Annotated in this window: 54 protein-coding genes, 1 tRNA gene and 3 pseudogenes (1 of these 58 cut by a window edge); 32 read left to right on the top strand and 26 right to left on the bottom strand. The window is 59.1% G+C overall.

Features of this window, described 5'->3' with window-relative positions:
* The first annotated feature begins 334 nt into the window (after positions 1 to 334).
* On the top strand, positions 335 to 1,117 hold the full coding sequence (locus tag K9B32_RS12100; RefSeq protein WP_224562245.1) for a class I SAM-dependent methyltransferase: 783 nt from the start codon (positions 335 to 337) through the stop codon (positions 1,115 to 1,117).
* 6 nt (positions 1,118 to 1,123) lie between these two features.
* Here the strand turns inward: K9B32_RS12100 and K9B32_RS12095 are convergent, their stop codons facing one another.
* The 11 genes from K9B32_RS12095 to K9B32_RS12045 all read right to left on the bottom strand — a co-directional run bounded on the left by K9B32_RS12095 (position 1,124) and on the right by K9B32_RS12045 (position 12,396).
* Positions 1,124 to 1,828, bottom strand: a complete 705-nt coding sequence (locus K9B32_RS12095) for a response regulator transcription factor (protein WP_224562244.1) — start codon at positions 1,826 to 1,828, stop codon at positions 1,124 to 1,126.
* Positions 1,825 to 4,533: a sensor histidine kinase gene (locus tag K9B32_RS12090; protein WP_224562242.1), complete on the bottom strand. Its 2,709-nt coding sequence runs from the start codon at positions 4,531 to 4,533 to the stop codon at positions 1,825 to 1,827. Before K9B32_RS12090 ends, K9B32_RS12095 begins: the two co-directional genes overlap by 4 nt.
* Positions 4,534 to 4,595: 62 nt before the next feature.
* On the bottom strand, positions 4,596 to 5,165 hold the full coding sequence (kdpC, locus tag K9B32_RS12085; protein WP_224562241.1) for a potassium-transporting ATPase subunit KdpC: 570 nt from the start codon (positions 5,163 to 5,165) through the stop codon (positions 4,596 to 4,598).
* A 12-nt stretch (positions 5,166 to 5,177) separates the two neighbouring features.
* A complete protein-coding gene (kdpB, locus tag K9B32_RS12080; protein ID WP_224562240.1) occupies positions 5,178 to 7,265 on the bottom strand; it encodes a potassium-transporting ATPase subunit KdpB in 2,088 nt (695 codons plus the stop codon).
* A gap of 41 nt (positions 7,266 to 7,306) precedes the next feature.
* A complete protein-coding gene (locus K9B32_RS12075; protein WP_007790930.1) occupies positions 7,307 to 7,462 on the bottom strand; it encodes a hypothetical protein in 156 nt (51 codons plus the stop codon).
* A gap of 8 nt (positions 7,463 to 7,470) precedes the next feature.
* Positions 7,471 to 9,174: a potassium-transporting ATPase subunit KdpA gene (gene kdpA, locus K9B32_RS12070; protein WP_224562239.1), complete on the bottom strand. Its 1,704-nt coding sequence runs from the start codon at positions 9,172 to 9,174 to the stop codon at positions 7,471 to 7,473.
* A gap of 65 nt (positions 9,175 to 9,239) precedes the next feature.
* On the bottom strand, positions 9,240 to 9,329 hold the full coding sequence (gene kdpF / locus K9B32_RS12065; RefSeq protein WP_007790938.1) for a K(+)-transporting ATPase subunit F: 90 nt from the start codon (positions 9,327 to 9,329) through the stop codon (positions 9,240 to 9,242).
* A gap of 436 nt (positions 9,330 to 9,765) precedes the next feature.
* On the bottom strand, positions 9,766 to 10,419 hold the full coding sequence (locus tag K9B32_RS12060) for a CDP-alcohol phosphatidyltransferase family protein (protein ID WP_224562238.1): 654 nt from the start codon (positions 10,417 to 10,419) through the stop codon (positions 9,766 to 9,768).
* The gene (locus K9B32_RS12055; protein WP_224562237.1) at positions 10,416 to 10,808 is read right to left on the bottom strand and encodes a hypothetical protein; all 393 of its coding nucleotides are present in this window, start codon (positions 10,806 to 10,808) and stop codon (positions 10,416 to 10,418) included. Before K9B32_RS12055 ends, K9B32_RS12060 begins: the two co-directional genes overlap by 4 nt.
* Positions 10,805 to 11,755: a phosphatidate cytidylyltransferase gene (locus K9B32_RS12050; RefSeq protein ID WP_224562236.1), complete on the bottom strand. Its 951-nt coding sequence runs from the start codon at positions 11,753 to 11,755 to the stop codon at positions 10,805 to 10,807. Before K9B32_RS12050 ends, K9B32_RS12055 begins: the two co-directional genes overlap by 4 nt.
* Complete coding sequence (locus K9B32_RS12045; protein WP_224562234.1) at positions 11,752 to 12,396, bottom strand: lysophospholipid acyltransferase family protein; 645 nt, start codon at positions 12,394 to 12,396, stop codon at positions 11,752 to 11,754. Before K9B32_RS12045 ends, K9B32_RS12050 begins: the two co-directional genes overlap by 4 nt.
* 226 nt (positions 12,397 to 12,622) lie before the next feature.
* On the opposite strand from K9B32_RS12045, the gene K9B32_RS12040 reads away from it, so the two are divergent.
* From K9B32_RS12040 to K9B32_RS12015, 6 genes are all read left to right on the top strand, one after another.
* On the top strand, positions 12,623 to 12,937 hold the full coding sequence (locus tag K9B32_RS12040) for a DUF6074 family protein (protein ID WP_224562232.1): 315 nt from the start codon (positions 12,623 to 12,625) through the stop codon (positions 12,935 to 12,937).
* Between the two features lie 455 nt (positions 12,938 to 13,392).
* Positions 13,393 to 14,556 carry an isovaleryl-CoA dehydrogenase gene (locus K9B32_RS12035; RefSeq protein ID WP_224562230.1) on the top strand — a complete coding sequence of 388 codons (1,164 nt, stop codon included), beginning with the start codon at positions 13,393 to 13,395 and terminating at the stop codon, positions 14,554 to 14,556.
* Between the two features lie 36 nt (positions 14,557 to 14,592).
* A complete protein-coding gene (locus tag K9B32_RS12030) occupies positions 14,593 to 16,200 on the top strand; it encodes a carboxyl transferase domain-containing protein (RefSeq protein ID WP_224562185.1) in 1,608 nt (535 codons plus the stop codon).
* 7 nt (positions 16,201 to 16,207) lie between these two features.
* Positions 16,208 to 18,193, top strand: coding sequence for an acetyl/propionyl/methylcrotonyl-CoA carboxylase subunit alpha (locus K9B32_RS12025; RefSeq protein ID WP_224562183.1), 1,986 nt, complete (start codon positions 16,208 to 16,210; stop codon positions 18,191 to 18,193).
* A complete protein-coding gene (locus K9B32_RS12020) occupies positions 18,190 to 19,077 on the top strand; it encodes a hydroxymethylglutaryl-CoA lyase (protein WP_052026518.1) in 888 nt (295 codons plus the stop codon). The genes K9B32_RS12025 and K9B32_RS12020 overlap by 4 nt, the downstream gene beginning before the upstream one ends.
* Positions 19,077 to 19,853, top strand: coding sequence for a crotonase/enoyl-CoA hydratase family protein (locus tag K9B32_RS12015; protein WP_224562181.1), 777 nt, complete (start codon positions 19,077 to 19,079; stop codon positions 19,851 to 19,853). The genes K9B32_RS12020 and K9B32_RS12015 overlap by 1 nt, the downstream gene beginning before the upstream one ends.
* A gap of 153 nt (positions 19,854 to 20,006) precedes the next feature.
* Here the strand turns inward: K9B32_RS12015 and K9B32_RS12010 are convergent, their stop codons facing one another.
* Positions 20,007 to 21,095: a Fic family protein gene (locus K9B32_RS12010; protein WP_224562179.1), complete on the bottom strand. Its 1,089-nt coding sequence runs from the start codon at positions 21,093 to 21,095 to the stop codon at positions 20,007 to 20,009.
* A gap of 238 nt (positions 21,096 to 21,333) precedes the next feature.
* Positions 21,334 to 21,423: transfer RNA gene (locus tag K9B32_RS12005), tRNA-Ser, on the bottom strand.
* A gap of 304 nt (positions 21,424 to 21,727) precedes the next feature.
* Here K9B32_RS12005 and rplU point away from each other — a divergent pair.
* The 4 genes from rplU (at position 21,728) to K9B32_RS11985 (ending at position 23,738) form a co-directional block, all read left to right on the top strand.
* A complete protein-coding gene (gene rplU / locus K9B32_RS12000; protein WP_007790977.1) occupies positions 21,728 to 22,045 on the top strand; it encodes a 50S ribosomal protein L21 in 318 nt (105 codons plus the stop codon).
* 35 nt (positions 22,046 to 22,080) lie between these two features.
* Positions 22,081 to 22,350: a 50S ribosomal protein L27 gene (gene rpmA, locus K9B32_RS11995; protein ID WP_007790980.1), complete on the top strand. Its 270-nt coding sequence runs from the start codon at positions 22,081 to 22,083 to the stop codon at positions 22,348 to 22,350.
* A gap of 126 nt (positions 22,351 to 22,476) precedes the next feature.
* Positions 22,477 to 23,154 (top strand): GNAT family N-acetyltransferase, encoded by a 678-nt coding sequence (locus K9B32_RS11990; RefSeq protein WP_224562177.1) that lies wholly within the window; start codon positions 22,477 to 22,479, stop codon positions 23,152 to 23,154.
* Complete coding sequence (locus K9B32_RS11985; RefSeq protein ID WP_224562175.1) at positions 23,151 to 23,738, top strand: GNAT family N-acetyltransferase; 588 nt, start codon at positions 23,151 to 23,153, stop codon at positions 23,736 to 23,738. Before K9B32_RS11990 ends, K9B32_RS11985 begins: the two co-directional genes overlap by 4 nt.
* 41 nt (positions 23,739 to 23,779) lie before the next feature.
* Here K9B32_RS11985 and K9B32_RS11980 read toward each other — a convergent pair whose 3' ends face one another.
* Positions 23,780 to 24,643 (bottom strand): endonuclease/exonuclease/phosphatase family protein, encoded by an 864-nt coding sequence (locus K9B32_RS11980; RefSeq protein WP_224562173.1) that lies wholly within the window; start codon positions 24,641 to 24,643, stop codon positions 23,780 to 23,782.
* Between the two features lie 84 nt (positions 24,644 to 24,727).
* On the opposite strand from K9B32_RS11980, the gene obgE reads away from it, so the two are divergent.
* The 7 genes from obgE to modC all read left to right on the top strand — a co-directional run bounded on the left by obgE (position 24,728) and on the right by modC (position 31,988).
* Positions 24,728 to 25,810 (top strand): GTPase ObgE, encoded by a 1,083-nt coding sequence (gene obgE, locus K9B32_RS11975; protein WP_007790993.1) that lies wholly within the window; start codon positions 24,728 to 24,730, stop codon positions 25,808 to 25,810.
* Entirely contained in the window at positions 25,797 to 26,966 is a 1,170-nt protein-coding gene (gene proB, locus K9B32_RS11970) for a glutamate 5-kinase (RefSeq protein ID WP_224562169.1), read from the top strand. The genes obgE and proB overlap by 14 nt, the downstream gene beginning before the upstream one ends.
* The gene (locus K9B32_RS11965; protein WP_224562166.1) at positions 26,959 to 28,242 is read left to right on the top strand and encodes a glutamate-5-semialdehyde dehydrogenase; all 1,284 of its coding nucleotides are present in this window, start codon (positions 26,959 to 26,961) and stop codon (positions 28,240 to 28,242) included. Before proB ends, K9B32_RS11965 begins: the two co-directional genes overlap by 8 nt.
* Positions 28,243 to 28,279: 37 nt before the next feature.
* On the top strand, positions 28,280 to 28,873 hold the full coding sequence (locus K9B32_RS11960) for a nicotinate-nucleotide adenylyltransferase (protein ID WP_224562278.1): 594 nt from the start codon (positions 28,280 to 28,282) through the stop codon (positions 28,871 to 28,873).
* 489 nt (positions 28,874 to 29,362) lie between these two features.
* Complete coding sequence (gene modA / locus K9B32_RS11955; protein WP_224562164.1) at positions 29,363 to 30,148, top strand: molybdate ABC transporter substrate-binding protein; 786 nt, start codon at positions 29,363 to 29,365, stop codon at positions 30,146 to 30,148.
* A gap of 74 nt (positions 30,149 to 30,222) precedes the next feature.
* Positions 30,223 to 30,924 (top strand): molybdate ABC transporter permease subunit, encoded by a 702-nt coding sequence (modB, locus tag K9B32_RS11950; RefSeq protein WP_224562162.1) that lies wholly within the window; start codon positions 30,223 to 30,225, stop codon positions 30,922 to 30,924.
* Positions 30,921 to 31,988: a molybdenum ABC transporter ATP-binding protein gene (gene modC / locus K9B32_RS11945; protein WP_224562161.1), complete on the top strand. Its 1,068-nt coding sequence runs from the start codon at positions 30,921 to 30,923 to the stop codon at positions 31,986 to 31,988. The genes modB and modC overlap by 4 nt, the downstream gene beginning before the upstream one ends.
* On the opposite strand, the gene K9B32_RS11940 is transcribed toward modC, so the two are convergent.
* Entirely contained in the window at positions 31,989 to 32,360 is a 372-nt protein-coding gene (locus K9B32_RS11940) for a winged helix-turn-helix domain-containing protein (RefSeq protein ID WP_224562159.1), read from the bottom strand.
* A 204-nt stretch (positions 32,361 to 32,564) separates the two neighbouring features.
* Between K9B32_RS11940 and rsfS the strand changes: the two genes are divergently transcribed.
* From rsfS to K9B32_RS11910, 6 genes are all read left to right on the top strand, one after another.
* Positions 32,565 to 33,008: a ribosome silencing factor gene (gene rsfS, locus K9B32_RS11935; protein ID WP_224562157.1), complete on the top strand. Its 444-nt coding sequence runs from the start codon at positions 32,565 to 32,567 to the stop codon at positions 33,006 to 33,008.
* Positions 33,009 to 33,123: 115 nt separating this feature from the next.
* A complete protein-coding gene (gene rlmH / locus K9B32_RS11930; protein WP_224562276.1) occupies positions 33,124 to 33,606 on the top strand; it encodes a 23S rRNA (pseudouridine(1915)-N(3))-methyltransferase RlmH in 483 nt (160 codons plus the stop codon).
* 119 nt (positions 33,607 to 33,725) lie between these two features.
* Positions 33,726 to 35,174 carry a murein hydrolase activator EnvC family protein gene (locus K9B32_RS11925; protein ID WP_224562155.1) on the top strand — a complete coding sequence of 483 codons (1,449 nt, stop codon included), beginning with the start codon at positions 33,726 to 33,728 and terminating at the stop codon, positions 35,172 to 35,174.
* Complete coding sequence (locus K9B32_RS11920; protein WP_007791027.1) at positions 35,164 to 36,486, top strand: S41 family peptidase; 1,323 nt, start codon at positions 35,164 to 35,166, stop codon at positions 36,484 to 36,486. The genes K9B32_RS11925 and K9B32_RS11920 overlap by 11 nt, the downstream gene beginning before the upstream one ends.
* Before the next feature lie 80 nt (positions 36,487 to 36,566).
* Entirely contained in the window at positions 36,567 to 37,766 is a 1,200-nt protein-coding gene (locus tag K9B32_RS11915; protein WP_224562153.1) for a divergent polysaccharide deacetylase family protein, read from the top strand.
* A gap of 13 nt (positions 37,767 to 37,779) precedes the next feature.
* Positions 37,780 to 38,313 (top strand): RNA pyrophosphohydrolase, encoded by a 534-nt coding sequence (locus K9B32_RS11910; protein ID WP_224562151.1) that lies wholly within the window; start codon positions 37,780 to 37,782, stop codon positions 38,311 to 38,313.
* A gap of 37 nt (positions 38,314 to 38,350) precedes the next feature.
* On the opposite strand, the gene bfr is transcribed toward K9B32_RS11910, so the two are convergent.
* Positions 38,351 to 38,836: a bacterioferritin gene (gene bfr, locus K9B32_RS11905; protein ID WP_007528518.1), complete on the bottom strand. Its 486-nt coding sequence runs from the start codon at positions 38,834 to 38,836 to the stop codon at positions 38,351 to 38,353.
* Entirely contained in the window at positions 38,802 to 39,176 is a 375-nt protein-coding gene (locus K9B32_RS11900) for a (2Fe-2S)-binding protein (RefSeq protein ID WP_224562148.1), read from the bottom strand. The genes bfr and K9B32_RS11900 overlap by 35 nt, the downstream gene beginning before the upstream one ends.
* A gap of 209 nt (positions 39,177 to 39,385) precedes the next feature.
* Between K9B32_RS11900 and K9B32_RS11895 the strand changes: the two are divergent.
* Together K9B32_RS11895 and K9B32_RS11890 are read left to right on the top strand one after the other, a co-directional pair.
* Positions 39,386 to 39,639, top strand: a pseudogene (locus K9B32_RS11895) (type II toxin-antitoxin system prevent-host-death family antitoxin).
* A pseudogene (locus K9B32_RS11890) lies at positions 39,636 to 39,785 on the top strand (VapC toxin family PIN domain ribonuclease); the annotation flags it as partial. The pseudogenes K9B32_RS11895 and K9B32_RS11890, both read left to right, overlap by 4 nt.
* Positions 39,786 to 39,865: 80 nt before the next feature.
* On the opposite strand, the gene K9B32_RS11885 reads toward K9B32_RS11890, so the two are convergent.
* The 5 genes and pseudogenes from K9B32_RS11885 to K9B32_RS11865 all read right to left on the bottom strand — a co-directional run bounded on the left by K9B32_RS11885 (position 39,866) and on the right by K9B32_RS11865 (position 47,578).
* Positions 39,866 to 40,798 carry a HEPN domain-containing protein gene (locus K9B32_RS11885; RefSeq protein ID WP_224562147.1) on the bottom strand — a complete coding sequence of 311 codons (933 nt, stop codon included), beginning with the start codon at positions 40,796 to 40,798 and terminating at the stop codon, positions 39,866 to 39,868.
* A gap of 540 nt (positions 40,799 to 41,338) precedes the next feature.
* A pseudogene (locus K9B32_RS11880) lies at positions 41,339 to 41,627 on the bottom strand (IS6 family transposase); the annotation flags it as partial.
* A 107-nt stretch (positions 41,628 to 41,734) separates the two neighbouring features.
* Positions 41,735 to 45,169: an error-prone DNA polymerase gene (locus tag K9B32_RS11875; RefSeq protein WP_224562144.1), complete on the bottom strand. Its 3,435-nt coding sequence runs from the start codon at positions 45,167 to 45,169 to the stop codon at positions 41,735 to 41,737.
* Positions 45,169 to 46,614 (bottom strand): Y-family DNA polymerase, encoded by a 1,446-nt coding sequence (locus tag K9B32_RS11870; protein ID WP_224562270.1) that lies wholly within the window; start codon positions 46,612 to 46,614, stop codon positions 45,169 to 45,171. The genes K9B32_RS11875 and K9B32_RS11870 overlap by 1 nt, the downstream gene beginning before the upstream one ends.
* 10 nt (positions 46,615 to 46,624) lie before the next feature.
* A complete protein-coding gene (locus tag K9B32_RS11865; protein WP_224562143.1) occupies positions 46,625 to 47,578 on the bottom strand; it encodes an ImuA family protein in 954 nt (317 codons plus the stop codon).
* Positions 47,579 to 47,739: 161 nt separating this feature from the next.
* On the opposite strand from K9B32_RS11865, the gene K9B32_RS11860 reads away from it, so the two are divergent.
* Positions 47,740 to 48,177 (top strand): metallopeptidase family protein, encoded by a 438-nt coding sequence (locus K9B32_RS11860; RefSeq protein WP_007794777.1) that lies wholly within the window; start codon positions 47,740 to 47,742, stop codon positions 48,175 to 48,177.
* An 8-nt stretch (positions 48,178 to 48,185) separates the two neighbouring features.
* Here the strand turns inward: K9B32_RS11860 and K9B32_RS11855 are convergent, their stop codons facing one another.
* Positions 48,186 to 48,392: a DUF1737 domain-containing protein gene (locus K9B32_RS11855; protein WP_224562141.1), complete on the bottom strand. Its 207-nt coding sequence runs from the start codon at positions 48,390 to 48,392 to the stop codon at positions 48,186 to 48,188.
* A gap of 13 nt (positions 48,393 to 48,405) precedes the next feature.
* Positions 48,406 to 49,314, bottom strand: a complete 909-nt coding sequence (locus K9B32_RS11850; protein ID WP_037083037.1) for an HpcH/HpaI aldolase/citrate lyase family protein — start codon at positions 49,312 to 49,314, stop codon at positions 48,406 to 48,408.
* A 113-nt stretch (positions 49,315 to 49,427) separates the two neighbouring features.
* Between K9B32_RS11850 and K9B32_RS11845 the strand changes: the two genes are divergently transcribed.
* From K9B32_RS11845 to leuD, 3 genes are all read left to right on the top strand, one after another.
* Complete coding sequence (locus tag K9B32_RS11845) at positions 49,428 to 49,670, top strand: hypothetical protein (RefSeq protein WP_224562139.1); 243 nt, start codon at positions 49,428 to 49,430, stop codon at positions 49,668 to 49,670.
* Between the two features lie 114 nt (positions 49,671 to 49,784).
* Positions 49,785 to 50,213: a VOC family protein gene (locus K9B32_RS11840; RefSeq protein ID WP_224562138.1), complete on the top strand. Its 429-nt coding sequence runs from the start codon at positions 49,785 to 49,787 to the stop codon at positions 50,211 to 50,213.
* A 138-nt stretch (positions 50,214 to 50,351) separates the two neighbouring features.
* The gene (gene leuD, locus K9B32_RS11835; RefSeq protein ID WP_007794765.1) at positions 50,352 to 50,960 is read left to right on the top strand and encodes a 3-isopropylmalate dehydratase small subunit; all 609 of its coding nucleotides are present in this window, start codon (positions 50,352 to 50,354) and stop codon (positions 50,958 to 50,960) included.
* A gap of 61 nt (positions 50,961 to 51,021) precedes the next feature.
* On the opposite strand, the gene K9B32_RS11830 is transcribed toward leuD, so the two are convergent.
* A complete protein-coding gene (locus K9B32_RS11830; RefSeq protein WP_224562268.1) occupies positions 51,022 to 51,954 on the bottom strand; it encodes a pyridoxal-phosphate dependent enzyme in 933 nt (310 codons plus the stop codon).
* A 179-nt stretch (positions 51,955 to 52,133) separates the two neighbouring features.
* Between K9B32_RS11830 and leuB the strand changes: the two genes are divergently transcribed.
* Together leuB and K9B32_RS11820 are read left to right on the top strand one after the other, a co-directional pair.
* Positions 52,134 to 53,246 (top strand): 3-isopropylmalate dehydrogenase, encoded by a 1,113-nt coding sequence (leuB, locus tag K9B32_RS11825; RefSeq protein ID WP_224562136.1) that lies wholly within the window; start codon positions 52,134 to 52,136, stop codon positions 53,244 to 53,246.
* Between the two features lie 117 nt (positions 53,247 to 53,363).
* Positions 53,364 to 54,125 carry a phosphatase PAP2 family protein gene (locus K9B32_RS11820; protein WP_224562134.1) on the top strand — a complete coding sequence of 254 codons (762 nt, stop codon included), beginning with the start codon at positions 53,364 to 53,366 and terminating at the stop codon, positions 54,123 to 54,125.
* A gap of 67 nt (positions 54,126 to 54,192) precedes the next feature.
* On the opposite strand, the gene K9B32_RS11815 is transcribed toward K9B32_RS11820, so the two are convergent.
* Positions 54,193 to 56,009: the 3' portion of an MFS transporter gene (locus tag K9B32_RS11815; RefSeq protein ID WP_224562133.1), read on the bottom strand. The gene runs 70 nt beyond the window's last position; 1,817 of the gene's 1,887 nt are visible here — the last part of the coding sequence; the start codon falls outside the window, past its right edge — the gene reads right to left on this strand; its stop codon occupies positions 54,193 to 54,195.

The following is a 56,009-nucleotide window of genomic DNA, read 5'->3' as shown; positions in this document are numbered from 1 at the left end:
TCAATTCTCGTTTCGGATGGAGAAGACTTAGAGCAGGTCGATGGCGAGAAAAAGAACGAAACGATGGTGGAACGGACGTCGCCCTCTTTTTATCGACGACGGCTTAGCAAATTGATCGCGCGAAGCTTTTCGGTCGGAGTGACTGTTCAATAATGCTCGTAAAGCAGAATATTTGACTATGATAGCGGCATTAGTTTTCAATCACGCATGCAACTTACCGTATTAATGGATGAGGTTTATGTGTAATTTTAAATATAATTGACTTCTGTTCGCAGTTTCTGCGAAGAATTGTCTTCTTTGACATATATGTTGATGAATCTGAAAGCGCAATTCAATGAATTCATCGATCAGAAAATTTATATTCCGTGATCTTCAAGCGATCGAAGGATATATTGATCCGCCTGATGCGCTGGTCTTTCTTGCGGTTTTGCGGTCCCAGCAATCGGCATCATTGCAAGGTGGCTTAGCCGAGATTGGTGTCTACTACGGCCGATCCTACTTCTTGCTGCGGAAAATCTGCGGGGAGACGGAGAAGATCGTGGCTATCGATCCCTTCGATATCGTGAACCCCGATCATGGCGCGACGCAGTATGAACGTTTCCTGGCTGGCGGCCGTCAACTTGGCCTTTCCGTGGATGCACAATGCGTCATCACGAGCGACAGCACGCTGATCAGGCCCGGGGACATTATCGAGAGAGCTGGCATGGTCCGCTTCTTCAGCATCGACGGTGGCCACATGCTGCATCACGTCGAGGCCGATAGTCATCTTGCTGCCGCATCGCTTGCCGAGCACGGGATCATCGTTTTCGACGACACCTTCAATCCGGCCTGGCCGGAGGTCACTGCCGGCGTCACTGACTTCCTGCGCGCCGAGGCCGGTCGCTTTTCCGTTTTCTGCCTGACGAAATACAAGACCTACGTGTGCCGCCAGACATTCCACGATTTTTATTCGCACACGGTCAAGACTTCACCCGAACTCAAGGCATTCGATCACCTTGAGACCGAGTTCCTCGGCTCGACGGCAATCCGGCTACACAATCCGATGCGGCGTCGCATCGCTTACGAAGTGATGGTTGGGCTCGGCATGCGTGCGTTGTCTGAGCGTGCCTACCGATGAACTAGGTTAGACCTGCGGTGGATCCGCTTCTTTCAGTCTGTATCCGACACCGGTTTCCGTCGTGATGTATTGCGGCTGGTCCGGGCTCTGTTCGATCTTCTGGCGCAGCTGGCGAACGTAGACGCGCAAATATTGCACGTCGGCAGCCGGTCCCCAGATCTGCTTCAGTAGGAACTGGTGGGTCAGAACCTTCCCGGCGTGCTGAGCAAGGACCCGCAGAATATCGTATTCCTTGGGAGAGAGCTTGACCTCCCTGCCATCGATCTTGACGATGCGCTTGACGAGGTCGATGGACAGGCCTCCGGCCTGAAAGATCGCCCGCTCGCCCTGTTGTTGTAATCGATGGCGCAGGGCGACACGCAGCCGGGCGCCGAGTTCGTTCATACCAAACGGCTTTGTCAGGTAGTCATCGGCCCCAGCCTCGAGAGCGTTGACGATACCCGTTTCGTCTGTGCGGCTGGAGAGGATCACGATCGGCAAGGTAAGGCCGGCGTCTCTCCACTCCCTCAACAGTTCGTGACCTGATTTGTCCGGCAGGCCAAGGTCGAGCACGATCAGATCAGGTGGCTCGTCCTTCGCCGATTGTAGGGCCGCAGCGCCGTTCGGCGCCTCGTGCACTTCATAGCCTTGCGCGGTGAGACCGACGCGGAGCAGCTTGCGTATCGGAGGCTCGTCGTCGACGACGAGAATTTTAACGGCTGAACCGGTCATTTGAGCTCATCCAATTTCGGAATTTCATTTGGTCGTGGAAGACGGATGGTGAAGACGGCACCGGAACGATCGGAGCGATTTCCGGCAGTGATCGTTCCACCCATCGCCTCGACAAAACCGCGACAGATGGAGAGGCCGAGGCCCGTCCCCGCGCGCACCTGGTCGCCTTTGCGCACGCGATAGAATGTATCGAAGACGCGATCCACGTCAGCTGGCGGAATGCCGGGTCCCTCGTCCGAAACCTGAATCATGACATTATATTCGTCCGTCCACCCATCGATAAGGATCGATGACCCTTGCGGCGCATATTTGGCAGCATTATCGAGCAGATTGAAAAGCACCTGTTCGAACAACACAGGATCGACACGGACCATCGGCAGGTCCGCCGGAATCGTCATGACGGTCTTGTGGTGCGTGAGAATTTTCTCGGCACGGCGCAGCGCGCTTCCTGCAATGTCGCCGGGATAGTGCAACGCATAGTTCGGCTCCATCGCCCCGGACTCGATTTTCGTCATGTCCAGCAGGTTGGCAATAAAGCGGTTGAGCCGTTCCGACTCGTCGACAACGGTCGATAGAAGATCCACACGATCTTCCTGCGGCATGGAATCGAGGTAGTCACGCAGCGTACCTGCAGCGCCCAGGATGGCCGCGAGCGGCGTTTTCAGGTCGTGCGAGATCGAGGTCAGCAAGGCAGAGCGCAAACGGTCCGCCTCAGCAGCAAGTCTTGCGCGATCAACATCCGCCACGAGTTGAATGCGCTCGATCGCAAGGGCTGCCTGGTCCGCCAATGCGTCGAGAAGACGTTGCTGTTCCGGTGTCAGGAGAGGGCCCTCGCGCCGGTCATTGTCGAGGCCGATCACGCCAACGGCGGCGCGTCCGGTTCGCAGCGGCACATAGAGGCGCTTGGCGCCCGGCAACGTATCGGCGCCGCGGCCGGCTGCGTGATTGTGCTCCCACGCCCAGCGCGCAGCAGCAATATCGGCCTCGTCGAGCGTATCATCCGGCGGATAGCCGGCTTTGACGGCGATGCTGCCTTCTTCGGGCAGCAGGAGAACGACGCGCACTTTAAGCATCGACGCCAGTTGGAAAGCGGTGGCCCAGAGAACGTCATCGAGGGTGCCGGTGCCGGCGAGCTTCTTGGAGAAGAGGTAGAGGTCCTCCGTCGTCCTGGCGCGCTGGCGGGCCGCCGCTGCCTGGCGTTGGACCGTTGCGGTCAGGTTGCTCGCGATGACGGCGACGCCCAGGAAGAAGAACAGTGCAAGCACGCTCTCCGGATCGCTGATCGTCAGCGTGTAGCGTGGTGGCAGGAAGAAGAAATTGAAGGACAGTGCGCTGATGATGCAGGTGTAGAGCGCTGGACGAAGCCCGTGGATCACCGCTGAAGTCAGCACTGCCATCAGGAATACGAGGGCGAGGTTGCGGACATCAAGAACCTGATCAAGTACCACACCAGCGATGAGCGCGATTGCCACATAGGCTGTGGCGGAGAGATACGCCTGGACGTCAAAAACGGGCGAGGAGGGGGCGGCTTTGACACCGCGCGTGGATGCTCCTTCCTTCTCACTACCGGAAATCACGTGGACGCTGATATTGCCCGATGTTCTGATTAGATCGTCGGCTATGGAACGGTGAAGCCAGTCCCGCCATGTCGGCTTGCTGGGGGCGCCGATGACGATGTGCGTGACATTGTTGGCCGCGGCGTGACGCACAAGCTCCTCCGAGACTTCCCGGCCGGGAATGGTGATTGCTTCACCACCGAGCTGTTCAGCGAGGCGGAGTGTGGCCGCAATTGTGTCGCGGTCGGCTTCTGTCAGGCTGATGGATCGGTTGGTCTCTACATACACCGCCGCCCATGGCGCGCGTAGTCGAGCTGCCATTCGTGACGCATAGCGTACCAGCGAGGCTGAGCGCGGGTGCTGATCGACAGATACAAGAACCCTTTCACCAGCGGCCCAGGGACCAGCGATGGCATGCGCTTGCATGTGAGTCAAAAGCTGGTCGTCAACGCGCTGTGCGGTTTTGCGTAGTGCGAGTTCGCGCAGTGCCGTCAGATTGCCGGGGGTGAAATAGTTGGTCAGGGCCCGTTCGGCAGTCTTCGGAACATAGACTTTTCCGTCATGCAACCGCTTGATCAGATCATCTGGCGTCAGATCGATAATCTCGACGTCATCGGCCATGTCGATGATCGAATCCGGGACCGTCTCTCGCACGCGGATGCGGGTGATCTGCGAGACGACGTCGTTCAGGCTTTCTACATGTTGAATGTTCAGCGTAGAGTAGACGTCGATGCCGCGCTCGAGCAGTTCCTTTACATCGAGGTAGCGTTTCGGATGGCGGCTACCCTCGGCATTCGTATGAGCAAGTTCGTCAACGAGAACGAGGCTTGGTTGGCGTGCGAGGATAGCGTCGATATCCATTTCCTCGAGGGGGCGGCCCTTGTAATCGATCTTGACGCGGGGGATGACTTCGAAGCCGTCGACCAGAGCCTGTGTTTCCTTGCGTCCATGGGTCTCGACGATGCCGATCACAACATCGACGCCATCGGACATCTTGGCACGGCCCGATTCCAGCATCTCGTAGGTCTTGCCTACTCCGGGCGCGGCACCGAGAAAGATTTTCAGACGGCCGCGGGTCTCCTGACGCGCCTTCTCAAGCAGCGCATCGGGCGAGGGCCTGCCAACCTTGTCGCGGTTGTCTTCCGGCATGCGGGTCATCTTTCCGTGACGAGCAAGCCCCGGTCGCACGCAGGCACCCGGGGCTTCCAAACTTACTCAGACATAGAAGCATCAAGGGACTGGTTCAATGCCAGAACATTGACGGTGGGTTCGCCGAGAATGCCGAGCTCTGGGCTATTGACAGCCGCATCGACAATCGCCTTCAGCTTGGCTTCGTCGACCCCACGCGCCTTTGCGACCCGCGGTATCTGGAAGTAAGCGGCCTCAGGCGAGATGTGCGGATCGAGGCCGCTGCCGGAGGCCGTTACGAGATCGATCGGGACCTCGGCATTTGGATTGGTGGCCTTTGCTGCTTCATAATCAGTCTTCACACGATCCAGCAGCTTCTGGCTCGTCGGGCCAAGGTTCGAACCGGACGACGCGGCGGCGTTGTATCCATCGCCCGCTGCCGAAGGGCGACCGTGGAAGTACTTGTCACTCGTGAACGCTTCGCCGATGAGTGTCGAGCCGATTACCGTGCCGTCCTTCTCGATCAAGCTGCCATTTGCTTGGGTCGGAAAAAGCACTTGCGCGGCGCCTGTCATGGCGAGCGGGTAGAGCAGACCGGTGATCGCGGTGGTGGCAACGATCATGACGATTGCGGGACGAAGTTCTTTCAACATGATGTCAACTCCTTAGGCGAGACCGATGGCCGTAATGACGATGTCGATTGCCTTGATGCCGATGAACGGGACGATGATGCCGCCGATGCCGTAAATGAGTAGGTTGCGGGAGAGCAGCGCGCCGGCGCCGATCGCGCGGTATTTCACACCTTTGAGCGACAGCGGGATCAGCGCGACGATGATCAGCGCGTTGAAGATGATGGCCGACAGGATGGCGCTCTGCGGGGTCGCCAGGCCCATGATGTTCAGCACACCGAGCTGCGGATAAAAGGCCAGGAACATTGCCGGGATAATGGCAAAGTACTTGGCGATGTCGTTGGCGATCGAGAAGGTTGTCAGCGCGCCGCGGGTCATCAGCAGCTGCTTGCCGATCTCGACGATTTCGATGAGCTTCGTCGGGTCGCTGTCAAGGTCGACCATGTTGCCGGCCTCGCGGGCGGCGACCGTGCCGGTGTTCATGGCGACGCCGACATCAGCCTGGGCGAGGGCGGGGGCGTCGTTCGTGCCATCGCCGCACATCGCAACCAACTTGCCCTTGGCCTGCTCCTGACGAATGAGGGACAGCTTGTTCTCCGGCGTTGCCTGCGCGAGAAAGTCATCGACGCCGGCCTCGGCGGCGATGGCTGCGGCGGTCATCGGGTTATCGCCTGTAATCATCACCGTGCGGATGCCCATCCGGCGCAGTTCAGCGAAACGCTCGCGAATGCCGCCTTTGACGATGTCCTTAAGCTGGACGATGCCGAGAAGGCGTCCATCGCGGGCAACGGCCAGCGGTGTACCGCCTGCCTTGGCGATCTCATCGGCGATCGCCTGCAGTTCCCGCACGACCTCGGTGTTGCTGCGAATGGCAACGACCGCATTGCCTGAAACCTGTGCCGGTGCGGCGCCGACGTAGGCAAGCACGGCATCGACAGCGCCCTTGCGGATCGACGAGCCTTCAACATCCACACCGCTCATGCGGGTCTGGGCGGTAAATGGCACGAAAGTGGCCTTCAGGCTCGCCATATCGCGGCTGCGGATGCCATACTTTTCCTTGGCGAGCACGACGATCGAGCGGCCTTCCGGCGTTTCGTCGGCCAGCGAAGCAAGCTGTGCCGCGTCTGCGAGGTCCTGTTCGGTGACGCCGCGGACCGGGCGGAACGTCGTCGCCTGACGGTTGCCGAGGGTGATCGTTCCCGTCTTGTCAAGGAGCAACGTATCGACGTCACCAGCTGCTTCAACTGCGCGGCCAGACATGGCAAGTACGTTGAAGCGCACGAGACGGTCCATGCCCGCAATGCCGATCGCCGAGAGAAGCGCTCCGATGGTGGTCGGGATCAGTGTCACGAAAAGAGCGACAAGGATGATAATTGGAATAGAGCCGCCGGCATAGCTTGCAAAGCTCGGGATCGTGGCGGTTGCCAGAACGAAGATCAGCGTCATGCCTGCGAGCAGGATGTTGAGCGCGATTTCGTTGGGAGTCTTCTGGCGCTCCGCGCCTTCGACGAGCGAAATCATGCGGTCGAGGAAGGTGTGTCCCGCGGCAGCGCTGATGCGGACGCGAATCCAATCGGACAGGACCTGCGTGCCACCGGTAACGGCTGAACGGTCGCCGCCGGACTCGCGGATAACCGGAGCGGATTCGCCGGTGATCGCGGCTTCGTTGACCGAGGCTACGCCCTCAACCACCTCGCCGTCGGAGGGAATGATGTCGCCAGCCTCGACGAGGACGAGATCGCCGACCTTCAGGCTCGTGCCCGGAACGAGACGGTAGCCGGTGCCGTTATTGGCCGTCAGCAGTTTTGCCTGAGTCTCGGTGCGGGCCTTGCGCAGCGAGTCCGCCTGTGCCTTGCCTCGCCCTTCGGCGACTGCTTCGGCGAAGTTGGCGAAGAGCACGGTGAACCAGAGCCAGAGGTTGATCTGGAAGGAGAAGCCGAGACTTTTGCCGCCGGTGACGAGATCGCGGATGAAAAGGAGGGTGGTCAGCGTCGAGACCGTGGCCACGACAAACATGACCGGGTTTCTTGCAAGTGCCCGAGGGTTGAGCTTTTTAAAAGCGGCGCCAACGGCCGGAATGAGAATGCGAGAATCCATGATGCTCGCTGATTTTGCCTGGCTCATAAGAGACTCCAGCTTGAAAGAGTAAGGCGACCGTTGTGCGATCAGCCGTGTAGAATCCGAAGGACCGCGACGATGACGAGGAGACCGGCGAGCATCACGAGGATGATGTCGGAGGCGCGGGTCATCCGCTGGCTGTCACGTCCCGGCGAACCGGGACGTGCGTTGAAGGATTTGCGAAGCCTGTGACGAAGGATCATGCTTCACCTCAGAAGGTCTGGCCGGCGATCATGACCAGGTGCTCGATGACCGGGCCAAGCGCCAGCGCCGGGAAGAAAGTCAGGCCGCCGACGATCAGGATCGTGCCCGTGAGCAGGCCCACGAAGAGCAGGCCATCCGTCGGGAAGGTGCCGGCGGAGGCCGGAACGGTCTTCTTGGCAACGAGCGATCCCGCGATCGCGAGTGCCGGAACGATGACCAGGAAGCGGCCCATCAGCATGCCGATACCGAGCGTGATGTTGTACCAGGGCGTATTGCCGGTCAGGCCGCCGAAGGCGGAGCCGTTGTTCGCGGCAGCCGAGGTGTAAGCATACAGGATCTCGGAGAAGCCATGCGGGCCGCCAGTGCCGATCGAGGCAACGGCGGACGGCAGGACGCTGGCGATCGCCGTGAAAACGAGCATCGCAAACGGCAAGCAAAGAATGGCAAGCACTGCCATCTTCATCTCCTTGGCTTCGATCTTCTTGCCAAGATATTCCGGCGTGCGTCCGACCATCAGCCCAGCGACGAAGATCGCGATGATGACGAAGAGCAGGATGCCATAGAAGCCCGCGCCCACGCCGCCGACGATGACTTCGCCAAGCTGCATGTTGATGAGCGGAATCAGGCCGCCGAGCGCCGTGAAGCTGCCGTGCATCGCGTTGACCGCGCCGCAGGACGCAGCGGTTGTTATGACCGCAAAGAGCGATGACATGGCGACGCCGAAGCGGACTTCCTTGCCTTCCATGTTGCCGCCCTGCAGACCAAAGGCATGCATCAGAGGATTGCCCGCGGCTTCAGCCCAGTAAGTGACTGTCACACCGGCGATGAACAGGATGCCCATGGTGGCGAGGATTGCCCAACCCTGGCGCTGGTTGCCGACCATGCGGCCGAAGACGTTGGTGAACGCGGCGCCGATTGCGAAGATCGAGACCATCTGGATCATGTTCGAGATGTTGTCGGGGTTCTCGAACGGATGCGCCGAGTTGACGTTGAAAAAGCCGCCGCCGTTGGTGCCGAGCATCTTGATAGCAAGTTGCGAGGCGACAGGGCCGAGGGCGATCGTCTGCTTGGCGCCCTCGAGGGTCGTTGCGTCGACATAAGGGCCCAAGGTCTGTGGAACGCCAAGATAGACATAGACCAGCGTCAACACGATGCAGATCGGCAGGAGGATGTAGAGCGTGCTACGCACCATATCGACCCAGAAGTTGCCGATCGCCATACCCGAAGCACGCGAGAACGCGCGTATGAGCCCGATGGCAATCGCCATGCCGGTTGCGGCAGAAACAAAGTTCTGCACAGTCAGCCCGGCCATTTGCGTAAGATAGGACATCGTGCTTTCGCCGCCGTAGTTCTGCCAGTTGGTATTGCTGACGAAACTCGTAGCAGTGTTGAAGGAAAGCTCGGGCCCGACGGCAGCCATGCCTGCCGGGTTATAGGGCAGGACGGCCTGCAGGCGCATCAGAGCATAGAGAACGATGACGCCGAGCAGGTTGAACATCAGCATCGCAAATGCATACGAAGTCCAGTGTTGGTCTTCGCGTTCGCTGGTGCCGGCAAGCGCGTAGAGCACTCGTTCGATCGGAACGAGGACTGGTGAGAGAAGCGTGCGCTCGCCACTGAAGACGCGTGTCATGTAGCCGCCGAGCGGTTTGACGAGCACGATGATGATCCCGCAGTAAAGCAGGATCTGAAGCCATCCGTTGAGGGTCATGGGAGGTAACTTTCAATACCCGATTGGTTCTACCTGGCGCGTAGTTCCCGCAAGGGATGCGACGGTCAAAAACGCTCGGGGCGAATGAGAGCGTAGGTGAGGTAGACCGTGAGGAACACGGTGACGCCACCGCTCAGAATATAGTCGAGGGTCATGGCGCTTCCTCCGGTCAAAGCCGGTCGCAGGCTTTGGTGTAAGCAAAGCATAGGGCGAAAAATACGATTGCTGTGGCGAGTAGAACTATGTCCATCATCGATCTTGACTCCTGTTGTTCTTCTGGAGTCAGACAAGACAAAGGGCGCCATCCACCGGATGGAACCTTTCATGCTTTCTGGCGTGGAGATGATCCTTGGATCTCTCGGACATTAATATGCGACCGAAGCGCATAAGCGTTCGAGATTGGCGGCAGGCCGCGGATATAAAAATCTTATAAATGCGGAGAAAAGAAAAATGCCTCGCCGAAGCGAGGCTAGTCCAAGGCCGCTTCGGGGAAAAGAAGAAGCGGCGCGATCGTTCTATTGCTGCTCTGTTCGGCTGCAAAGCGCACTTTTAGGCATTTTGGTACGCCTGGCGAGGATTGAGCGAAGCGCGTCAATTGTCGGCGTGGCCAGCCTTCAGGTTTCGAACGACATTTCTGCCACGTCGCAGTGCCGTGAATGCGGCACCGATGGCGATCAGCCAGAGGGCCACGAGCAGGACCTGGTTGTGCCCGTTCCAGAGCGGCTCGAGGATTGAGAGAACGGCTGCGGCGGTGATCGTCGCCATGCGGTGTTGCTTTGCCATCGGGCCCGAGAAGTCGCTCGGCGTTCCCGTTGCTCGTCCGAGTTCGCGAACATAGGCTGTCAACACGGCAAAGGATGCCGCTGCCCAACCGAGCCCGGGCGATCCGATGCCAAACCCCACACCGGCCAGGATGAGGATGTCGGCGACGCGGTCGGGGAACTCGTTCCAGAACGGTCCGTCGGCTGCGCCCTTGCCGCCTTCGACGGCAACCATGCCATCGAAGAGATTGCACAGCAGTCGTAATTGGCAGAGGGCGGCCGCGAGGACGAGCAGAAGAGCCCGGCCCCATCCGATCTCAGAACCGGCAAACCAAAAGGAGCCGCCCGCCAGCGCCGCGGCGACCATGCTTACCTGGGAGATCTGGTTCGGGGTAATCGATCTCGCCGCCAGCCATTGCGCAATGCTCCTTGCCCATTGCGTGTCTCTGCTTGCCAGCGGCCGGCGATCGCCCGTTTCCGTCATGCCTCGATCCTCTTTTGATAGAGAAAGTAGTTGTAGACCGCCGCGTAGCTCGTCGAGACGGCCAGTGGCACTGCTATGGTCTTCAAGATTTCCGGCGTACCGCTCAATGCGTGGATCGAGATCAGCACGGCAGTAGAGCCAAGGCTGGCGATCAGCGGTGGCGCCCATAGACCGGCGCGGCCTTCGAACTGCTTCGAGAGTCGTTCGATCACCGTCTTGAGAAAGAAGGTGAGGCAGGCCGAGAGTCCGCCTTGCACAACGCCGGCCAGCAGGGCTCGCTGCAGCGGGTGATTGCTGTTGGCGAGGACCGCCCAGCCGCCCATGGCGACAAACGCGAAAAGCACATGCATCACACTGCTCTGGGCGAGCCGGCGTAGCGGCGCCATCATGTGGTGGACCACCAATAGCGGACAATGTGGAAGAAGATCGGTGCGGAAAAGACGACGGAATCGAGCCGGTCGATTAGTCCACCATGGCCTTCGATAAGGTGGCCCCAGTCCTTGACGCCGCGGTCGCGCTTGATCGCCGACATGACGAGACCGCCGAAGAAGCCCATCATCGTGATGACGAAGGCCATAACCCCGGCCTGAAACGGTGTGAAGGGCGTGATCCACCACAGGGCGGCGCCGATCAGTGTCGCACTGGCCACGCCCCCGACAAATCCTTCCACCGTCTTCGATGGAGACAGGCTTGGCGCGATCTTGGTGCGACCGAACAGCTTGCCCCAGACATATTGCAGGACATCACTAAGCTGCACGATGATCACCAGGAAGGCGATCAGGAGAACGTTGCGGCCCTCGTAGCCTGGAATCGTCAACGTCAACAATGCCGGAACGTGTGAGGCACAGAATACGCAGATCATCAGCGCCCATTGCACTTCGGCGATGCGGATCAGGAAACGCTCGGTGTCGCCGCGCAATACGGAGATGATCGGCATCAGTAGAAACGCATAGACCGGGATGAAGATCGAGAAGATGCCGTATTGTCGCTCCCACAGCAGCCAATACTGGAGCGGCAGTACCACAAAGAAGGCGGCCGCAAGCGCCCAGTGATCGGCGCGTTTGGTGTCGGTCAGGGTAATGAACTCGCGCAGTGCCGCGAAAGAACAGAAGCCGAAGAGCAGCAGCACGCCGATCCGACCGGCAAGAAAGGCGAGGCCGATCAGGATGGCCATGATCCACCATGCCTTAATGCGCGCGTTCAGGTTCTCGATCGCGGCATTCGACTGACCGGTGGGCAGGCGTTGCTGCAGCAGGTAGCCAACGGCCGAGGAAACGACGAGGAGCGTGAAGATACCAAGAACAAGCGTCCACAGGTCGGAGTTTGCTGCATTCATTCGTTACCGCCTGGGTGCTTTGGTGAAAGATCGAGTAGCGCGGTGCGCGCCCTGTCGAGGAAGGTTTCCTTGCTCTCACCGGCTTCGATTCGCATGGCGTTGCCGAAGGTCACGGTGCAGATAAGGGGGATCGGAACAATCTCGCCCTTTGGCATGACCCGATTGAGATTGTTGATCCAGACCGGCACGAGCTGAAGGCCCGGCCGCCTCGAAGCGAGATGAAAAAGCCCGCTCTTGAATGGCAGCAACTGAGCATCGGTCTGGTTGCGGGTGCCTTCGGGGAAGAGAATCAGCGACGATCCGGAATCGACCACCTCGGCCATGACTTCAATCGGGTCGCGGGTCCGCTTCTCGCGATCCCGCTCGATAAGCACTGCGTCGAAGACATCGCGGCCGATGAAACGGTTGATCGATGATTTCAGCCAATATTCCGCGCCGGCAACGGGGCGCGTCCGGCGCCTCAGACGGGGCGGCAGGACGGCCCAGACCAGAATGAAATCGCCGTGGCTGGAATGATTGGCGAAATAGACACACTGCCCCTCGGGAATGGGTTCATTTGGCCAGATGGCGCGTACGGCAGTAATTGCACGCGCAAACACCACGATGGCCGCCGCGACAGGCTTCGCGATCACACTTCTCACCGATTTCAGCCCCCTCACTGCACCGACAAAGCAGCTTGCAGAAGCCTAGCGGCATTTTTGCCTGTTCGGAAGTCCTGCTTGTGGCGGAAGGCAGCGCTCAAAATACCCGCTCCGAACCCGCCGGTGAGAGTCGCGATAGATCGAACTGGCACGTTTGCCTGATGGGGGAGAGGAAAGCGTTAACCATGGTCAGCTAGGAATGAGTCGGACGCAACGGAATGAGTCGATGCCAGTACAGTCAAACAAAACTCTGCAAGCAATGACGACAAGCGAGATCGTGCTTTTCCCGGTCGCCTCGCGCGCCGGTGACATTGATCGGTGCGCGGCCGAACTGGACCGCCGCCACGGTGAGGACGCGGTGCGCTTCTGGAAGACAGAGTGCCGCCGGTTGGCAGACGAGCTGGCGTCGCTTGGCTGCTGCGAAGACGAGGTGCGCGACCAGGTCATGACATTTCAAGCCGAGGTACAGGCCGAGTTGGTTCGCCGCCATCAAGTGCGGGCAATCGCCGAAAGCCGCGGCGGTCGCGCCATCAAGCGTTAATGTCATAGCAATCGGTGCTTGCCGCCAGTTAGGCTGCCGGTCTTGTCGGACAGTCCTGAGCGGTTGAACGCGTCGTCCCGGCGACGAATTCTTTCCATATTTTGCGCAAGACGAACCGTCTTGGTTCAGAAATTCCGCGCGCCCAATGCTAGCATCCTTTTGTTCTCACGTGGATCTCCAAAGATCCCGTGCGTATTCAGGTCGTTGCCTATTTCGGGAGGAAGGGCAGATGCGGGCGGAAGATCTATCGAGTACTCGCCGGAGCAAACTGGGCGGTCAGAAACCGGCCGACCGGAAATGCTTGCCATTTTCACATTCTTCAACGAAATTTATCGAGCCGACCGGCAGTGGAGGAGCTGCCGACAAGATACGCGCGTGAAAACAATGACGGGAGAATAACGACACACGCATACCGGACGCTGCGGTAAGCGCGCGCCGGACTTGGGAGGGAAGGCATGTATTCCGGTGGTTTGAGATTTGGTCTGGCGGACGAGATCGAGGCGCTCCGCGACAGCGTTCGACGTTTCGCGACGGAGCGCATCGCACCGCTCGCTGCCGAGACCGACAGCAGCAACAGTTTCCCAACGCCGCTCTGGCGCGAGATGGGTGACATGGGGCTGCTCGGGATCACGGCTGAAGAGGCCTACGGCGGCGCCGCGTTAGGTTATCTGGCCCATTGCATCGCCATGGAAGAGATCAGCCGCGCTTCGGCCTCCGTTGGACTCAGCTACGGCGCTCATTCCAATTTGTGCGTCAATCAGATCAGCCGGAATGGAACCGCTGATCAGAAGTCGCGGTACCTGCCCAACCTGATTTCCGGTGAACATGTCGGCGCGCTTGCCATGTCCGAGCCGGGTGCCGGATCCGACGTCGTTTCGATGAAGCTTCGGGCGGAGAAGCAAGGTAACAGTTACGTTCTCAACGGCAACAAGATGTGGATCACCAACGGTCCGGACGCCGATGTGCTGGTCGTCTACGCAAAGACCGACCCGGAAGCGGGACCGCGCGGCATCACGGCCTTCCTCGTCGAGAAGGCCTTCAAGGGCTTCTCGACCGGGCCCAAGCTCGACAAGCTTGGCATGCGTGGTTCCAATACCTGCGAACTGATCTTTGAGAATTGTGGGGTTCCGGAGGCAAATGTGCTCGGCACCGTCGGTGGTGGTGCGCGCGTTCTGATGTCGGGACTCGACTATGAGCGCGTCGTCCTTTCCGCGGGACCGATCGGTATAATGGCGGCCTGCATGGATGTCGTCGTGCCCTATCTTCACGAGAGAAGGCAGTTTGGTCAGGCGATCGGCGAGTTCCAGCTGATGCAGGGCAAGCTCGCCGACATGTACGTGACCATGAACACGGCGCGCGCCTATGTCTATGCGGTGGCGGCCGCCTGCGATCGCGGCGAGACGACACGCAAGGATGCCGCCGGCTGTATTCTTTATGCAGCCGAAAAAGCGACGCTTCTGGCTCTCGAGACAATCCAGGCGCTCGGGGGCAATGGCTACACGAACGATTATCCTGCGGCCCGGCTGCTGCGCGACGCAAAGCTCTACGAGATCGGTGCCGGCACTTCCGAAATCAGGCGCATGTTGATCGGCCGCGAGCTTTTCGCGGAGACGGCTTGATAAGAGAATTTATCCGATAACCTATCCTGGTGACGAATGACGATTTTGAAGTCGCAGATTTCGCCGAATTCGGAGAGCTTCAGGACGAATCGCGCGGCGATGGCGGAAGCGATCCGTGTCATCGAGGAGGCTGCTGCGAGTGCCGCAAACGGCGGCGGAGCTGCAGCCCGTGAGCGTCACGTCGCTCGCGGCAAGATGCTGCCGCGCGATCGGATCGCCGGACTGCTCGATCCGGCGACACCGTTTCTCGAGATTGGATTGACCGCGGCTCACGGCATGTACGGCAACGAGGCGCCCGGCGCTGGCCTGATAACCGGTATCGGTCGCGTTTCGGGCCGCGATTGCATGATTGTTTGCAACGATGCGACGGTGAAAGGCGGCACTTACTATCCGATGACGGTGAAGAAGCATCTGCGCGCGCAGGAGATCGCCGCACAGAACAATCTGCCCTGCATCTACCTCGTGGATTCGGGCGGTGCGAATCTGCCGAACCAGGACGAGGTGTTTCCGGATCGAGATCATTTCGGTCGGATTTTCTACAATCAGGCGAACATGTCTGCGGCGGGCATTCCGCAGATTGCGGTGGTCATGGGCTCGTGCACGGCGGGCGGTGCCTATGTGCCGGCCATGTCCGATGAGGCGATCATCGTTGAGGGGCAAGGCACCATCTTCCTTGCCGGCCCTCCACTGGTGAAGGCTGCGACCGGCGAAGTCGTCTCGGCAGAGGACCTCGGCGGCGGCGACGTGCACACAAGGCTCTCCGGCGTTGCAGACCATCTCGCTCGTGACGATGCACAAGCGCTGGCATTGGCTCGACGCGCTGTCGCCAACCTCAATCGGTCCAACGCGGGTGGCGTCGAGCGTCAGCCGGTCGAAGCGCCGCTCTTCGATCCGGCGGAAATCGCCGGTATTGTCCCTGCCGACCTGCGCGTCCCTTACGATGTGCGCGAGGTGATTGCGCGTCTCGTCGATGGTTCCCGTTTTGACGAGTTCAAAGCACGCTATGGAACGACGTTGATTTGCGGCTTTTCTCACATCCATGGCATCCCCGTGGGCGTGGTTGCGAACAACGGCGTGCTGTTTTCCGAGTCGGCGCTGAAGGGTGCTCATTTCGTCGAGCTTTGCTCGCAACGCCGGATACCGCTCGTCTTCCTCCAGAACATCACAGGCTTCATGGTCGGCCGCAAATACGAGACGGAAGGCATCGCCAAGAATGGTGCCAAGCTCGTGACCGCGGTCGCAACGACTGCTGTGCCGAAAGTGACGATGCTGGTTGGAGGTTCCTTCGGTGCAGGTAACTACGGCATGGCGGGTCGCGCCTTCTCGCCGCGCTTTCTCTGGACATGGCCGAACAGCCGCATCTCGGTCATGGGCGGAGAGCAGGCGGCCGGTGTCCTTGCGACCGTCCGGGGAGAGGCGCTTTCCCGTGGCGGCACCCCCTGGACGCCGGAGGAGGAGGCTAGTTTCAAGCAGCCGGTGCTTGATCTCTTCGAACGACAGAGCCATCCGCTCTATGCGTCGGCGCGCCTTTGGGATGACGGGGTGATTGATCCGGCCAAGAGCCGAGATGTGCTCGGTCTCTCGCTGTCTGCGGCGCTGAATGCACCGATTGAAGACACGCGCTTCGGCCTGTTCCGGATGTGAGGTAGCGATGTTCCAGAAAATTCTCATCGCAAACCGTGGCGAGATTGCTTGCCGGGTGATCCGAACTGCCAGGCGTATGGGGATTGCCACTGTGGCAGTCTATTCGGATGCCGATGTCGGCGCGCTACATGTCGAAATGGCTGATGAGGCTGTCCGTCTGGGGCCTGCCAGCGCGCAGGAAAGCTATCTCTCTATCGAGCGGATCCTGGCCGCGGCGGAAAGGACTGGCGCCGAAGCCATTCATCCCGGTTACGGGTTTCTATCCGAGAATGCCGATTTTGCAGCAGCCGTCGAGGCGGCAGGCATCGTCTTTATTGGACCACAGCCATCTTCCATTCGCGCCATGGGATTAAAGGATGCGGCAAAGGCGTTGATGGACCAGTCGGGAGTGCCTGTTGTCCCGGGTTATCACGGCGAGGAACAGAATGACGGGTTTCTGGCCGATCAGGCGACCTTGATCGGCTACCCCGTCCTGATCAAGGCCCGCGCTGGCGGCGGCGGCAAGGGCATGCGCCGTGTCGACAGCGAAGAGGAATTTCCCGAGGCGCTCGCCGCCGCGCGGCGTGAGGCGAAGGCTGCCTTTGGCGACGACGTCGTGTTGATCGAGCGGTATCTCGTTCGGCCACGCCACATCGAAGTTCAGATCTTCGGGGATCGGCATGGCAACGTTGTTCATCTTTTCGAGCGCGATTGCTCGCTCCAGCGCCGCCATCAGAAGGTGATCGAGGAGGCGCCCGCTCCGGGCATGACGCCGGAAATGCGCCTTGCGATGGGCGAGGCGGCCGTGCGCGCGGCGCGTGCCATCTCCTATCGCGGTGCCGGCACCGTGGAGTTCATTGCGGATGTGTCAAACGGCCTCTGGCCGGATCGTTTCTATTTCATGGAGATGAATACCCGCCTTCAGGTCGAGCATGCCGTCACTGAGGCAATCACTGGGGTTGATCTGGTCGAGTGGCAATTGCGCGTAGCCGCCGGCGAGCCCCTGCCGAAGAAGCAGTCGGAGCTCGAAATCTACGGCTGGGCCTTCGAGGCGCGAATCTATGCCGAGGATGCGGCCAAAGGTTTCCTGCCCGCGACCGGTACGATCAGGCATCTAGACTTTCCTGACGTTACGGCGCGGATCGATGCCGGGATCCGTCCCGGCGACACGGTCTCCGCCCACTACGATCCTCTGATCGCGAAGATGGTCGTGCACGGGCCCAGTCGGAGTGTCGCGCTGTTGCGACTGACCAGGGCCTTGCAGAGCTCGCATATCGTCGGCGTCACCACCAATCTCGATTTTCTCGCCAGACTGAGCGCGCAGGAAGAATTTTCCGCTGGCCACCCGGATACCGGGCTGATCGATCGCAATCTGCAATCGCTGACCGCCATCGAGCCGCCAGTCGACACCGTCGTTGCCCTTGCCGCCGTCCTGTCGTTGGGCGCGCTTACGCAACTATCGGATGGCGATCCATGGCTGACGCTGGGGCACTGGCAGCTCTGGAGCGAAATGCAGCGTATCGTCGTGCTAACCTACGAAGGAGGGCATTCAACGCTGCGAGTTGCCGCCAAGGGCTTCGATTTCTTTGCCGTGCATGATGGCCGACGAGTCATTCCAGTGAAGATCGTCAGCCGGCAGGATGACGGCTGCAGGGCGGAGGTCGATGGCCGGCAGGTGCAGGTCAAGGCGAGCGTGGCGGCGCATCACTTGGTTGTCAGCGTGGACCACAGAACGCATGTGTTCCACCTTGGCAACCCGCTCGATTTCAGTGCGGTTGATGTGGCTGACGGCAACAGGTTGATCGCGCCGATGCCGGGCTTTGTGAAGATCGTGCGCACGAGTTCGGGGGCGGAAGTCTCCAAGGGCGATGCGCTTGTCGTCATGGAAGCGATGAAGATGGAACTGACGCTCGTTGCGGCCCGCGATGGGACGGTGGAAGCCGTCGAGGTAAGTGAAGGACAGCAGGTTGATGAAGGCGCGGTGCTTCTGACGCTGCGGGTAGAGGAGACGTGATTGTGCAGCCCGGAGAATCGTCACTGCTGCCGCGGGATGTCTCGATCGTTGAGATGGCTCCGCGTGATGGCCTTCAGAACGAGAAGGATCTGATCCCGACGGCGACGAAGATCGCTCTGATCGACATGATCTCCGAATGTGGTTTCGAGCGAATCGAGGCGACAAGCTTTGTCAGCCCGAAGTGGGTGCCGCAGCTTGCCGACGCCGCCGAGGTGATGGCAGGTATCAAGCGCAGGCCGGGGGTCCGCTATGCCGTCCTGACACCGAATATGAAAGGGTTCGAGGCCGCGATGGCGGCGGGCGCGGACGAAGTCGCGATCTTCGCTTCCGCCTCGGAGAGCTTCTCGCAGCAGAATATCAACTGCTCCATCGCCGAGAGCATTGAACGATTCAAGCCGGTTGCAGACGCAAGCCATGCACGCGGTGTCCCCATGCGCGGCTATGTCAGCTGCGTGGTCGAATGCCCGTATGAGGGGGCCGTCTCGCCGGATGCGGCGGCGCGGGTCGTCGAGAGCCTGCATGCATTGGGCTGCTACGAGATCAGCCTCGGCGATACGATCGGCCGAGGACGTCCGGAGGAGGTCGATCAGATGCTGGTGACGGTCCTTTCCTATGCACCGGCGACGATGCTTGCCGGTCATTTCCATGACACCGACGGCTGGGCTCTCGACAATATCGAGGTTTCGTTGAAGCACGGGCTGCGGGTTTTCGATGCGTCAGTCGGCGGATTGGGCGGCTGTCCCTATGCCCCCGGCGCGAAGGGGAACGTTGATACCTTGGCTGTCGCGCAGTTCCTTGCCCGCAAGGGCTACCGGACCGGACTCTCGGCAGAGAAGCTGGAACAGGCTGCCCATTTTGCACAGAGCCTGAGGAGCGCAGGATAATGCCGGAAACGCTGATGATCTCGATCGACGAGCGCGGTGTTGCGCGGCTTACGCTTGCCCGCGACGACAAGCACAATGCCATGTCGGCGGAGATGATCGACGAGTTGACCGAAGCCGCAAGCGTGCTTGGGTCGGATAAGAGGGTACGCGCCGTCGTGCTTGCCGGCGCAGGGAAGAGCTTCTGTGCCGGCGGCGACCTGGAGTGGATGAGAGCCCAGTTCAAGGCGAGCCGGGCGAAGAGAATCGCCGAGGCGCGACGGCTGGCGATGATGTTCAAGGCGTTGAACGAAATGCCGAAGCCGCTCATCGGTTGCGTCCACGGAAGCGCCTTCGGCGGCGGTATCGGGTTGATTAGCGTCTGCGACACCGTGATTGCCTCGGAGGCCGCGCGTTTCGGCCTGACGGAAGTCCGGCTCGGCCTGATCCCGGCAACGATCAGCCCTTATGTCGTAGCGCGGATCGGCGCCTCTGCTGCGCGTTCTCTTTTCGTCTCCGGCCGAACGTTTGATGCTGCCTATGCCAAGTCGATCGGTCTTGTCGCTTCCGTTGTGGCGCCCGCGTATCTCGATCGCGCCGTCGACCAGGAGACGGACGAATTCATCGCGGCTTCGCCGCAGGCTGCAGCGCGCGCCAAGGCTCTCGCGCGTTCTCTCGCCGCGCCCATCACGGACGAGATCATCGACAGCGTGATTTCTCAACTCGCTGACAGCTGGGAGACGGACGAGGCACAGGCCGGTATTGCCGCTTTCTTCGAAAAGCGCCGGCCGAATTCATAGCGGGCAGCTTCGACTGCAGCGGAACAACTTGGCGTCAAATTGAAAGTCGCGAATGGGATCCAATGGCGGAGAGGGTGGGATTTTGAACCCACAATGCCGCCCGCCAAAACGGCATCAATGTCTCACCGAAGCCGCTGCCTTGAGTGTATTCTATTACTCGGAGACTTTCAAAAACAGGGCGACCAGCCGATCGTTGATATAGTAATTGTTTCTGCCGCTTTGATGTTTGCTAACAAAACCTGCGTCCGCCAACGTATCAAGGTAGCGAGCAGCAGTCTGTCGAGTGACATTTAACTCTTGCTGCACATAGTCGATCCGCGTGTAAGGATGCCTGAATAGGTTATTCAAAAGGTCCTGCGAATATAGCTTCGGGAACTCTTCCCGAAGTCTTCGCTTGGTTGTCGATATCTGCTCGCGAATGTTTTCGATGAGATCGAGAGTCGTCTTTGCTGTCTCATCAACAGCTTTAAGCATGTAAACCAGCCAACCTTCCCACTCGGCGGTGTCGCGCACATGTTGAAGCAGCCGATAATACTCGCCCTTCGAGTTATTGATTGCCCGGCTAAGATAGAGAATAGGGGTTTCGAGCAGATTGGCGCGTGTCAGATAGAGCACATTCAAAATACGCCCTATGCGGCCGTTTCCATCCGGGAACGGATGTATGCTCTCAAATTGGTGATGCACCAGCGCCATCTTGATGAGCGGGTCAAGCGGTGACAACTGATCGTCATTGATGAACCGCTCTAAGGCATCCATAGCGAAAGCAATCTCTCGCTGATCTTGTGGCGGGATATAGACAATCTCGCCAGTCCGATCGTTCCTCAGCGCAGTGCCTGGAGTTTGCCTGAAACCATCGTCCCGCTGCTTGAGGAGACGGAACATGCCGACGATAGTTGAATTGGGCAGCAGACCCTCAAACTGGGTGAGTTTATCGAAGCCATACTTAAGCGCATCGCGATATAGGGAGACCTCTTTTGCTGCTGGAGACTCTGGACCTTCCGGAAATAGCTCCGCTTGAAAGAGTTCATCCTGCGTCGTGACGATATTTTCGATTTCTGAGCTGGCCTTCGCTTCTTGTAGTGCCAGGGTATCGATCAGGATACCTTGGTTCGGTATCGCAGCCGCTCGCCCTTTCAGCTCAGCGAGCGATCTGTTCGCGGAGGCGAGTGCTTTCAATACCTCAATGGTCTCCAAGTCGGAGAGTTTAGAAAGATCTGGCAAGGAGTAGGTCGGCTTTAACATGTGCGACTCAATGAGTTAAAAAAAACGCATTTTCTTAACACGTCTGAGCCTCATGTTAAACTAGCGAACATTCGCTTACATGCGGCCAGACATCGCCAGCCGGTAGATCCTGAATATTGGGATGCGCGGCAAATACTTGGTCGTGCAGAGAATGTGGCCCTAGCCAATTTGGGCGACGAGATCCAAGCTTGACGAAAACCAGAGGCTGCGGGAAAACCTTGGAGCGCAAGGGATCCAGTGGCGGAGAGGGTGGGATTTGAACCCACGATACCCTTGCAGGTATGCCGCATTTCGAGTGCGGTGCATTCGACCACTCTGCCACCTCTCCGCGGTCTGGTCGGCGCTTGTTCGGCGCGGGCGTTCTCATAACGAGAGAATGACAAGCTGGCAAGACGAAATCTCGAAGCTTTTCATCCTTTTGCCTTGACAGTTTTTTGGGGCTCGCGTATCTCGGCTCCGCAATAGGTGTGGAGAAGTCTGCGCCTGCCTGTCTCGCGCTTGCGCGGGCAGATCACCGGCAGTGAGAGTTCTGGGCTGAAGCTCCTGAAATCCCTGCTTAACCTCGACTGATAAAAAGACGGCCACCTGCTGTTTGGCGGGCACGAGCCGGAACGAACATGAAAGGATAAAAAATGTTCGCAGTCATCAAGACCGGCGGTAAGCAGTACCGTGTGGCAGCAAACGACGTGCTGACCATCGAGAAGCTTGAAGCAACCGCTGGCGACGCAATTGAATTCACCGAAGTCCTCGTAATCGGCGAAGGCGCCGACGCTGCGATTGGTGCTCCCTTCGTCAAGGGCGCTTCCGTCAAGGCCGAAGTGGTCGAGCACAACCGCGGCAAGAAGGTCATCGCCTTCAAGAAGCGCCGTCGTCAGAACTCGAAGCGTACGCGCGGCCATCGCCAGCATCACACCGTTGTCCGTATCACGGACATCGTGGCTGCTAAGTAAGATCACGGGACTTTAAGGTTTAAAGGAGAACTCCAATGGCACACAAAAAAGCTGGCGGTTCATCGCGCAACGGTCGTGATTCCGAATCCAAGCGCCTTGGCGTGAAGAAGTTCGGCGGCGAAACCGTCATCGCAGGCAACATTATCGTGCGTCAGCGCGGTACGCAGTGGCATCCGGGTTCCAACGTCGGCCTCGGCAAGGATCACACGATCTTTGCTCTTACCGCCGGCAATGTGAACTACCGAACGAAGGCCAACGGTCGCGTATACGTGTCTGTAATGCCGAAAGCGGAAGCAGCGGAATAAGCCGGTAGCGCTCTAAAACAGCCGGCGTCTCATCGACCCGGCTGAGCGTAACAGGTTCAGTCCAGAAAACAGGGGAGATGGGGCGCCATCTCCCCTTTTTTCTTGTCCAACGAAGGAGGACTGAACATGCAAGGCGAATTGTTGAGGGAAGGCCAATCGCGGTCTCCCCGGGAAGACCAGCGGTCTCCCCGGGAAGACCAGCGGTCTCCCAAGGAACGGCTGAGGCCAGAGCGGTTAAGGACCGATTGCCCTGTCTTGTTATCGGAACGGCTCGTCATGCGCGCGCCCCACGAAGAAGACATCGACGCCCTTGCCCATCTTGCCAACAACGCCAAAGTCGCCACCATGGTGTCGCGCATGCCGCACCCGTACACGGCCAATGATGCTGCCGACTTCGTGCGTCGCACGAAAAACGGCGAGATTGGCAAGTGCGTCTATGCGATCACCAAGGCGGAGAACGGCGCATTTGTGGGGTGCTGCGGGGTCGAACCGCATCTCGATGGGCGGACCGTCGAGATCGGTTACTGGCTCGGAGAACCTTATTGGAATCAAGGCTTTATGACAGAGGCATGCCATGCTTTGGTCGATATGGTCTTCCGCACACGGCAGGATGTCGACCAGATCGATGCCCGTTGCCGGGTGATGAACGTCGCTTCGCGGCGGGTCATCCAGAAGTGCGGGTTCCAGTTCCAGGGATCGGGGCTGGCGGCATCGCTGGCGCTCGGCAGCAACGTGCCGGTCGAGTGGTACAGGCTCGACCGCAAGACCTGGATGTCGCTGAGAAGCTGGGGGAGCGTCTTATGAACGCGATCAGTCTTCAAAGACCCAGGAGCCAGTCGATAACGCCCGGGCCGTTACCGGTCATCACGACGGACCGGCTGGTGCTGCGCCCGCACAGGCTGAGTGATGCGGATGCGATCGCGGACACGTTGTCCGACTTCGCCGTCACCCGGATGCTCGCTCGTGTTCCTGCACCTTACGACAGGCAGGATGCGCTCGACTGGCTGGTGCCGGTGACGGCGGGTGGCATGCCCGATTGGCAGTTTGCCATCACGGCCGGCGACGACGCCCATATCGGCGTCGTCGCGATCGAGCTTCGCCATGGCCTTTGGCACCTCGGTTACTGGCTGAACCGCTTCTACTGGCGGCGCGGCTACATGAGCGAGGCGGTCTCGGCCGTGCTGGAGCGCTTTTCGCGCCGTATGCCGGAGACGACGGTTCATTCCGGCGTCTTCGCGGACAATCCGGCGTCGTTGAAGTTGCAGGAAAAGCTCGGCTTCCGCATGACCGGTTGCAGCGAAATCTACAGCTACGCGCGCAACACAATGGTCACGCATGTTGAGACCATGCTGAAGCCGGGCGCCCTGCAACAGGCCAGGATCGCTTGAGATGAAAGGAGGCGTCCCGATGTGTCGGGACGCCTCAATCCTTAGCCATCGATCTCGACCCAGACAGGGAAGTGATCGGAGCCGACCGAATTTGTGTCGATCTTCGCGGATTTCAGGCGGCCTGCAAGGCCGCAGCTGACGAAACAGTAGTCGAGATGCATGCGTTTGCCGTGATCCTTGGGATCCATCCAGCTAAAACTTCCGGGCGTATAGGCCTTCAGCGCAGCGAGTGTGTCGATCGGCGTACCGATACGCTGGACACGGCCGTAATAGCCATCGCTGGCACCGGCGAAAATGCAATATTCCGGCGATTCCGGCGTCATGTTGAAGTCGCCCATCACGACGTAATCGTCGGGCAGCGGCGGATCGCTGATGTCGAACTCTGCGCCACCCGTGAGCGACCCGCCCTCGGCAACAAAGGCGTTGATGTGCTCATTCAGATGGGAAAGCTGCCGGCTGCGCTCGTCGATGGAGACATGATCGAGATGCACCGAATAGACGCGCAGCGCGCCGGCGGGTGTCCCGATAACGGCCTCGGTCGCGCCACGCTGAAGATTGATCTTGGAGATCGTTCGGCTGCGCGGCAGAAGCAGCGTTCGGGTCGACAGGATCGGCCAGCGCGAGAGCACCATGTTTCCGAACTGGAAGCGGGTTCCGCGCGGCGGCCAACCGTCCGAAGCCTCTTCGACATGCAGATCACAAGCCGGTCCATAGGCCCAGAAATGGTCAGGAAAAAGCGCTGCGAGGTCCGCAACCATGTCGGCATAATCGTTGCGAACGAAGCCTCGGGTCACCTCCTGCAGCGCGATGATGTCGCCGCCCTCGAGGCTCGCGGCGATTCGGTCGAGGTCGTAGATGCCATCAAGACCGAAGCCGTACTGTATGTTATAGCTCGCAAACTTCACGATAATCCTTTGACCTCCGATTGAACCGCCTATATCGAAAGCGGCAAGAGGGGCGATGAACTGCCACCGGACAATGGAAGTAAAATGAAATTTCTCGACGAAGCAAAGGTCTATATCAAGTCCGGAGACGGCGGCGCGGGCAGTGTCTCGTTCCGGCGCGAGAAGTTCATCGAGTTCGGCGGCCCCGATGGCGGTGACGGCGGACGCGGCGGCGATGTCTGGGTCGAGGCGGTCAACGGTCTCAATACGCTGATCGATTTCCGCTACCAGCAGCACTTCAAGGCCAAGATCGGCACGCACGGTATGGGTAGAAACCGCACCGGTGCCAACGGCGATGACGTGACACTCAAGGTTCCGGTCGGCACGCAGGTTCTCGAAGAGGACCAGGAAACATTAATTTGCGACCTGACGAGAGAGGGACAACGGTTCCGGATCGCGACTGGCGGCAATGGTGGTTTCGGCAACGCGCATTTCAAGTCGTCGGTCAACCAGGCGCCGGATTGGGCAAATCCGGGGCTTCCCGGCGAAGAAAAGACGGTCTGGCTGCATCTGAAGCTGATTGCCGATGCCGGCCTCGTCGGTTTGCCGAATGCCGGTAAGTCGACCTTTCTAGCGGCTGTAACGCGTGCGCGTCCGAAGATCGCCAACTATCCCTTCACGACGCTTCACCCGAATCTCGGGGTCGCCACCATCGACGGGCAGGAGTTTATTCTCGCTGATATTCCCGGGTTGATCGAAGGCGCGCATGAGGGTGTGGGCATTGGCGATCGCTTCCTCGGACACGTCGAGCGCACGCGCGTGCTGCTGCATCTCGTGTCTGCGCAGGAGGAAAAAGTCGGCAAGGCCTACACGACGGTCAAAACGGAGCTCGAAGCCTATGGCAACGAACTGACCGATAAAGCCGAGATCGTTGCGCTTTCGCAGATCGACGTGTTGGACGACGCGACGCTGAAGAAGAAGACGAAGGAACTTGCCAAGGCCTGCGGCAAGACGCCGTTCCAGATTTCGGCGGCGACAGGCAAGGGTATGACCGAAGTATTGCGTGCCCTGCGCGATATCATCGTCGAGGCGAATGCCGGCGCGGCGGAAAAGCTTGCCAAGGCACCAAAGCTTCGCCACCGCGACATGGTCTCGGATGATGAAGGCGAGGTCAATGACGACGCGTAAGTCGCTCCAGCGCTATCGCCGCGTCGTCATCAAGATCGGCTCGGCTCTTCTCGTCGATCGCAAGACGGGTCTGAAGAAGACATGGCTGGACGCAATGTGCCGCGATATTGCGGCGCTGAAGGCCAAGGGCGTTGACATCCTCGTCGTTTCGTCGGGAGCGATCGCGCTCGGTCGGTCGGTCCTCGACCTGCCTTCGGGCGCTTTGAAGCTGGAGGAAAGCCAGGCGTCGGCAGCCGTCGGCCAGATCGCCTTGGCGCGTGCCTGGTCAGAGAGCCTTTCGCGGGACGAGATCGTTGCCGGCCAAATTCTCCTGACGCTCGGCGACACCGAGGAGCGCCGCCGTTATCTCAACGCGCGCGCCACTATCAATCAGCTTCTGAAAATCGGCGCCGTGCCGATCATCAACGAGAACGACACGGTTGCCACCAGCGAAATTCGCTACGGCGACAACGACCGCTTGGCTGCGCGTGTCGCGACGATGACCGGCGCCGATCTGCTCATTCTGCTATCCGACATCGATGGGCTCTATACGGCGCCACCACACCTCGATCCGCAGGCGGAGTTTCTCGCCACGATCGCTGAGATCACACCTGAAATCGAGGCCATGGCTGGGGGTGCTGCGTCCGAGCTGTCGCGTGGCGGCATGCGTACCAAGATCGATGCCGGCAAGATCGCGACGACGGCCGGCTGCGCAATGATCATTGCCTCCGGCAAGACGGACAGCCCGCTCTCGGCAATCGAGAAGGGCGCGCGCTCCTCGTGGTTTGCCCCTTCAAGGACTCCCGTCACGGCACGCAAGACCTGGATTGCGGGCCAGTTGCAGCCTGCCGGCGAACTTCACGTCGACGAGGGCGCCGTCGCTGCGCTCGGGGCAGGCAAGAGCTTGCTTCCTGCGGGCGTACGCAAGGTTATCGGGCTTTTCAGCCGCGGCGATACGGTGGCGATTATCGGCCCCCATGGCCGCGAGATCGCGCGCGGTCTTGCCGGCTACGATGCCGAGGAAGCGCGGCGGATCACTGGCCGCAAGTCGACGGAGATCGAGGCAATCCTCGGTTACGCAGGACGCGCGGCCATGATCCATCGCGACGACATGGTGATGACGTCGCAGGTCAGTTCAAAATCGGAAAGGCAGAAGAAGGACACAAGCTATGCTTGATACTGTTGCGCAGAGCCCTGACATTGACGCGCTGATGAACGACATCGGCCGCAAGGCCAAGGCTGCGGCGCGACCGTTGGGCTTCGCAACCACCGAGGCGAAGAACAGGGCGCTGAATGCCATGGCAGATGCGATTCTCGCCCACAAGGATCACATCCTCGCTGAAAACGCCAAGGATCTAAAGGATGTCGCCGGCACGGATATGCTTGAGTCCTTCGTCGACCGCTTGACTCTGACCGAGAAGCGCATTGTCGAGATGGCTGAAGGCATCCGCGCGATCGCCGCTCTCAAGGACCCGGTCGGTGAGGTGATCGCGGCCTGGGAACGGCCGAATGGTTTGAAGATCGAGCGCGTCCGCACGCCGCTCGGCGTCATCGGGGTGATTTTCGAGAGCCGCCCGAATGTGACGGCGGATGCTGGAGCGCTGTGCCTGAAAGCTGGCAATGCGGTCATTTTGCGCTGCGGTTCGGACTCTCGGCGTTCGTCGCAGGCAATCCAAGCTTGCCTCGCGCAGGGTCTGAAGGCGGCCGGACTTCCGGAGCACGCTATTCAGCTCGTGCCGGTGACCGATCGCGCTGCCGTTGGCGCGATGCTGCGCGGACTGGATGGTGCAATCGACGTTATCGTTCCGCGTGGTGGCAAGAGCCTCGTTGCGCGCGTTCAGAACGAGGCGAGGGTGCCCGTCTTCGCTCACCTCGAAGGGCTTTGCCATATCTATGTGGATGCCTCGGCCAATCTCGGCATGGCCAAGGAGATCGTCGTCAACGCAAAAATGCGGCGCACGGGTATTTGCGGTGCAGTGGAGACTATTCTCGTCGACAGCGCTGTGGCCAGCACGCATCTTCGCCCGCTGCTGGACGCTCTTACAGGAGCCGGTTGCGAGATCCGCGGTTCGGCAGCCGTCGTTCAGGCAATGCCTGGCGTGAAGGCAGCAAGCGAGGAGGATTGGTCGACGGAATATCTGGATGCCATCGTTTCGGTTGCCGTCGTTGAGGGCATTTCCGGGGCGATCCAGCACATCCAGACCTATTCCTCCAACCACACCGAGGCTGTGATTGCCGACGATCCCGATGTGGTCGAGCGATTCTTCACCGAGGTCGATTCGGCGATCCTGCTGCACAATGCATCGACCCAGTTTGCCGATGGCGGCGAGTTCGGGATGGGTGCCGAGATCGGCATCGCGACCGGCAAGATGCACGCCCGCGGCCCCGTCGGCGTCGAGCAGTTGACATCCTTCAAGTATCGGGTGCACGGCACCGGACAGACCCGGCCCTGACGTGATCAACGACGAAGTCGACCGACGTTATCTTCGCATGCCGCATACGGAGCGCGGCATGGTCGTCGGTCTTTTCGGTGGTTCCTTCAATCCGCCGCATGACGGACATGCGCTGGTTGCCGAAATCGCGATCAAGCGGCTTGGCCTCGATCAATTGTGGTGGATTGTTACCCCCGGCAATCCGCTCAAGGATCGGCGCCATCTCTTGCCGCTTGCCGAGCGCATCGCGCTGAGCGAGCGGCTTGCCCGCCATCCCTTAATCAAGGTCACGGCTTTCGAGCGCGATTTCGCGACGAGCTTTACGGCAAACACGTTGGCTCGCGTCAAGGCGCGCAATCCGCATGTCCATTTTATCTGGATCATGGGGGCGGATAGCCTGAAGACTTTCCATCAGTGGCAACACTGGCAGGACATCGTCAACACATTTCCGATTGCAGTTATCGACCGCCCAGGCTCCACCCTGTCGCTTTTGTCATCGAAGATGGCAAGGACGTTTGATTTCGCTCGCATCGACGAGGACGATTCGCGCGCGCTCTGGAAGCGGCGGGCACCAGCCTGGACCTTCATACACGGTCCGCGCTCCGGCCTAAGCTCGACTGCCATCCGCGCCACGAACGGCGCTCGGAAGTAGTGCGATTTTTCCGGAGCTTGACAAATGAAAAGCCCGACGGGGGAGGAGATCCGTCGGGCTTCGTAAACTTGATCGACAACTGGGAGGAGGAGTGCTGCCGATCCATATCCAACGGCTTTGGGAGGAGGAGATCGCCGTTCGATGAGTGTGTTGTACCATAGTAGCCGGATTTTTGAACCGGTTCCATTGCATTGCAGCAATGCATTGAGAGCATGGCTATGCGAGGCGACCGGTTTCTTCCTGCCTAATTATTTCGCACTTCCGGGGATTTCTGTTGAGATCCCAAACCCTTGGGGAATCTTCCCCTAAAATCATAGGGTCATTTTTGCAAATTTGGAAGCCGAAGGCGTTTAGACATGCAGTTCACGAATGTGTGAAGTCTGAAGTTGACGAGTGATCCGAAGGGTTATGCTTGGTTGAAATATAGCGCTAGGCACGGCGCTGGCGACGTTATATTTCTACGAATATTGCGAAACTCGGGGAGATATCATGCACAGTCGCCGCCAATGGATCAAATTCGCTGCCGCCGCCTTTTCGGCCGCTTTTCTGGGCATTGCCGCAACACCTGCCGCGGCTGCGGAGAAGGTCACCGTCTTCGCGGCGGCCAGCCTAAAGAACGCGCTCGACGCAGCGAACGCTGCTTGGGCCAAGGAGGGCGGCAAGGAGACTGTTGCCTCGTACGCCGCGAGCTCGGCGCTTGCGAAACAGATCGAAGGCGGCGCACCGGCGGACATCTTCATCTCCGCCGACCTGGACTGGATGGACTATCTTGCGAAGAAGAATCTGATCAAGTCCGACAGCCGGTCCAATCTGTTGGGTAACAAGATCGTGCTTGTCGCAGCTAAGGATGACGCCAAACCGGTCGAGATCACGAAGGGCTTTGACCTTGCGACTTTGCTCGGTGATGGCAAGCTCGCCATGGGTGAGGTGAAGTCGGTTCCGGCTGGCAAGTACGGCAAGGCTGCGCTTGAAGCGCTTGGCGTGTGGCCCTCGGTTGAAGCCAAGGTCGCCGGCGCTGAAAGCGTTCGTGCCGCGCTTGCGTTGGTATCGCGCGGCGAGGCTCCCTATGGCATCGTCTATCAGACCGATGCCTCCGCGGACGCGGGCGTTGCCGTCGTCGGCACCTTCCCGGCGGATTCACATCCTCCGATCATTTATCCGATCGCCATTCTCTCCGAGAGCAAGAATCCGGATGCCGCGGCCTACGTGGAATTCCTGAAGTCGGAGAAAGCCGCTCATTTCTTTGCCGAGCAGGGCTTCACCATCTTGAAATAATTGCGATTTTTCGCATGAAGACGTAGCCTGAGAGGGCCTGTTCGAACGGGCCTTCTATTTTTGGAGAGACTGGCTTGGACGCACTCGGCCTGAGCAATGATGAATGGACGGCAATCTTGCTCAGCCTGCGCGTGTCAGTTGTCGCGATGCTGGCAAGTTTGCCATTCGGCATCGCGGTTGCCCTCCTGCTGGCGCGGGGGCGGTTTTGGGGTAAGTCGGTTCTCAATGGCGTTGTTCATCTGCCGCTGATCCTGCCGCCTGTGGTCACGGGATTCATCTTGCTGATCCTCTTCGGTCGACGTGGGCCGATTGGTAGCTTCCTCGATCAGTATTTTGGCATTGTCTTTTCGTTTCGCTGGACAGGTGCGGCACTTGCCTGCGCGGTCATGGCCTTTCCCTTGATGGTGCGCAGCATCCGGCTTTCGATCGAAGCGGTCGATCGAAAACTGGAAGAGGCGGCCGGCACGCTGGGAGCCAGTCCGCTCTGGGTTTTCCTGACGATCACGCTACCCTTGACGCTGCCCGGGATCATTGCCGGCATGATCCTTTCCTTTGCCAAAGCGATGGGGGAGTTCGGGGCAACGATCACGTTTGTCTCCAACATTCCCGGGGAGACGCAGACGCTTTCGTCCGCGATCTACTCCTTCACGCAGGTCCCGGGCGGCGATGCCGGTGCCCTCCGGCTGACACTCGTCGCTGTCGTCATTTCGATGGTCGCTTTGCTTGCCTCGGAATTCCTCTCGCGCATCGCCGGCAGGAGGATTGACCCGGAATGACGCTCGTCGTGAAAGCAAAGCAGCGGCTCGGTGCTTTTGCCCTTGATGCCGGCTTCACCTCCGAGCGCGGGATCACGGCCCTTTTCGGTCGTTCGGGCTCCGGCAAGACGTCGCTGATCCGTGTCATTGCCGGCTTGTCGCGGCCCGACCAGGGGCAAGTAATTCTGGACGGCGACGTCATGACCGATACCGACCGGCGGATCTTTGTCGCCAAGCATCGCCGAAGATTCGGCTATGTCTTCCAGGAGGCGCGGTTGTTTCCGCACCTCAGTGTCCGTCATAATCTTCTATATGGTGGGTGGTTTTCCAAAGCGGCCGGTCCGGCGCAGAACCTGGATCGAATTGTCGCGCTGCTCGGCATGGAAAACCTGCTCGAGCGCCGACCGGAAAAGCTCTCTGGTGGCGAGAAGCAACGCGTGGCAATTGGCCGGGCCCTGCTCTCGGCTCCCCGCCTCTTGTTGATGGACGAACCCCTAGCGGCGTTGGATGATGCCCGAAAATCGGAAGTCATGCCCTACCTCGAGCGGTTGCGCGACGAGATGGATATTCCGATCGTCTATGTCAGCCACTCGATCGCCGAGGTGGCGCGCCTCGCCAATCAGGTCGTGGTCATGCGGGATGGCAAGGTGGAGGCGGTCGGCTCAGCCGTGGATGTGCTGAACCACCCGCCTGCCTCGTTCGAGCGGCGTGATGCGGGTGCACTCCTCGAGGGAAAGGTCGAAAGCGTCGATGCGCTGCATCGCATTGCGACGATTACGCTGAAATCAACGCAGCTTCATGTCCCGGGCGCGGCGCTCACACCCGGGAAGGCGGTTCGGGTCCGGATCCCCTCTCGTGACGTTATACTCGCAATGAGAAGGCCCGAGGCGCTGAGCGCGCTGAACGTGCTTGAAGGCACTGTTCGGGACATGACGCAGGCCGATGACGCCACGATCGATGTGCTCGTCGATTGCGGGGGGGATATCATTCTCTCGCGGATCACGAGTTTTTCGGCAGAGCGGCTGGGCGTGCGCATTGGGGCGTTTGTCTTTGCCGTCATAAAAACCGTCGCGCTCGAACAGTGATCAACGACCGGTTTGTGGCGATCGGTTGGCCTCCAGCCAGGCCAGATCCTCCGCAAGGGTGAACTTCACCATCCGCTCCATCTTTCGGAAGCGGGCAAGGAGTTCATCACCGAACGGCGTGAGCGTTGCACCCCCGCCCTTCTGGCCACCGCGCTGGGATTCGACCACGGGGTCCCGGAACATCCGGTTCATGTCGCTGACAAGCAACCAGGCACGACGATAGGACATGTCCATCGCTCTGCCTGCGGCGGAAATCGATCCGGTTTCCCTGATATGTTCGAGCAGTTCCATCTTGCCGCGCCCGAGCCGGTCCTCATGAGGAAAGCTGATACGGAGGATAGGAATGAGCGTGTCTTCGGCAGGGCTTTTCATCGGACGGATCTTTGCGGTCGGAACGGAACTTACTTTACGTGTGGTGATAGGGACTGTACACAGCGGCCACATGCGCACCTCCTCCGTTCAACAATGGTTTGTGATCAAGACGGACATTCACGCTTTGTGATTGCAAGCATCTTGAAACGTTAATGGTTTGGTGCCTATCTTAACTGTGATTTGGTCACCAAATCAGTGATGTGCATGTTTTGTCATTCCGAGAAAGGGAAAGCACTGACAACAGTACACGCCAAGGGAAAAACGCTTACCGTTGTCCCGAAGAGCCCGGAACGTGGCGCCGATGCTGCCGCCCGCGCCCTGCACGCCGTCCTCACAAGCCTTGAGGACTCTAAGGCTGAAGATATTGTCACCATCGACATCGCTGGAAAATCGGCACTGGGAGACTTCATGGTCGTCGTCTCCGGGCGCTCGAACAGGCATGTTATGGCGATCTCTGACCACCTGCTGACTGATCTCAAAGACGAGGGCCTTGGAAGCGCCCGTGTCGAAGGTCAGGAAGGCGGCGATTGGATCCTGATCGACACCGGCGATGTCATCGTCCATGTCTTCCGTCCTGAAATACGCGAGTTCTATAACATCGAAAAGATGTGGGCCGCGCCCGATATGGACGAAGAAACGGTACACTAACAGGCTGTCTGGACGCTGTGTCCGGCGCCTGATAGACGGCATTTCGTTGGCCGGATGATCGAACCCAGCCGGCGGCATGTCTGTGCCGCCCTATGCCGAACTGCGGGAGCGGATGATGCGTGTTGGTCTTTTTGCGGTGGGGCGGCTGAAGTCCGGCCCGGAGAAGGATCTTGCGGCCCGTTATTTCGATCGTTTTGCCAAGTCCGGCCCTGCGATCGGCCTCGAATTCTCCCGCGTGGCTGAAGTTGCTGAAAGTCGCGCCTCGAACGCTGACACTCGCAAGCGTGAGGAAGCGGCGATGCTGCAGAAGTCGCTGGCGGATGGGAGTGTTCTGATTTTGTTGGACGAGCGAGGCAGGGCGCTGGACAGCGAAGGGTTTGCCAATCTCCTTGGAAACTATCGCGACCAGGGCAAGCGCGACCTGATGATTGCCATCGGCGGCGCCGACGGTCTCGATCCGTCATTATACGACCTTGCCGATGCCACCCTCTGTCTCGGCAAGATGACGTGGCCGCATCAGTTGGTTCGTACGCTGATCGCCGAACAGCTCTATCGAGCCGTGACGATTCTTTCCGGCCATCCCTATCATCGCGTATGACGGGCTTTGCTGCTCACGCAGGCGTCTCCGTCGTGGAGTGCGCGGACCCCCAATCGATCTGGCAAAGAACGCCAAATCAGCCTAATCTCTGCGCGATTTGAAAGGACTTCGAAGTTCGTATGCCGACACGTGCGTTCAAGCCAAAATTCGTCATTCTGTCGGCCTTGGCTGCAGGCTTGAGCGTATCTGTGCCAGCAGTTGCGAACCGCGTCTTCGCCGTTAGCGCCTTTGCCCAGGATGCGCCGGAGTCGATGCCGCCGGCCGAGACGCCTGCCGCCACAACTGGTACGGCCACCCAGGAGCGGCCCGATCCGGCAGCTGATCTGGCGAGGAAGCGGGACGAGACGCGGGCTGAACTCGAAGCCTTGTCTAAAACGATCGATCTTTCATCGGATAAGGTTGCCGAGCTTCAGAAGAGCATCGCGGATCTGGACAAGAACAGCAGCAGCGTTCGTCAGGCGCTGATCGATTCAGCGACGCGGCGCAAGTCGCTCGAGAAGCAGATCCTGGAAAGCGAGAAGAAGCTTGCCGATCTCGGCGTAAAGGAAGACGCGGTTCGCCGATCGCTGCATGAACGGCGTGGTTTGCTGGCCGAGGTACTTGGTGCCTTGCAGCGCATGGGCCGCAATCCGCCGCCGGCCCTTCTCGTCACGCCCGACGATGCACTCGCTTCGGTCCGCAGCGCAATCCTGCTTGGCGCTGTGGTTCCGGGTATCCGAAAGGAGACCGACAAGCTCGCCGCCGATCTTGCCGACCTGTCTTCATTGCAAGCAGCAAGCGCTGCAGAGAAATCAGCCTTCACCGCTACGATGACCAACAGCATCGAGGAAGAGCGACGGATGGATTTGCTTCTCGCTGAGAACGAGAAGTTGAGCCGCAGCAGCGCTGCGGAACTGGATGCGCAGAAGAAGCGCTCGGAAGATCTTGCCAGCAAGGCGACAAGCCTGGAGGGGCTGGTCGCATCCATGGAAACCGAGATCGCATCGGTTCGCGACGCCGCCGCTGCAGCCCGCCAGGCCGAGGAGAACCGCAAGCTTCTCACCGACGAGCAGCGCGCCCAGGCCAAGGTTCTCGCAGAGAGCGGCGTGCCTGATAAAAACCGCATTGCGCCCGCATATCCGTTCGGAGAATTGAAGGCGAAGCTGGAATTGCCTGTGGCAGGCGATGTCCTCCGCCAGTTCGGCGATGCCGACGGAACCGGCCATGAGGCGATGGGAATGACGCTTGCCACCAATCCGGAAACGGTGGTTACCGCTCCCGCAGATGGCCATGTCGTCTATGCGGGTGCATTCCGCAGCTACGGCCAGATGATCATCCTCGACGCAGGCGACGGCTACCATCTTGTCCTCTCTGGAATGGAGACGATCAGCACGCGTCAGGGCAAGTTCGTTTTCGCCGGCGAGCCGCTTGCGGCCATGGGTGCAAAAAGAGTGGCGAGCGCGACTGCATTGGCGCTGGAAACCAACCGTCCAACGCTTTACATTGAATTTCGAAAAGATGGAAAACCGGTCGATTCCCGGCCATGGTGGACCGCTAAAGACACTGGAAAGGCACGCAATGATTCGTAGGGCTTCTCTTGTTCTGGTCGGCGCATTAATGGGTGCGACCGCGATGAGCGTCATCTATTCGGCGGGCGTGCCTGCGGAAGCAGCCGGAGCCTCCACTTACAAGGAGCTTTCCGTTTTTGGTGACGTTTTTGAGCGTGTGCGCGCACAGTATGTGACGCCGCCGGCCGAAGACAAACTCATCGAAAACGCCATCAATGGCATGCTTTCTTCGCTGGATCCGCATTCGAGCTACATGAATGCCAAGGATGCAGCTGACATGCAGACCCAGACGAAGGGCGAATTTGGCGGCCTCGGCATCGAGGTCACCATGGAAGACGAGCTCGTCAAGGTCATTACGCCGATCGACGACACGCCTGCAGCAAAGGCCGGCGTTCTTGCCGGCGATTACATCTCCGAGATCGACGGTCAGTCTGTTCGCGGCCTGAAGCTGGAAGACGCGGTCGAAAAGATGCGCGGTCCGGTCAACACGCCGATCAAGCTGACGCTAATCCGCAAGGGTGCCGACAAGCCGATTCAGCTGACGATTGTCCGCGATGTCGTCGCGGTCCAGGCCGTGAAGTCGCGCGTCGAGGATGATGTCGGCTATCTGCGCGTCATTTCCTTTACCGAAAAGACCTACCCGGATCTCGAGAAGGCGATCGAGAAGATCAAGAAGACGGTCCCGGCTGACAAGCTGAAGGGCTATGTGCTCGACCTGCGTCTGAACCCGGGCGGTCTGCTCGATCAGGCAATCCAGGTTTCGGATGCGTTGTTGCAGCGCGGCGAAGTGGTTTCCACCCGCGGCCGCAATCCGGATGAGACCCGCCGTTTCAACGCTGGTCCGGGTGACCTGACGGATGGCAAGCCGGTGATCGTGCTGATCAACGGCGGTTCGGCATCTGCTTCGGAAATCGTTGCCGGTGCGTTGCAGGATCTGCGTCGTGCGACTGTTCTCGGTACGCGTTCGTTCGGCAAGGGCTCGGTCCAGACGATCATCCCGCTCGGCGAAAACGGCGCGCTGCGACTGACGACAGCTCTCTACTATACGCCGTCGGGCCGCTCCATTCAGGGCACGGGCATCACGCCTGATATCAAGGTCGAGGAGCCGCTGCCGGATGATCTGAAGGGCAAGATGGTCACGGAAGGTGAGTCAAGTCTGCGCGGGCACATCAAGGGTCAGAGCGAGACGGACGAAGGCTCCGGTTCGGTTGCCTACATTCCGCCGGATCCGAAGGATGACGTCCAGCTCAACTACGCGCTTGATCTGCTTCGCGGCAAGAAGACCGACCCGGCCTTCCCGCCCAATCCGGACAAGGCCGTCAGCGCCAAGTAATTGCAATATGAGGCGTCAGGCCGGATGGTATGTCCGGCCTGACGCCTTTTTGCTGTCCTGATCTGAAGCGGAAAAGAAGTTTGAATACCGATCTGCACGCCCCTCTGGGACAGAACCGAAAGGCCAAGCGCCAGCGGCCGGGTATTCTGCGCACGGGGCGTGTCGTCGCCGGGATTTGCCTCGTTCTGATCGGGGCGTCGTCGCTCTATACGGCGTTTCGCGGTGACGGGCTGAAGCGGGAGACGCCGCCGGCGCAAAACCAGACGGCTGCGCCACCTTCTGACACCGTTCAAGTGCCGCCGCAGTTTTCATCTGCTGCCGTTCCCACCGGCATTGTGCCATCCGATCCAAGATCAGGCGCAAATGTGGAGCGGATGGTCACCGGCGACGGATCCGTCGTCACGAAATACTCCCCAAGACAACGCGACGGAAATGGACCGGTATTGGTTGATGCCTCTGAGGTCGGGCAGGATCCACGGATGGCGGCGCTACCGAATGATGCTCTCCTGGAAGACACGCCTTTGGGGCGGCTGCCGATCGTCGGGCCGGACGGACGTCGCCCGATGGACCAGTATGCGCGGCCATGGTCCGGCGCTCATGGAACACGCATCGCGATCGTCGTCAGCGGCCTCGGACTTAGCCAGACGGGCACGCAGCGGGCCATCCAGCAATTGCCTGAGGAGGTGACGTTCGCCTTTGCCGCCAGCGGCAACAGCCTGCAGCGCTGGATGCAGGAAGCGCGCCGCGGCGGCCACGAAATCCTGTTGCAGGTTCCGTTTGAGCCATTTGATTTTCCGGCAAACGATCCCGGTCCAGAGACGCTGCTGACGTCAACGTCGCTTGCGAAGAATATCGAAAACCTGCACAGGGCGATGGGCGAGATCACGAATTATACGGGCATCATGAACTACCAGGGTGGGCGCTTCCTTTCCGACCCCAACGCCATGGAGCCGGTCATGCGCGATATCGGAAAGCGCGGGCTACTGTTTCTCGATGACGGAACGTCAGCCCAGTCCAAGACCGCCGCGATCGCAAAGGGAACGGAAGTTCCCTACGCCTTCGCAGATGTGCAGTTGGACAAGCAGCTTGACGTGAACGCCATCATCCAGAAACTGGACGAACTGGAACGCGTCGCAAAGCGCAACGGCCAGGCGATCGGCGTCGCCGCCGCCTTCGATGAGAGCATTGATGCCATCGCACAATGGACGCAGGAAGCTGCAATGCGAGGTATTGAGATCGTCGGCGTTGCGGCACTAACGAATGATCCAAAAAGACCTTGAATAGAGAGAGCCGATGAGCAAGCTGATCGTCAATGCCGAGGACCTGCCGTATCGCCCCTGCGTCGGCGTCATGATTCTCAACCGCCAAGGCCTCGTATGGGCGGGGCGACGGATTCCGGAAGAAAATTCAGAGTATGACGGATCGCCGCAGCTTTGGCAGATGCCGCAGGGTGGCATCGACAAGGGCGAGGATCCGCTTGAGGCGGCCTACCGCGAGCTTTACGAGGAGACGGGCATTCGCACCGTGACGCTGCTCGCCGAGGCCCAAAATTGGATCAACTACGATTTGCCGCCCCAGCTGATCGGCATCGGATTGAAGGGCAAGTTCCGCGGCCAGACGCAGCGCTGGTTCGCGTTCCGCTTCGAAGGTGACGAGAGCGAGGTCGCGATCAATCCGCCGCCCGGCGGCCATGCGCCGGAATTCGATGCCTGGGATTGGAAGCCGATGGAAAGCCTGCCGGGTCTCATCGTGCCCTTCAAGCGGGCCGTCTATGAGCAGGTGGTCGACGAGTTCAGGCACCTGGTTGGCCTGAGCGCCGCAGAGTAAATGACCGGCGGCCGAGGGCTGTCGGTCATGGCAATCGTTACTCGGCCTCGTTGGCGGAGTCGGCGTTGAGTTGGCCGTACTTCGATTCGCCGATCTTGCCGAGCAGCTCCAGCTGTGTTTCGAGGAAGTCGATGTGACCTTCCTCGTCCGCCAGGAGCTCCTCGAAAAGCTTCATCGAGACATAATCGCCGGCCTCGTGACAGATGTCGCGTGATTTCTTGTAAGCGGTGCGCGCATCGTATTCGCCGGCAAGATCGGCCTCCAGAACTTCTTTGACGTTCTGGCCGATGCGAAGCGGAGCAAGGGTCTGGAGATTGGGATGACCTTCGAGGAAGATGATGCGTGCGACCAAGCGGTCGGCGTGATGCATTTCCTCAATGGATTCCGCCCGTTCCTTCTTGGCGAGTTTGGTGTAACCCCAGTCTTCAAGAAGTCGGTAATGGACCCAATATTGGTTTACGGCGCCGAGTTCGAGAAAGAGGGCCTCGTTAAGCCGCTCGATGACTTTTTTGTCGCCTTTCAATGTCCGCTCTCCTGTTTTCTTCATGGAATGTTCTCAGGCGGGACATGAAATCAAATAACTCGGCTTCCGTCGAGTGGTGACGGGCGTGATATTCCTCGGTTGTCTGGATGATAATGTCGACCACGTTCGGGAAGCAGCCACAGCAGCGGCCCCGTTTTTCCATGGCGTGGTATACCTTTGCAGGCACGATGAGCTGCCAACAATCCTGCTCGAGAAGCTCGTTGATGACTTCCCGGATTTCGTGGTCAGTTATGTAATTGCAGCTGCAGACAAGCACGTCGTCATTCCAAACATGACATTCACTATCGTCTTTTCTGCAAAAGAAGACGGCAGGTGTCAAGAAAAAATCGAGTCATAGGGCAAGCCATTCGTCGCATATTGAAACGATAGAGGCTCGTCAGGTGTGCTGCGATCCAGCAGGTCGCGACCTGTTTGCCAAAATGAGATCGCGGGCTTACGGTTCAGATCCTCTCAAGGCGGCTATCTTGGATATTGCTCCACAGCCAATAATATCATAAATGTAGGTATGTTCCTACATGGAGGCATTCCATGAGCATCACAAGTTTGTCTAGCCGGGGTTGAACCACGACGTCAGTGGGGCAAAGAAGGCTGCCAAAAAAGGACCTGTAGTTATTACAGATCGCGGGAAGCCGTCCCATGTGTTGATGACGTACAGCGAATTCGTCCGCCTGACCGGCAAGCGCCGGACTCTCGTCGATGCGCTTTCAATGCCTGGTTTGTCGACGATCGAATTGGAGCCACTGAGAGCCGAAATTGCACCTCGCGAGGTCGATCTGTCTTGAAGTACCTGCTGGATACAAACGTCGTCTCCGAGCTGCGCAAAGTTGGAGACGGTAAAGCAGATGCCAATGTGACGAAGTGGGTCGGCGCGCAAGATTCCAATGACTTGTTCATTTCCGCGATTACGATCCTGGAAATTGAGCGCGGGACGCAATCGCGAGCTGCCTCATCCTCGTTATCTCAAGTGGTACAGAGCGAACTGCTTGGGTTATCAAGGCGAGGGTACCGTCACAGGGAAAGTCGTTCCTTGCATACCGTTTCAACGAGAGTTTGAAGAGCTTTCACGCGCTCGACCAGCCAAGCAAGTTCCTCATTGCTGATTGTGTATTTCGACGAATATCGCGCTTCCACATAGGCCCGCGACAGCAATTCAAAGGATCGGCGGGAAAACCGGCTGTCACGCGGCCAGGCGGCAATCAGCCGATTGTCGATCCCCTCGGCCTGAGAGCGAAGAACCTTCAGACGATGAGACTTGGGACTGTAGAGCGTGAGCGTCAGCAGGGTACAGTGGTATAGCGCCTCTGTGGCTTGATGAAGCAAGAAAGCCTGTTGTTTTGGAAACGTCTCTCCGAGCGATCCTTGAGCTGCTAGAAAGCCGGCGGCATTCCTTGACCACTCCATGAAGTTGGAATTTGCTTCTCGCTGCCGCTCCTCCGCTGTCAGTGGCTTCGGATGTGCCAGCGGATGGCCGGGCTCCTCGTAGAGGGGAATGCCGTCCCTGGCGATATCGACGAAGAAGGGTCGGCCGCGGGACAGCTGGTCGTTGACATCGGCCAGCGTGTGGATGATCGGCACGACCGGTGTTTCGATGCGATGCGCGACCTGCTCCGTCAACAGCCGCTCCTCGATGCCGTCCCAGAGCTCCTGCTCCTCGGCAAACGACTTGCTGTTGACGACGATCAACAGATCGTAGTCGGAGCGATAACCGCTCAAGTGATCCTCGACCCAGTTACCGCGGCTATAGGATCCATAAAGAATGACTTTCAGGATCCTGCCGGCGTGGCGCTTGGCCGACAGCTTGCTGGCCTGGAAGCGTTCGACCTCGGCAAACAGGATCTCGAGAATGCGCGCCAGTTCGCGCCGCTTCCTGTCCGGCAGATGTTCGATATGATCGGTCAGGGTCAAAGCCGCGTCAAAACCTTCGGTCAGAATCGCATCCATCGTAGCGGTTCCATCATGATTGCACACCAAATCCTTTTACGGGATTTTGTTCATGTGCACAATTCAAGGATGTGCTCATTGTACGATACATTCGTAATGCGCCCCTTGTCCGTATCCAAAGCGCCATCGAGGTGGCGTCGCTCTCGACGGATGTAGGTAATGAGGCCGCTGATCGCGACATCAATGCAACCAGTATCCATTTTCCGCAACTTAAACTAAATTCCCTTAATATCTAGGGGGTTGCGAATCGCATAAAATTCCCGTGTCGGTATGTGCGTGGCCTTCAGGGTGAAGGCATCGCCACGGGGGACTAATGCAGCAGTCACGTGATAGGGCATCACGTACAAAAGCCTCGCGCGCAATCGCGGAGTTGCGCTGTTTTCCGGCGTTGTAAATCTGCTGGGCTTTATCGGCCCGCTGTTCATGCTGGAAACCTACGACCGCGTCACACGCAATGGCGGCCGCTTCAAAAAGACGATGATCGTGGCACTCGCCCTTGGAGGCATCGTGGCAATGTCGGGTTGATTAAGTTCGCTCCGGCCGCCACAGCCAGTACTTCTTTCCCCTGACAATGATGACGACTCGTCGTACCGTTTGTCACCGAGCCTGCCGGCTGGACGCTTGCGGATATTTTGGCGAAGTGCCTGCCGAATTTCTGTGCCGACAATCTCACGGTCTGGTGAGAGACTATGATGCCGCGGGCTGCCAGCATATCCTCGACCATGCGCAGGCTGAGCGGAAACCGAAAATAGAGCCATACGGCATGGGCAATCACCTCCACCAGAAACCAATGACGACAATAGAGAGGATCACGTGCAGATCTGGTCATGCCGCCAGGTCCCATATTTTGATCGATGCTCGGTCAGCGTTACAGTGCCCGCCGGTGAGATCCCGTCCAGATTCTTCCCGGTTAATATCCGTACCGACTTTGTGTCCTCAATGAAAATTGCGACCTTTCGGCATGACTTGAGTTGTTTCTAGTGCTCCGGCATGACTGCTTGAAATCTGCCGTTTCTCCATGACTGCCTTCTCAAGTGAGTTTGCGAGTTTCCTTTGGCGAGGATCCATCGTCGGATTGAGCGCTTCATCCGAACGATCACTAACGCCGAAACGACGGGCTTCCTTCTGCAGGATGCCAAGTGCGGGTGTCATATCCTCGATATGATCGACGACAGTGTGGATCACGCCGCTCTGGCTCTGAAGCTTGCCATATATCTTCACGAGCCGTGCTCCCATGACGATCGGGCGGTACTTCTCGAATACCTTCTTCCAGACAATGGCATTGGCAACGCCCGTCTCGTCTTCCAATGTCATGAAGATGACGCCCTTGGCTGAGCCCGGGCGTTGACGCACCAAAACCAGGCCGGCAATCGTCACCCTTCTTCCGTTCGGGATGGTGAGAAGATCGACATTCCGAACGACCCCGACTTTATGGAATTCCTCTCGCAGGAATGAGACGGGATGGCCCTTCAAGGAGAGCGAAAGGTAGCGGTAGTCCTCGACCACCTGTTCACCAGCCGGCATTTCCGGCAGCCGTGTTTCAGGCTCGACCTGCAGATCGATGTGGCTCACCTGGTCGAACAAAGGGAGCTTTTCGGCAGCACTCTTCGCATCGAGTGCCCGTACGGCCCAGAGTGCCTCCCGTCGCGACAGTCTTATGGAATGAAAGGCATCTGCATCGGCAAGTCGTTCTATATCTGCCTTTTGCAGGCCTGAGCGCAGCCAGAGATCGCGGATCGAAGAATAACCCCTGCCTCTGTTGGCGACGAGCTGCTGCATGCTCACTTCCGAAAGGCCTTTTATCTGCCGAAAGCCAAGCCGAACGGCTCGCTTCGTCTGGATAACTTCCCGCATGGCGGCATGCCGGAAATCAACAGCACGTTTGTTGAATTCGGCCTCTTCCAGCAGACAATCCCAGTTCGATTCATTGATATCGACCGGCCTGATCACAACGCCATGCTCCCGGGCATCCCGGACGAGTTGTGCGGGAGCATAGAAGCCCATCGGCTGTGAGTTCAGCATCGCGGCACAGAAGACGTCGGGATAGTAAGCTTTTACCCAGGAAGAGGCGTAGACGAGCAGAGCGAAAGAGGCGGCGTGGCTTTCCGGGAAACCGTATTCGCCAAAACCTTTGATCTGGTTGAAACATTGCTGGGCAAAATCGCGAGAGTACTTTTTCGCGACCATGCCTTCGATGAACCGCTTTTCGAAATTGCCGATGGTGCCTGTCCGTTTGAAGGTCGCCATGGCGCGCCTCAGCTGATCGGCTTCAGCCGGCTTAAATCCCGCCGCCGTGATTGCGATCTGCATGGCCTGTTCCTGGAAGAGCGGCACGCCGAGCGTTCGCTCCAGGACACTTTTCAACTCCTTGCTCGGATACTCTATTGGGATACCGCGATCCCTGTCTTCTCTTCGTTTCAGGTAGGGGTGGACCATGTCGCCCTGGATGGGGCCTGGCCGAACGATGGCGACTTCGATGACGAGGTCGTAGAATTTTTTGGGCTTCAGGCGCGGCAGCATACTCATTTGCGCCCGGCTCTCGATCTGGAAGACGCCAAGCGTGTCGGCCCGGCATATCATCTCGTAGACGGGCTCTTCGTCCTCATGCGTGTCGTTGCCGAGATCGGCGAGCGTCTTCTTGACGTCGTAATGCAGGAAAAGCAGATCGAATGCCCGCTTCAGCGCGGTCAGCATTCCAAGCGCCAGGATGTCGACCTTCAGGATCTTCAGATTGTCGAGGTCATCCTTGTCCCACTCGACCATGTAGCGTCCGGGCATTGCCGTCTTCATGATCGGAACGACTTCATCCAGCCTGTCCCTGGTGATGACGAAGCCGCCGACATGCTGGGTGAGGTGGCGGGGAAAACCAAGAAGCTCGGAAGCATACTTCAGCACGTTCTTGGTCATGGGATCGAAAATGTCGAGCCCGGCCGCTTTTGCCTCGCGCTCGGACAGCTTCTCTTCCGACCAACCCCAAACCAGGCTGCCGATCGCAGACTGAACATCTTCCGAGAGACCGAAGGCTTTTGAGACCTCGCGTCCTGCGGACCGGGTGCGGTAGGTCGTCACCCCTGCCGTCAGGCCGGCATGTTCCTTGCCATATTTCTCGTAGATATGCTGGATGACCTCTTCGCGCCTCTCGTGCTCGAAATCGACATCGATATCCGGCGGCTCATCGCGGTCCATCGAGAGGAAGCGATCGAAGAGCAGGGTGCTCTTCTCCGGATTGACCTCTGTTATCTCGAGGCAATAGCAGATGACCGAGTTTGCCGCGGAACCACGACCCTGACAAAGAATTTTTTTCTCATGTCGAGCATACTGGATGATCCGGTGGACCGTCAGGAAGTATGGTTCATACTGCTTCTGGCGAACGAGGCTTAGCTCGTATTCGATGTTCTGCTGGACTTTCTCCGGTATGCCGCCGGGAAAGCGTTTTGCCGCGCCTGCCTTGGTAAGGCGCTCCAGGGTTTGATAAGGCGTTTCCCCCTCGTCATTCTCGGGGGGATAGTTGTGTTCCAGTTCATCGAGTGAAAACGAAAGACTGCCAAAGAACTTTCCCGTGTTCGTTACGGCGTGTGGGTAGTCTTTGAAGAGGCGCAGGATTTCGCCGCCATCCTTGAGATAGCGTTCGGCATTCGGCGCCAGAAGAAAGCCGGCTTCGGGAATGGCAACGTGTTCCCGGATCGACGTCACGATATCGGCGAGGGGGCGACGGGTGGTGTCGTGGTAGAGCGGCTGGTTGGTGGCGATCACCGGGATGCGGTTGCGATCGGCCAGCATGGAGATGGTCGCGAACATGCGCTTGTCGCGGCCGTCGTAGGCGGGGGCGAGCGCAATGTGGAATTTTTTCCGGAAGCGTTTTCTGAAGCGCTCCAGACAGGCTTCGAACGCTGCGTGATTGCCATCGTCGGCAATGGACGGATCGGGAATGAGCGCGAGCATCATGTCGTCGCCCCATTCCATCAGATCCGCTTCCGTTAGGATGCATTTTCCCTTCTCGGTTCTTAGATTCCCGGTGCTCAGCAATCGGCAAAGATGCGCCCAGCCTCGGCGATCCTGCGGATAGGCAAGAATATCAGGCGTTCCATCCGAGAAGACCAGGCGGGCGCCCGGTTGAAAACGGATCGGATCGAGGATGACGTCATTCTTTTCATGCTCCTCCAGAAGCCCGGCCTTCATCCGCTCGAATTTCTTTCGGATCGCCTTGGACTGGGCATGCGCCCGGACAACGCCTGCAACCGAATTGCGGTCGGCGATGCCAAGCCCTCCAAGCTTCAGAACCGCAGCGCGGACGACCATTTCCTCGGGCTGGGATGCACCCTCCAGAAACGAGAAATTGGTCTTGGCGCCGATCTCGAAGAAGGCAGGCATCAGGCGATGACTCCATGCATGTACCAGTTCTGCGTTGCGTCACGCTCATAATGGCCATGGCGATAGATCCAGAAGCGGCGTCCCTGATCATCTTCGATACGGAAGTAGTCCCGATCCTCCGCATCTGATCCATCGAGCCACCATTCCATCGCCAGCCGTTCCGGTCCCTCGCTCTTCAGGACGCGATGCTGCATACGCCGCCAGTGAAAACTGGCGGGTGCACCATCGGGAATTTCGATGGCAAAGGCGCCCATCGGTTCCGGCTTGCGAAGCAGCCGCACGGGCCGCTCGTTCCTGGCCGGTGGAGCATGTCCTTCCCTGATCTTCGGGGCGGATAGGTGATCGATTGCGGGTACGGCAATGACGGCTCTTTCGGGTACGTGGCTCTCTCGCAATTGGAAGGTCTGCAGGCAGTCTGCCCCGAAGCGGGCGGAAACCCTATCCACGAAGGCAGCAAGAGACGCATCCTTCTGCTGGCGATACTCGAAATCGCCTTGCTCCGTCACGAAATCTTCGTGACGGAGCACGTTGAGGCGAAGGATTTCAAAACCGTAACCCGCGTCGAAATCGTCGTGGATTGCCTGCAGGCGTTCGGCAAAGAGAGCGGCGATGCGCTTGGGTTCCCTCAGGGGCTGCGCGGTCCCTGCCGAAATGCGGAACACCTTACCGTCGACGCGAAACAAGACCAGTTCGAAGATGCGGCCCCCGACGCCACGGGCTTCCAGCGAGAGCTTCAGGGAGACGGCAATCTGACCGGTGAGCGCGAGGATATCGTCTTCCGCGCCGATCGGTTCGATCAGACGACGTTCGACCGAGAGGCTCGCAACTGGCAGCCGTGGAGATACCGGCTCTTGATCTGTCCCAAGCGCCTGATCGAGCCTCAAAAGCAAGGCTCCTCCGAAGCGGCGGGCAAGTGGGGCGCGTGGTGCGTCTAGTAGGTCGCCCACATATTTGAGCCCCATTTTATTCAGGGCGCCTACGGTTTCTTCTTCAAGGCGCAAAGCCGCGATCGGCAAAGGCGCCAGAACCTGCTCGGCCTTCCCGTGTTCGATGATCCCGCCTTGGCCGAAACGGCTGACCGCCCAGGACAATCCCGGTGATGAAGAGACGGCACCGCGTGCATCAAGGCCCATCTGGAAAAGCCTTGCGAGAATATCCTTGAGAAGTGCCGTCTCGCCGCCGAACAGATGAGCACAGCCCGTGATGTCGAGAAACAGGCCATCCACGCCATCGAGAGCGACAAGCGGAGTATAGCGATCGCACCAATCGGCGATCGCTTCCAGGAAGCGTCGGTTGGCAACTAGGTCGTCCTCGATCACATCGAGCTTGGGATGGATGGCGCGGGCTTCGGCGACGCCCATATGCTTTCTGAGATTGAGAGCTTCTGCAGCCTCATCCAGCGCCGTCAGCCGCATGGTATTGTTGAGGCGACTGGAGCAGACGATCGGTGGTGCGTCAGGACGTCCGTGCGAACGCCAGGAGAGCCCCCATTTCTTTCTTGCGATCCGGTCCGTCGAGAGATGCGGAAAGTGGAGCGCCAGAATGCGCTGCGCGTTCGTCTGGAAGGCGAGGGTCGGCTGATTGGGAGACGGCGAAAAAACGGCGGTCATGAGGGTTCCACTCCAGTAGAAAGGAGAGGGGAGCCGGATTGCGGCTCTTCTCCAGGGTGAGATGAAAAACCGGGTTGCCGATGCTGCCGCCCAGCATCGTACCATCCGGCAAGGCGCGCGCTTGTGCCGGCGCGGGTGTTGCAAGGAAGCGGAAATAAGCGCTACTGGCTTCTTCCTCTCCAGCCTGCCGCAGCAGGAAAAGCGGGCGTTTGGATGCCTTTGCCCGCAAGCTCAAACGACGGCTCTCCGTCAGGCCAAAGGGCTTCGGGTTGCCCCGGACCTCCAGGATCGTCGCAGGAAAGACGCCGCTTTCGACTGCCGCTTCCGCAAGCCAGAGGGCATCCTCAAGCTTGCGCGGACTGGCATAGAAGAACTGGTCCGGCTTCAGGCCGAAATCCCGCAGCCCCACGGCGTAGGGCTCTCCCGCCTCCATCGTGCACACCGTATCGGCGATCCACAGGATCGGTAGCGGCACATTGTGGCTCTCTTCGGCCTGACGTTGCAGCATGGCAGCAAGTGCCAGCACAAAGCCGCTGCCAGCACCGGCTTCCCGCAAGAGATCGGAGCGAATCTCGGTAATCCCGTCGAGCGGCAAGCCGCCATCGATCGCCTCGTCGAGCGCGGGTATTCCGAGGGGAAGACGCAATACATCTTCGTTTTTTCCAGCGGCGGGGCCGCCATTCTCACCCAAGGCCTGGCTTTCCGCTGCAGCCAAGGCCGGCGCGGGCTTTCCTTCGAGCTTTGCAATGGTTTCGCGGAGTGCAAAAAGCCGCTCGCGCGTCACGGCCGGCTGTGCCATGACGTTCTCCAACTTTCAAATGTTCCTGTTATGTTCTTATGGATTCCAGAGGTGGGCGAAAGAGTCAACAGGCATTTGATGTGAATTTATTCCTGCCTTTGATTCCGCTCTCGAAAATCGTGCGTAAAGGTTCTATATGGGCCGCAAAGGAAGGAATATTCATGGCCCGCATAGACCAGAGCGAGAATTGGCGGGATCGCCATGCGCCGACGATCAGCACTTTCGAGTCGTTGGCGATGGAGGCATATAGCCACCTGCCGGAAGAATTCCGCTCACTGACAACCAATCTGACGATCGAGATCGAGGACTTCCCTGACGACGACGTGTTCGAGGACATGGCGCTGGAAACGCCATTCGACCTTCTCGGCCTCTTTGAAGGCCGAGGAATCTCGGAGCGCTTCACGATGGAAACCGGCGAATTGCCGAACCGCATCCGCCTCTACCGGCGGCCGATTCTCGACTACTGGGCCGAGAACGACGAGACGCTGGGTGATATCATCACTCACGTCCTCATCCACGAGATCGGCCACCATTTCGGTCTCAGCGACGACGACATGGAGCGGATCGAGGCGAGCGCCGAAGAGGCGGCCGAACGCTAAGCTCGCGCTTACTGTTCGGACAGTTTCATGTCCGGATGGTAGTCCTTGCCTTCGACTTCCTTGACGATCGCCTGAGCACACATCACTTGGCCGGTCTGGGTGTTGAAGGTCAGCGACGGCGAGCCGTTCAACGACCAGCCCTTGTTGAGGGCGGTGGTCACGCGGTGACAGAAAGCGGCATCATCCTGGCCGGTCAGAAGGCGATATAGCTTCATCTAAAGTCGTCTTTCACTTCGCCGTTTGGCGTTCTGCAATCAGGCGGGCTTTATGAACCAGACTTTCCGCCTGGACAAGATGCAGCCGCTCGATCATCCGACCATTGGCATTGATGATATTCAGGCCTTCGGCAGCAGGGTCGGCAAAGGCGGCGATGATCGCCTCCGCCTCGGCAATTGCCGCTTCGTCCAGGCCGAAATGCCGGTTGGCAGCTTCGATCTGGGCCGGGTGGATCAGCATCTTGCCGTCGAAGCCCATGGCGCGGGCATGCGCGCATTCGGCATCGAAGGCATCGGCATCCTTGAAATCGTTGAAGACGCTGTCGATCGCATCAAGGCCATAGGCACGCACGGCCAGGATCACCTGCATCAGCCAGGGCACGAGATAGGTGCGACCCGGCTGCGGCAGGACACCGGTCTCCTTGCGCAGGTCGTTGAGGCCGACGACGAAACAATCAAGCCTTGAGCCCGGTGTGCGCCCGGCCTCGGCGATCGCCGCCGCGTTCAGAATGCCGCGGGGCGTTTCGATCATCGCCCAGATGCGCAGGCTTTCCGGCGCGTCGGCATCGGCGAGCCGGTCGCTGACGGACATCACATCCTGAGGCTCGTCCACTTTCGGCAGAAGTACGGCATCCGGCTCCAATGCCAAGACCAGCTCCATGTCCGCATTGCCGAAGGTGGAACCAAGTGCATTGATGCGGATGATCCGCTCCTTATTCACAAGGGGAGCCCCGGAAAAAAAAGCCTTCAGATTCTCGCGGGCTTCCGCCTTTCGTTCCGGTGCCACCGAGTCCTCAAGATCGAAGATGACGGCATCGCAATCCAGCGCATGGGTCTTTTCCAGGGCGCGTGCATTAATGGCCGGAACGCTCAGCACCGAACGGCGAAGATTCAAGGAACGAGTCGGAGAATTGCGGGTCATCACAAATGTGTGCCAAGCTTTGTGACAGGTGGCAAGACAACAAAAAGCCATGCTCACCTTGCAGAGAAGGAAAAGAAGGACCACATTCCTTTCCGAAGAAAGGTCTAAAACTCATGCAAAGCATTCGTTCCGTCTTCCTCTTGCTCGCAGGCATCACCGCCTTCGTTGCGCTGGCGCTCGTCACCTTTTCCGTGACGCTCGCAGTCGGCGGTATTCTGACGGTGCTTATGGTTGGCCGCGCGCTCTCGTTGAAGATGAAACCTGCCCCGGTCCGCGCCTCCGCCAAGACCAGGCCTCATGCCGGCGAGAATATGCGCATCTGGAATGACGGCCGCGGCACGATCATCGATCTCTGACCGGTGGATGTTTTTCCAGAAAAATTTCGGCATCGCTGTCGGCTCGACTGATCTTCCCGCGTCTTTGAAAGGCCAGGGCTTCTGCCCGAACCAAATCAAACGATGGAGGACAGTATGGATACCGCAACGGAAACCGGCGTGGCGAAGATGCCACCGGTCAAGAATGGCTTGCTGCCATATATCACGGTCGATGGTGCGTTGAAGGCCGCGGAATTCTACAAGCGTGCTTTTGGCGCCGAGGAGGCGTTTGTCGTTCCTCCGGACGAAAACGGGCGGACGATGCATGTCCACCTCTACATCAACGGAAGTTCGTTGATGCTATGCGATGCCTATCCCGAGCATGGCCATCCCTTCGAGAAGCATCAGGGATTCACCCTTCAGCTTGTTATCGATGATATTGATTTCTGGTGGGATCGTGCCGTTGCCGCTGGCGCGGAGGTGATCTTGCCCGTCCAACTGATGTTCTGGGGTGATCGATATGGCCAGCTTCGCGACCCGTTCGGGGTGCTTTGGGCGATGAATGCGCCAGCGAATGCAAATTGATCTCACGATGACCATGGATGGCTGCGCGTCGAATCCGCGCGCGGCCGCACCCGCGATGTAAATTTTTCTTCATTTCGGTCGAAATCTGGACTAAACGCTGATCAACAAAACTACGTCTGCTGACATTGGAGCCAGGCCATGGACAAATTCGTAAAGCTGACGGGCGTCGCTGCCCCTCTGCCGGTTGTCAATATCGATACCGACATGATCATTCCGAAGGATTACCTGAAGACGATCAAGCGCACGGGTCTTGGCAAGGGTCTTTTCGCCGAAGCCCGTTACAATGAAGACGGCTCTCCGAACCAGGATTTCGTGCTGAACAAGCCGGCCTATCAGAATGCGAAGATCCTCGTTGCCGGCGACAATTTCGGTTGCGGCTCCTCGCGCGAGCATGCGCCGTGGGCGCTTCTCGACTTCGGCATCCGTTGCGTCATCTCGACCAGCTTCGCCGACATCTTCTACAACAACTGTTTCAAGAACGGTATTCTGCCGATCAAGGTCAGCCAGGAAAACCTCGACAAGCTGATGGACGACGCCTCGCGCGGCTCCAACGCGATCCTGACAGTCGACCTGGAAAACCTCGAGATCACCGGTCCGGACGGCGGTTCGATCAAGTTCGATCTCGACGAATTCAAGCGTCACTGCCTGCTGAACGGCCTCGACGACATCGGCCTGACGCTCGAAAAGGGCGCGGCGATCGACAGTTTCGAAGCCAAGAATGCCGCATCCCATCCCTGGGCTGCGTAAGTCTTACAAAACATAGCATTGGTCAAAGCCGGGCTTTTGCCTGGCTTTTTCTTTGGCCGGCTTACAGAAAGCGCTCTTTCCAGGCCTTCAGCTTCTCCAGTGAAACGCCGATGCCGCCGCAGACTTCGATCAGCGGATTGTTGAAGCGAGCGAGAATGTCGGCCTCCCCGTCGGCCACCGCAAGTGCAGCTCCGCAGGCGGGCTCGACCAGAATGCGATAGGTGTCGGCGAACTTCAGGCAGGCGGCGACAGCCTGCGCATCGGTCACTGTGACGCTCTCTATCGGATGATGCTTCGACAGGTCGAAGACATGCTGGGCCACCTGGCGCGCACCGAGCGAGCTGGCGATGGAGGTAATCGCCGGCAAGGTGATGCGCTCTCCTGCAGCAAGACTTGCATGAAGCGAAGCGGCTCCTTCGGTTTCGACGGCGATGACGGGCACATCAGACAGGCCGTTTCGCTTGAGACCGGCAACAATGCCCGCGAGCAAACCGCCGCCGCCGACGCTCGCGATGACGCAATCGAAGCCGGCACCTTTTGCGACAACCTCGTCGATTAATGTGCCGTGTCCCTCCCACAGAAGCGGATGGTCGAACGGGTGCACATAGGCTGCCTTCCTGGCATTCGCGTGCTCGATCGCAAAGGCGTTGGCTTCATCGAATACCGTTCCGTGCACGAGAACCGTGGCGCCGGTTGCCTCGATCGATCGACGCACTTCCGCTGACGTCGTCTCGGGCACGACGATCGTGACCGGAATGCCGAGCGCCCGTCCCGCATAAGCGGCAGCGATTCCTGCGTTTCCGCCAGAGGCACAGAAGATCTCGCAGGCGCCGTTCTCGATCTCATACTGGCAAAGCCTGCCGATACCACGAAGCTTGAAGCTTCCAGAGGGCTGCAGCGCATCGAGCTTCAGCCATAGCGGCTTGTTGGTCGCGCTGTAGTCGGCTGACGTGCGGAAAAGCGGAGTGTCGAGATGCAGGGGTGCAGATGGCAGCATGGTGGTATCCGATGAGGTGACGATAGAGGTTCTCCTTGTGGACCCGCATGCGCCGATCGGTCAACGCGAGATGTCGGCAGTAATTCCGCAACCGTACCGAATCGACCTCCCGCTCGCTTGAAATGCCGTTATTGCGGGTCTAAGAAGCCGCAACTTGTTTTTCCGCGGAGGGTTTCATGACAGCGCGCAATCTTTTACTGCTGCCGGGCGACGGCATCGGCCCAGAAGCCATGGGTGAGGTCCGCAAGATCATTGCCTATATGAACGAGGCGACGAATGCCGGCTTCGTCACGGACGAAGGTCTGGTCGGTGGCAGCGCTTATGACGCGCATGGTGCTGCGATCTCCGAAGCTGACATGCAGAAGGCGCTTGCAGCGGACGCCGTTCTCTTCGGTGCCGTCGGCGGCCCGAAGTGGGACAGTGTTCCCTATGAAGTGCGTCCGGAAGCTGGTCTTCTGCGCCTGCGCAAGGACCTGCAGCTGTTTGCGAACCTGCGTCCGGCCATCTGCTATCCGGCGCTTGCATCGGCTTCCTCGCTGAAGCCGGAGCTCGTCGAAGGCCTCGACATCCTCATCATTCGCGAGCTGACTGGCGGCGTCTACTTCGGCGAGCCGAAGGAGATTATCGACCTTGGTAACGGCCAGAAGCGTGGCATCGATACGCAGGTCTATGACACCTACGAGATCGAGCGGATCGCCGGTGTTGCCTTCGAGATGGCACGCACCCGCCAGAACCGTGTCTGCTCGATGGAAAAGCGCAACGTTATGAAATCCGGCGTGCTCTGGAACCAGGTCGTGACGGAAACGCACAAGGCCAAATATTCCGACGTCCAGCTTGAGCATATGCTGGCCGACGCCGGCGGCATGCAGCTGGTTCGCCAGCCGAAGCAGTTTGACGTCATCGTTACGGACAACCTGTTCGGCGACATGCTGTCCGACGTTGCCGCCATGCTGACGGGCTCGCTCGGCATGCTGCCGTCCGCCTCGCTCGGTGCGCCGGATGCAAAGACCGGCAAGCGCAAGGCGCTCTACGAGCCGGTACATGGCTCGGCACCTGACATCGCCGGTAAGGGCATTGCCAACCCGATCGCGATGATCGCTTCCTTCGCCATGTGCCTGCGCTATTCCTTCAATCTCGTGAAGGAAGCCGACAACCTCGAAAAGGCCATCGCCAATGTGCTCGACAAGGGCATCCGCACCGGCGACATCATGGCCGAAGGATGCACGAAGGTCGGAACCACTGAGATGGGCGACGCGATCCTCGCCGAGTTCAAGGCGCTTTCTGCCTGATATTTCACGTGAAACACGTTTCTGGCCCTCCGCATCTGCCGATGCGGAGGGCCTTTGCTTGAAGGCGGCTGATGCCGCTCCTATCTCCGTTCGGCATTGATGAAAGAGCGGAGTGGAATGAGCGAGACTGTTGATCGTAAGCCAAGCTTCTGGAGCTACCTGCGAAAGCGCTATGCGGCGCGGCGCACGATCCATCAGCGGGTTCCCTGGAAGTGGTTTGCATTTTCGGCGGTTAATGCCATTGCCATCGCCTTCTTCGTCTTCGATCGCCCGCTCGGCCTGGCAGCCAAGGATCTGGCGCCACCGCTGATCTCGATTGCCGGCGATGTTACCGATATCGGCAGGCTCGCCTGGATTCTTGCCGGCCTCTCTACGATCTTCGCCACGGGCTATTTCGTTCGTCGCCGGCTCTGGAAGGTCCGCAGGCGGTTTCGCATGGTCTATTTCGGACAGATGACGGCCTATGTCGCGTTGTCCGTGCTCTTCACCAGCATCGTCGCCAATCTGCTGAAGTTCGCGATCGGCCGGGCGCGGCCGCTGATCTATGACCAGGAGGGGATCTTCAGCTTTGCGCCCTTCAACATGGATTTCCTGCACCAGAGCTTCCCCTCTGGACACTCGGCTAACATAGGCGCGCTGTTCGTCGCGCTCGCGCTTCTCTTCCCGCGCTTTCGACTTGGCTTCATCGGTATAGGGCTTTGGCTTGGTGCCACGCGCGTCATCATCGGTGTGCATTATCCAAGCGATGTCGTGGCCGGCCTTGCGCTGGGTGCCTGGTTTGCCTTTGCCACCTCGGTCCTCTTCGCGCGCTTCGGCCTGATCTTCTCCATCGGTCGCGATGGCGGCTGGCCGACGCCGCGGCTAAGCCGCCTTCTCTGAGGCTTCCATAAATGAAAAACCCGGCGCCTTACGAGCGCCGGGTTCAGATTTGCAGTCTTCACTTGTCTCAATCCATCGCGTGGATATCGCGATCTTTGGTTTCCGGCAGGAAGATCAGGCCGATGACCAGCGTGATCGTCGCGAAGACGATTGGATACCAGAGGCCGAAGTAGATATCGCCGGTAGCGGCACTCATTGCGAAGGCCGTTGCCGGCAGCAGGCCACCGAACCAACCGTTGCCGATATGGTAAGGCAGCGACATGCCGGTGTAGCGGATGCGGGTCGGGAAGAGTTCGACCAGTAGGGCGGCAATCGGGCCGTAGACCATCGTCACATAGAGAACGAGCACGAACAGAATGGCGATCGTGCCGATCCAGTTGACGCGGGCCGGGTCAGCCGTCATCGCAAAGCTGCCGCCATTGGCGATATTATAGACGGCCATGTCGGTGACGCCCTTGGCTTCGTCGGCGGTCAGCAGCTTATCGGCGACAAGCTTGTCAGCCGGCACGGTCTGCTTTTCACCGGCACGGACTGCGTCGACGTTGAGAGCAAGTTCCGGATTGGCTGCAATGAAGGCATCCAGCTTGGCATCCGGAACTTTGGTGGCGCCGCGCTTCAGCGGGTATCCGGCGTCGTGAAGGGCGATATTGACGCCCTTTTCGAAAGCGCCCGTCATTGCCTTTGCCTTGTCGCCGGCGGCGATGGCATCGAAGCTGTTGATGGTTTCGTCGCCGATCTTGATCGTAGCAGGTTGCCCCGCGGGGCCGGGGACAACATCATAAGGAACCGAGTTCTTGGTCAGGAAGGCCGTTGCCACGTCGCAGGAACTGGTGAACTTCGAGGTTCCGGTCGGGTTGAACTGGAACTTGCAGTCAGCCGGGTCGGCCGTCACGGTTGCGCGGACCGAGGCCTGGGCTTCCGCAAGCGCCGGATTGGCAGTCCAGGTCATGGCCTTAAACAACGGCTGGTAGGTGACGGCGGCGATCAAGAGGCCGGCCATGATGATCGGCTTGCGACCGATCTTGTCGGACAGGCCGCCGAAGACGACGAAGAACGGTGTGCCAAGGAAGAGTGCAATGGCCACCATGATGTTTGCCGATTGCAGGTCGACCTTGAGCACATTCTGCAGGAAGAACAGCGCGTAGAACTGGCCGCCGTACCAGACGACTGCCTGACCCATTGTTGCGCCGAGAAGCGCAATCAGCGCGATCTTGGCATTCTTCCATTGACCGAAAGCTTCGGTCAGCGGGGCTTTCGAGCCCTTGCCTTCCGCCTTCATTCTCTGGAATGCCGGTGACTCGTTCATCTTCAGACGGATCCAGACGGAGACGCCGAGAAGGACAACCGATACCAGGAACGGAATGCGCCAGCCCCACGCGGCAAAGGCTTCCTTGCCCATCAGGAACTGAACGCCGACGATGACGAGAAGCGACAGGAAGAGGCCGAGCGTTGCCGTCGTTTGAATCCATGAGGTGAAGTAGCCGCGGCGTCCATTGGGCGCATGCTCGGCCACGTATGTTGCCGCACCGCCATATTCGCCGCCGAGCGCAAGACCTTGCAGGAGCCGAAGTCCAATCAGGATGATAGGCGCCGCGATGCCGATCGTTGCCGCACCAGGAAGAATACCAACGAGAAATGTCGAGAGGCCCATGATGAGGATCGTCACCAGGAACGTGTACTTGCGGCCGACGAGGTCGCCGAGGCGGCCGAAGACGAGCGCCCCGAACGGGCGCACCAGGAAGCCAGCGGCAAACGCCAAAAGCGTGAAGATGTTTCGTGTTGCTTCCGGGTATTGGGTGAAATAGGTCGCGCCGATATAGGTGGCGAGCGAACCGTAAAGATAGAAGTCATACCATTCGAAAACGGTCCCGAGCGATGAGGCGA

This window comes from Rhizobium sp. 3T7 (assembly GCF_020166565.1).
Taxonomy (GTDB): domain Bacteria; phylum Pseudomonadota; class Alphaproteobacteria; order Rhizobiales; family Rhizobiaceae; genus Rhizobium.
The sequence above is the reverse complement of the archived record's forward strand: the minus strand, read 5'-3'. Positions and strand labels throughout refer to the sequence as shown.

Excerpts from the sequence above, each read along its gene's own strand:
- K9B32_RS12100 (WP_224562245.1), top strand. The coding sequence starts at position 335 with ATGAATTCATCGATCAGAAAATTTATATTCCGTGATCTTCAAGCGATC.
- K9B32_RS12095 (WP_224562244.1), bottom strand. The coding sequence starts at position 1,828 with ATGACCGGTTCAGCCGTTAAAATTCTCGTCGTCGACGACGAGCCTCCG.
- K9B32_RS12090 (WP_224562242.1), bottom strand. The coding sequence starts at position 4,533 with ATGCCGGAAGACAACCGCGACAAGGTTGGCAGGCCCTCGCCCGATGCG.
- kdpC (WP_224562241.1), bottom strand. The coding sequence starts at position 5,165 with ATGTTGAAAGAACTTCGTCCCGCAATCGTCATGATCGTTGCCACCACC.
- kdpB (WP_224562240.1), bottom strand. The coding sequence starts at position 7,265 with ATGAGCCAGGCAAAATCAGCGAGCATCATGGATTCTCGCATTCTCATT.
- K9B32_RS12075 (WP_007790930.1), bottom strand. The coding sequence starts at position 7,462 with ATGATCCTTCGTCACAGGCTTCGCAAATCCTTCAACGCACGTCCCGGT.
- kdpA (WP_224562239.1), bottom strand. The coding sequence starts at position 9,174 with ATGACCCTCAACGGATGGCTTCAGATCCTGCTTTACTGCGGGATCATC.
- kdpF (WP_007790938.1), bottom strand. The coding sequence starts at position 9,329 with ATGACCCTCGACTATATTCTGAGCGGTGGCGTCACCGTGTTCCTCACG.
- K9B32_RS12060 (WP_224562238.1), bottom strand. The coding sequence starts at position 10,419 with ATGACGGAAACGGGCGATCGCCGGCCGCTGGCAAGCAGAGACACGCAA.
- K9B32_RS12055 (WP_224562237.1), bottom strand. The coding sequence starts at position 10,808 with ATGATGGCGCCGCTACGCCGGCTCGCCCAGAGCAGTGTGATGCATGTG.
- K9B32_RS12050 (WP_224562236.1), bottom strand. The coding sequence starts at position 11,755 with ATGAATGCAGCAAACTCCGACCTGTGGACGCTTGTTCTTGGTATCTTC.
- K9B32_RS12040 (WP_224562232.1), top strand. The coding sequence starts at position 12,623 with ATGCCAGTACAGTCAAACAAAACTCTGCAAGCAATGACGACAAGCGAG.
- K9B32_RS12035 (WP_224562230.1), top strand. The coding sequence starts at position 13,393 with ATGTATTCCGGTGGTTTGAGATTTGGTCTGGCGGACGAGATCGAGGCG.
- K9B32_RS12030 (WP_224562185.1), top strand. The coding sequence starts at position 14,593 with ATGACGATTTTGAAGTCGCAGATTTCGCCGAATTCGGAGAGCTTCAGG.
- K9B32_RS12025 (WP_224562183.1), top strand. The coding sequence starts at position 16,208 with ATGTTCCAGAAAATTCTCATCGCAAACCGTGGCGAGATTGCTTGCCGG.
- K9B32_RS12015 (WP_224562181.1), top strand. The coding sequence starts at position 19,077 with ATGCCGGAAACGCTGATGATCTCGATCGACGAGCGCGGTGTTGCGCGG.
- K9B32_RS12010 (WP_224562179.1), bottom strand. The coding sequence starts at position 21,095 with ATGTTAAAGCCGACCTACTCCTTGCCAGATCTTTCTAAACTCTCCGAC.
- rplU (WP_007790977.1), top strand. The coding sequence starts at position 21,728 with ATGTTCGCAGTCATCAAGACCGGCGGTAAGCAGTACCGTGTGGCAGCA.
- rpmA (WP_007790980.1), top strand. The coding sequence starts at position 22,081 with ATGGCACACAAAAAAGCTGGCGGTTCATCGCGCAACGGTCGTGATTCC.
- K9B32_RS11990 (WP_224562177.1), top strand. The coding sequence starts at position 22,477 with ATGCAAGGCGAATTGTTGAGGGAAGGCCAATCGCGGTCTCCCCGGGAA.
- K9B32_RS11985 (WP_224562175.1), top strand. The coding sequence starts at position 23,151 with ATGAACGCGATCAGTCTTCAAAGACCCAGGAGCCAGTCGATAACGCCC.
- obgE (WP_007790993.1), top strand. The coding sequence starts at position 24,728 with ATGAAATTTCTCGACGAAGCAAAGGTCTATATCAAGTCCGGAGACGGC.
- proB (WP_224562169.1), top strand. The coding sequence starts at position 25,797 with ATGACGACGCGTAAGTCGCTCCAGCGCTATCGCCGCGTCGTCATCAAG.
- K9B32_RS11965 (WP_224562166.1), top strand. The coding sequence starts at position 26,959 with ATGCTTGATACTGTTGCGCAGAGCCCTGACATTGACGCGCTGATGAAC.
- K9B32_RS11960 (WP_224562278.1), top strand. The coding sequence starts at position 28,280 with ATGCCGCATACGGAGCGCGGCATGGTCGTCGGTCTTTTCGGTGGTTCC.
- modA (WP_224562164.1), top strand. The coding sequence starts at position 29,363 with ATGCACAGTCGCCGCCAATGGATCAAATTCGCTGCCGCCGCCTTTTCG.
- modC (WP_224562161.1), top strand. The coding sequence starts at position 30,921 with ATGACGCTCGTCGTGAAAGCAAAGCAGCGGCTCGGTGCTTTTGCCCTT.
- K9B32_RS11940 (WP_224562159.1), bottom strand. The coding sequence starts at position 32,360 with ATGAAAAGCCCTGCCGAAGACACGCTCATTCCTATCCTCCGTATCAGC.
- rsfS (WP_224562157.1), top strand. The coding sequence starts at position 32,565 with ATGTTTTGTCATTCCGAGAAAGGGAAAGCACTGACAACAGTACACGCC.
- rlmH (WP_224562276.1), top strand. The coding sequence starts at position 33,124 with ATGCGTGTTGGTCTTTTTGCGGTGGGGCGGCTGAAGTCCGGCCCGGAG.
- K9B32_RS11925 (WP_224562155.1), top strand. The coding sequence starts at position 33,726 with ATGCCGACACGTGCGTTCAAGCCAAAATTCGTCATTCTGTCGGCCTTG.
- K9B32_RS11920 (WP_007791027.1), top strand. The coding sequence starts at position 35,164 with ATGATTCGTAGGGCTTCTCTTGTTCTGGTCGGCGCATTAATGGGTGCG.
- K9B32_RS11910 (WP_224562151.1), top strand. The coding sequence starts at position 37,780 with ATGAGCAAGCTGATCGTCAATGCCGAGGACCTGCCGTATCGCCCCTGC.
- K9B32_RS11885 (WP_224562147.1), bottom strand. The coding sequence starts at position 40,798 with ATGGATGCGATTCTGACCGAAGGTTTTGACGCGGCTTTGACCCTGACC.
- K9B32_RS11875 (WP_224562144.1), bottom strand. The coding sequence starts at position 45,169 with ATGCCTGCCTTCTTCGAGATCGGCGCCAAGACCAATTTCTCGTTTCTG.
- K9B32_RS11865 (WP_224562143.1), bottom strand. The coding sequence starts at position 47,578 with ATGGCACAGCCGGCCGTGACGCGCGAGCGGCTTTTTGCACTCCGCGAA.
- K9B32_RS11860 (WP_007794777.1), top strand. The coding sequence starts at position 47,740 with ATGGCCCGCATAGACCAGAGCGAGAATTGGCGGGATCGCCATGCGCCG.
- K9B32_RS11855 (WP_224562141.1), bottom strand. The coding sequence starts at position 48,392 with ATGAAGCTATATCGCCTTCTGACCGGCCAGGATGATGCCGCTTTCTGT.
- K9B32_RS11850 (WP_037083037.1), bottom strand. The coding sequence starts at position 49,314 with ATGACCCGCAATTCTCCGACTCGTTCCTTGAATCTTCGCCGTTCGGTG.
- K9B32_RS11845 (WP_224562139.1), top strand. The coding sequence starts at position 49,428 with ATGCAAAGCATTCGTTCCGTCTTCCTCTTGCTCGCAGGCATCACCGCC.
- K9B32_RS11840 (WP_224562138.1), top strand. The coding sequence starts at position 49,785 with ATGGATACCGCAACGGAAACCGGCGTGGCGAAGATGCCACCGGTCAAG.
- leuD (WP_007794765.1), top strand. The coding sequence starts at position 50,352 with ATGGACAAATTCGTAAAGCTGACGGGCGTCGCTGCCCCTCTGCCGGTT.
- leuB (WP_224562136.1), top strand. The coding sequence starts at position 52,134 with ATGACAGCGCGCAATCTTTTACTGCTGCCGGGCGACGGCATCGGCCCA.
- K9B32_RS11820 (WP_224562134.1), top strand. The coding sequence starts at position 53,364 with ATGAGCGAGACTGTTGATCGTAAGCCAAGCTTCTGGAGCTACCTGCGA.